This window comes from Polaromonas sp. P4_F6 (assembly GCF_056401275.1).
The window spans coordinates 1-54,256 of sequence record NZ_JBFUJQ010000005.1 but is presented as its reverse complement, the minus strand read 5'-3'; the positions used below and the strand labels follow the sequence as shown (position 1 = coordinate 54,256).

Sequence of the window (54,256 nt, the reverse complement as noted above, 5' to 3'; positions counted from 1 at the left end):
TTGGTCCATCCTTTTTAACAGTGATTCAAGGTCATCAAAGCGTTCATTCCAGAACGCGCCATAGGTGCTCACCCAGTCGCGCAGCGGCGCGAGCGCCAGCGGCTGGGCGCTGTAATGCGTCTCGCGGCCCTGCTGCCTGTCGTTCACCAGCTTTGCCTGTTTGAGCACGCGCAGGTGTTTGGACACCGCGGGCTGCGACACACCGGCGCGGTCGGTCAGGGCGCGCACGGTCTGCTCTCCGTCGCGTGCCAGGCGCTCAAAGATCGCCCGGCGTGTCGGGTCGGCCAGGGCTTTGAAAACTTCGTTCGCGAGGGCTTGCATGGCTGAAATCATAACCCGATGGTTATTGATTCGTCAAGCGCTGCCCTGACCGCTTTTGTGCGGGCGGTGGGCAAGGGGCCGAGGACAGGTGGGAGAAAAGGTGGCCGGCGCTTTAGGCCAGGCCGCACCACTGGGCGATGCGATGTGTCATGTCGCCCCACAAACCAAATAGCGCGGCCAGCACCAGCACGCCGCCGCCCGCGCGCACGCCGAGCTGCCCACCCAGGCGGTTGCCGGCCACCCTTAACCTGGCGAGCATGCGCGGCGCCAGCAGCAAGGAAACGCCGCTGCCCAGCGCAAAAGCCGCCATGGCGAGCCCGCCCTGCAGCGGCCCGCCGCCCAGCGAAGCCACCAGCAGCGCCGAATACAGCAGGCTGCAAGGCATCAAAGCCCAGAGCATGCCCACCGAAAACATCCCGCCCCGCGATGCGGCCACCGCGCCCACCCGGGACCAGGCCGATCGCCCTGCCCGGTCCGCCCAGGCCGGCTGGCTGGCATTCACCACCAGCACCAGGCCCCAGCCCAGCACGGTCAGGTGAAACAGCATCCATACCGGCTTGAACGCGGCGGTGTGTTCCGCCATCCAGGCCAGGCTTTGCACCGCTGCGGCGGCGGCCGCGCCCGCGGCGGAATAACCGAGCAGCCGGCCGGCCTGGAAAAGCAGCGGCGACTGCGGCCGCCGTTTTGGGTCCATGCGCCTCAAGCCCCCGCAGGCCGCACCGCACATCACGGCGCAATGCGGGCCTCCGGCCAGGCCCATCAGCAAGGCGGTGGTGGCAAGCGCGTAGCTCATGGGCGCCTAAATAATGCGCGAAAAACGGCTGCGGTTGAGGTCGGACTGCAGGTAGCGGTCGAACACCATGGCCACCGCCCTCAGGACGAAGCGGCCTTCGGGCGTGACGCGAAAGCCGCTGTCGGACAGCACGACCAGGCCGGCGTCTTCCAGCTCGCGCAGGCGCTCGAGTTCAGCGGCGAAATAGCGCTTGAAGTCCAGCATCCAGGCGAGCTCCACCGACTCGAACCATACCTGGCCCTGGCACATGATGGCCATGATCACCGCACGCCGCGCCAGGTCGTCCCGGCTCAGCGCCAGGCCGCGCGTGACCGGGAAACGCCCCTGGTCCAGCAGGTCGCAGTACTCCTCCAGGGTTTTGGCGTTCTGGCTGTAAGTGGCGCCTACCGCGCCTATGGCCGACACGCCCAGGCCCACCAGGTCGCGGTCGGGCTGGGTGCTGTAGCCCTGGAAGTTGCGGTGCAGCCGGCCCTCGCGGCCGGCCACGGCCAGGGCGTCGCCGGCCAGCGCGAAATGGTCCATGCCGATGTACTGGTAGCCCGCGCCCTGCAAACGCGCCATGGCCTCGGCCAGCATGGCGGCTTTGTCCTCGGCCGCCGGCAGCAGCGTCACCGGGATGTGGCGCTGCGGCTTGAAGCGCTCCGGCAGGTGCGCATAGGCGTAGAGCGCGATGCGGTCCGGCCTGAGTTCTTGAATCTGGCCAATGGTGCGCGCAAACGAGGTCTGCGTCTGCCGCGGCAGGCCGTAGATCAGGTCGACGTTGATGGACTCAAAACCGAGCGCGCGCGCCTCGGCCACCAGCGCGAACACCTGCTCCGCGGGCTGGACCCGGTGCACGGCTTTTTGCACGTCGGGGTCAAAATCCTGCACGCCAAAGCTCAGGCGGTTAAAACCCAGGGCGGCCAGGGCGGCCAGCCGGGCCTTGTCCACGGTGCGCGGGTCCACCTCTATGGACATCTCCGCGCCGGCCACGATGTCGAAATTGCGCCTGAGCATCTCCATCAAGCGGGCCAGTTCGTCGTCGGAGAAAAAGGTCGGCGTGCCGCCGCCCAGGTGCAACTGGCTGACGGCCTGGCCGCTACCCAGGCGCGCCGTGTACAGCGCCACTTCGCGTTCCAGGTAGCCCAGGTAGGCGGCCGAGCGCGCATGCTGCTTGGTGATGATCTTGTTGCAGGCGCAGTAGTAGCACAGCGACTCGCAAAACGGGATGTGCACATAGAGAGACAGCGGCGCGGCCGAGGCGTCGGCCCGCGAGCGCCTGTCGTCCAGCGCGCGGCCGTGGTCGGCGGCGCTGAAGGCCTCGACAAAGCGGTCCGCCGTGGGGAAGGAGGTGTAGCGCGGGCCCGAGATATCAAAACGCTTGAGGGCCTGGGGTAATACAGCGGACATGGGATGCTTCAGGAAGTGAGGCCTCCACTGTGCCGCCGGCGCGCCGCACTTGCATTGATGTGGATCAACGGAGTTCATGGTCTGCGCCGGCGCCGCGCGCAGGCGCTATGGAGGGGGCTTGACCTGCATCAAAGCGCGGGCAGGGAGGGCCCTCTAAGCTGCGGACTTCCCCATTGCCCGTGGCCCAATGCCCCCGGCGCCACACCTTCATCCCTCATGCCCACCACCCAAACCCTCTCAGCGCCCCCCGCAACTCCCCTTCCCCACCGAAAAATCCTGCGTTCCTGGCTGGCCCCCATCTCGGCCAAAAACACCGGCATCGCCCTGGCGCTGTCCGTGGCGGACTTTGCCCTGTTCGCCGCCTGCATGGCCGGCGCGGTGCTCGCGCGCCACCCTGTACTGCAAGTGCTCATGGGCCTGGCGGCCGGCTTCATGATCGCCAGGCTGTTTATCCTGGGCCACGACGCCTGCCATCAGAGCTTCACGCCGCACCGCAGGCTCAACCGCTGGCTGGGCCGGCTGCTGTTCCTGCCTTCGCTCACGCCCTACAGCCTCTGGGACGTGGGGCACAACGTCGTGCACCACGGCTACACCAACCTTGGCGGCTTTGACTTCGTCTGGCAGCCTTCCACCCTGGAGGCCTACCAGCGCATGCCCGCCTGGAAACAATGGCTGGAGCGCGCCTACCGCAGCGGCTGGGCGCCCTGGCTGTATTACGCGGTGGAGATCTGGTGGAAGCGGCTTTACTTCCCGTCCAAGGCCGTGATGCCCACCCGGCGCGGCATTTTTGTCGCCGACAGCCTGCTGGTTACCGCCGCCGCGGCGGCCTGGGTCGCGGGGCTGGTGGTTGCGGCGCCGGCCACCGGCCAATCCACCGCCTGGCTGCTCGCCGTCGGCTTCTTGCTGCCGCTGCTGGTGTGGAAGGCCTTGATGGGTTTTGTGGTCTATGTGCACCACACGCACACCCGCATCGCCTGGTACGACAACAAAAAGGACTGGTCGGCCGCCAATCCCTTTGTCTCGACCACCGTGCACCTGCGCTTCAACGGTTTTTTCGGCGCGGCGCTGCACCACATCATGGAGCACACCGCCCACCACGTGGACATGGGCGTGCCGTTGTACCGCCTGAAGCAGGCCCAGGCCGTGCTGGAAGAAAAGCTGCCCGGCCACATCGTGGTGCAGCCCTTTTCCTGGCGCTGGTACTTCGGCACCGCGCGCCGCTGCAAGCTCTATGACTTTGAGCGGCGGCAGTGGACGGATTTTTCCGGCAGGCCGACTTCGCAGGCCGTGGCCGGTGCCGTTTAAACCGGGAACAGCCGCTTAGTGAACGCGCGTCTCGAAGATGCGCTTGAGCGCCTCGGCATCGAGGATGCGGATGTGGCGCTTGTCGACTTCGAGAATGCCTTGCTGCTGGAAGGCCGAGAAGGTACGGCTTACGGTCTCCAGCTTCATGCCCAGGTAGCTGCCGATTTCGGCGCGCGACATGCGCAGGTGGAACTCGCTGGCCGAGTAGCCGCGCAGCTTGAGCCGCTGCGACAGGTTCAGCAAAAAGGCGGCCAGCCGCTCCTCGGCGTTCATGCTGCCCAGCAGCATCATCAGGCTGTGTTCCCTGACGATTTCGCGGCTCATGAGGCGGCTCACGGCCTGCTGCATGCTGGCGCTGGCCGCGGCCAGGCCGCTGATCTGCTCGTAGGGAATGGTGCAGACCTCGGTGTCCTCGAGCGCGGTGGAATTGCTGGCATAGGCGCCGTTGGCAATGCCGTCCAGGCCCATCAGTTCACCGGCCATCTGGAAGCCGCTGACCTGCTCGCGGCCGTCGGCCATCGTCAGGCTGGATTTGAAGGTTCCCATGCGCACCGCGTAAATGTTGCGGAAGGTTTGCCCCTCATGGTAGAGCGCCTGCCCCGCCTTGACCTTGGTGCGGGTGAAGTGGAGCTCGTCCAGCCCGCCCACGTCGGCGGGTTTCATGCCGCAGGGCAGGCACAGGTCGCGCAGGTTGCAGTTCGAGCAATGGGTCGTCAGTGGCGGAATGGCGGCAGCTGAAGCGTCACTGGCGGATGAACAGGCTAAGGACATGATGACTCCTTGGTTTAAAGGGAAGAAACGGGTTGCGCGGCAAGCCCGGCCACGGCTTTCACCTGGCCTGCGAGCGCATAGAACTCGGTGTGCTTGTCCAGAAAGCGGGCGGCGCCGGCGGCCAGGTAGCGTGCGCGGTAGGCCGGCTCGGCGTGGTTGCTCAGGACGATGAAGGGCATGCCCGGCGTGGCCCTGAGCACGGCCTGCAGCACCTGCATGCCCGTGCCCCTCTCGAACTGCACGTCGAGCACCACCACGTCAGGCCGGGCCGCCAGGATGCCGGAAACAGCCAGTTCCGGCGTATCGGCCTGCCCTGCGATTTCCATGCCCTGGTTGAGCAGCATCGCGGCCACCCGGCTGCGGCTCAGCGCGGAGTCGTCGGCCAGGAAAACCCGGATGGGGGAAGTGCTGTCTTGCATGCCCCTACTGTCGCGCAGGCGGCGCGTTCAGGACATCGGGCTTTGCTGAAAGCCCGGCTCGGATAAAGCTGGTTTGCCGGTGCCGGCCCTCCGAGCCCGGCTCGGAATTTTCCTAGTGGGCCATCAGCACCGGCAGCGTCATGCCCTTGAGCACGGTGCGGGACGCGCCGCCCAGCACCCATTCATGGGCGCGGGTATGGCCGTAACAGCCCATCACCAGCAGGTCCGCCTGCAGGTCGAAGGCGCGCGACAGCAGCAGTTCGCCCAGGTTTTCGGGCTCAATCGCTTCGCGCTGCCATTGGGCCTGCACGCCATGGGCCTGCAGGTAGGAGACGATATTCGGGCTTTCAGCGGCGGCCGCCGGCACCTCGTCGCCCCAGCTCAGCACGTGCACCGAGCCGGCCTTGCGCAGCAGGGGCAGCGCCGCCGCCACGGCGCGCGCGGCCCCCGGGCTGGGCTTCCAGGCGATCACCACCTTGCCGGGCAAGCCGGGCCTGGCCGAGGTATAGGGAAGCACCAGCGCCGGCCGTCCGCTCAGGGCGATCACGGTTTCGGGGAAATCCGCGGGCATCAGCGTGGACCAGCCCTCGCCCGGGCCGTGCTGGCCCAGCACCAGCAGGTCGGCATACAGCGCCCGCTGCGCGAAAGCCGGGGCCAGCGGAAACTCATGGACTTCCGCCCAGGTGGCCCGCAATCCCGCGGGTTTGAGTTGCTCAAACACCGAACGCGCCCGCGCCAGTTCGGTGTCCTGTATGTTTTCGCGCTTCACGGCCAGGCCGGGAATGCCGGAGGCGACCGGAAGCGCCTCCGACGCTGAAGGCGAGGCATACAGCGCCGTGATGCCTGCGCCGTGCATGGCGGCAAGCCGGCCGGCAAATTCAAGGCGTTGCGCGAATTGCGGCGACGCATCGGCATGGACCAGCAGCTGTTTGAGTTCATCGCTCATGGAACACCCCCAGGCTCAGAGTTTCAATACCCCGACTGTAGGCAGCCGCGCCCTGGGCCGTGTTGACCCTGGTCAACACGGCGCTATTTCATCGCCGGCTCTTGGGAGCGTCGGCAGGAGTTCACCTGCAGGTGAACGGGAATACGATAGCGTCATTCACTCCTGGACCCTTATGGAACTCCGCCAACTCCGTTATTTCGTGAAAGTCTGCGAACTGCGCAGCATGGGCCGGGCAGCCATCGAACTCGGCGTGGTGACATCTGCGCTGAGTCAGCAGATAAGCCGTTTGGAGAGCGAGCTCAGCACCCGATTGCTCCAGCGTGGCAGTACCGGTGTGAGTCCCACCGACGCGGGCGTGGCCTTCTTGCAGCAGGCCCAGCTCACGCTGCGCCACGCGCAAGAGGCGGTGCGCGCGGCCCAGCAGGCGCGCCTTTCGGGCCATGTGAGCGTGGGCCTGGCGCCGACCACGGCCTCGGTGCTCGGCCTGCCGCTGATGCAGGCCATGCGCGCGCGTTACCCGGATGTACGGCTGCACCTGGTGGAGTCGCTGTCGGGCCACCTGGCCAGCATGCTGCAGGCGCGCCAACTCGATCTGGCCGTGCTGTTCGAGCCCACCACGCCGCGCCGCTGGAGCATCGAGCCCCTGCTCGACGAAAAGCTGTTCGTCCTGGCCGCCGCCGGTTTGGTTCAGCGCCCTTCCGGCCTCAAAGTGCGGCTGGCCCAGCTCGCCGACGTGCCGCTGATCATGCCCAGCGCCGGCCACGGCCTGCGCGCCACCCTCACCGCCGCCTTTGCCCGTGCGCGCATCGAGCCCGACGTGGTGGCCGAGATCGACGGCCTGGCGCTGCTGATGGATGCCGTCCGCGCCGGCCTGGGTGCCACCATCCAACCGGGCGCCGCCGTTGCGCGGCAGTCAACAAAGGACGTGCTCAGCAGCCAGATCACCGACGCGCATGTGAACCGGCGCAACCTGCTGGTCAGCCTGTCGGACGACGAACTGTCGCCAGCCGCGCTGGCCACGCGGGTGGTGATGGCCGACACAGCGCGCACCTTGGTGCGCGAAGGCCGCTGGGCCGGCGCAAGCCTTCTCGAAAACTGAACACCTGTTGCCCGATCCTGCCTTTCGCAGGAAGGGCCGCCCGCCTAAAGTCTCCTGACCCACAAGGAGACAAGAAGTGAGCGATGAGCAGGTCGATGTACTGGTCATAGGTGGCGGCAATGCCGCACTCTGCGCCGCGCTGATGGCGCGTGAGGCCGGCGCCAGCGTGCTGCTTCTCGAAGCCGCGCCCAAGGCCTGGCGCGGCGGCAATTCGCAGCACACGCGCAACCTGCGCTGCATGCACGACGCGCCGCAGGACGTGCTGGTGGAAGCCTACACCGAGGAAGAATACTGGCAGGACCTGCAGAAGGTGACCGGCGGCCTGACCGACGAACACCTGGCCCGGCTCGTCATCCGCGCCTCGTCGAACTGCCGCGACTGGATGCGCCGCCACGGGGTGCACTTCCAGCCGCCGCTCTCGGGGGCACTGCATGTAGCGCGCACCAACGCATTCTTCATGGGCGGCGGCAAGGCGCTGGTGAACGCCTATTACCGCAGCGCCGAACGACTGGGCGTGCAAATCCGTTACGAGATGCCGGTGGCCTCGGTGGAGCTCGACGGCGAGCGCTTCACCGCGGTACACACCGAGGCCGGCGAACGCATCACCGCCAGAAGCTGCGTGCTCGCCGCCGGCGGCTTCGAGTCCAACCGCGCCTGGCTGCGCGAGGCCTGGGGCCAGAACGAGCGCGGAGAATGGCCGGCCGACAACTTCCTGATCCGCGGCACCCGCTTCAACCAGGGCGTACTGCTCAAGCAGATGATCAAGGCCGGTGCCGACGCCATCGGCGACCCCTCGCAGGGCCACATGGTGGCTATCGACGCCCGCGCCCCGCTCTTTGACGGCGGTATCTGCACCCGCATCGACTGCGTGTCGCTGGGCGTGGTGGTCAACCGCGAGGCCCGGCGCTTCTACGACGAGGGCGAGGACTTCTGGCCCAAGCGTTACGCCATCTGGGGCCGGCTGGTGGCCCAGCAGCCCGCCCAGGTGGCCTATTCCATCATCGACCAGAAGGCCGTGGGCCGCTTCATGCCGCCGGTGTTTCCCGGCACCACCGCCGACACGCTGCAAGGGCTGGCGCGGCAGCTCGGCCTGGACGAGCCCGGCTTTCTGCGCACCATTGCCGACTACAACGCCGCCTGCCGCGTCGGCCGCTTCGACCACACCACGCTGGACGACTGCCGCACCGAAGGCCTGGTACCCGCCAAGACCCACTGGGCCCGGCCCATTGACACCGCGCCCTTCTACGCTTACCCGCTGCGCCCCGGTATCACCTTCACCTACCTGGGCCTGAAGGTGGGCGACACCGCCGCCGTGCGCTTCGGCGGCCGGCCCAGTCCCAACCTCTTCGTGGCTGGCGAAATGATGGCCGGCAACGTGCTCGGCAAAGGCTACACCGCCGGTGTCGGCATGAGCATCGGCACCGCCTTCGGACGCATCGCGGGCACCCAGGCCGCAGCCGCCGCCCTGAAGCAGAAAGAGTCCCACCATGCAAACGCTTGAAGCCCTGGCACGCGAAGCCGTTTCGCTCGCGGACGGTCCGCGCCGTGTCATTCCCATTCTTTCCACCGCCGAGACCGAGGTTGGCCGGCAGATGCAGATCTGCAACGCCTGCCGCTATTGCGAGGGTTTCTGCGCCGTGTTCCCGGCCATGACCCGACGGCTCGAATTCGGCAAGGCCGACATCCACTTTTTGGCGAACCTCTGCCACAACTGCGGCGCCTGCCTGCATGCCTGCCAATACGCGCCGCCGCACGAGTTTGCCGTGAACGTGCCCCAAGCCATGGCGCAGGTACGCGGCCAAACCTATGTGGACTACGCCTGGCCGCCCGCACTCGGCGCGCTCTACCAGCGCAACGGGCTCACGCTGTCACTGGCCCTGGCCGCAGCGCTGGTGCTGTTCCTGGTCATGGCCGTGGCGATGAAGGGCAGCCTGTGGGGCGCCGCGCCAGGCGGCACCTTCTACAGTGTGTTTCCACACAAGCTGCTGGTGAGCCTGTTCGCCCCCGTGTTCCTGTTTGCCACATTGGCGCTGGCCATGGGCGTGCGGCGCTTCTGGCGCGACATCACGCCCGCCACCAGCGGCGCGCCGCTGAACGCGCCCGCCGCCGCCGAAGCCGCCGATGCGGTGCTGCGCCTCAAATACCTAGACGGCGGCCACGGCGACGGCTGCCACAACGAAGACGATGCCTACACGCTGTCGCGCCGGCGCTTTCATCACCTCACCTTCTACGGCTTCATGCTGTGCTTTGCCGCCACCAGCGTCGCCACGCTCTACCACTACGCCTTCGGCTGGGTGGCACCCTACGCCCTGCCCAGCCTGCCCAAGCTGCTCGGCGTGGCCGGCGGCATCAGCCTGGTGCTCGGCAGCGCCGGCCTGTGGCGCTTGAACCGCAAGCGCCATCCCATGCACGGCGACCTGGCGCAAAAACCAATGGACCTGGGCTTCATCGCCCTGCTGTTCCTCACCAGCGCCAGCGGCCTGGCCCTGTGGCTGGGGCGCGGCACACCCGCCCTGGCCCTGCTGCTGTGCCTGCACCTGGGCGCTGTCATGGCCCTGTTCGCCACCCTGCCCTACGGCAAGTTCGGCCACGGCATCTTCCGCAGTGCCGCGCTGCTGCGCCATGCCGTCGAAAAACGCCTTCCCAATCCGATTGGCCTTGGCGCCGATTGAGAACCACAAGACACAAGCACCCCAAGGAGACACAGCATGAACAAACGAAAATTTCTGCGCACTACCACGATGGCGGTGGCTGCGCTCTGCGCAACCGGCCATGTACCGGCTCAAGACTTTCCCCCCAGGAAATCCATCACGCTTGTGGTGGGTTTTGCCCCTGGCGGGGCAGCCGATGCCGCGGCGCGCCTGATCGCGAAGAAACTTGGCGAGGACATCGGCCAGACAGTGATCGTGGACAACAAAGCCGGTGCCGGCGGAAACATCGCTCACCAGTATGTGGCGAGCGGACCCACCGACGGCTCGATGCTGTTGTTCGGCTCCGTCGGACCGCTGACCATTGCACCTCATGTCATGAAGGTCAGCTACGACCCTTTCAAGGACCTGGCCGCGATCTCTGGCGGGGTGAACTTCCCTAATATGCTGGTGGTGCACAAGGGCCTGGGCGTGAAGACCCTGGCCGAATTCGTTGCGCTGGCCAAAAGAAAGCCCGGCAGCATCGACTTCGCCTCTACCGGCGCCGGCTCGGCTTCACACCTGGCCGGGGAGCTATTTAACCAGCGCGCCGGTATTGACATGGTGCACGTCCCGTACAAAGGCGGCGCTCCGGCCCTGCAGGATCTACTGGGCGAACGCGTCGCCTCGTATTTTTCGGCACCGCCCACCGCGATGCCGCACGTCGAAGCCGGCAAGCTGATCCCGTTGGCTACCACCGGCCTCACCCGCCCTGCCTACATGCCCAACATCCCGACGGTGGCCGAATCGGGCTACCCCGGGTTCGAGGCGCTTAACTGGTACGCCTTCCTGGCACCCGGCAAGACGTCCGTGGCCATTCTTGAGCGCTGGAATCAGGCCATCGTCAAGGTGTTGGCCGACCCCGGCGTCAAGGAGGCCCTTAACAAGCACGGCCTGACGCCGCAGCCGACTACCCGCGCCCAGTTCACCGACTTCATGCGAAAGGAAGATACCAAGTGGGGCGCCATCGTGCGCGAGCGAAAGATCACCGCAAACTGATGGGGTGAAATCCTGCCACCCCCCCTCAGGGCTCGGCCAGGCCGTGCTTGATGGCGTAGCGGATCAGCTCGTTCTGGTTTTGCAAACCCATTTTTTGCATGAGGTTGGTCTTGTGGGTGCTGACAGTCTTGACCGACAGATTCAGCCTGGTCCCGATGTCCGTCAGGGAAACGCCGGCCACCAGCAGCTGCAGCACCTCGAACTCGCGGTTGGACAGGCTTTCGTGCGGCACCGCCTCGTTGCCGGGCATGGCGCCCAGCGCCAGTTGCTCGGCCACCTCTGCGCTGATAAAGGCGCCGCCGGAGGCCACCTTGCGTATGGCCTGCTCCAGCTGGGCCGGCGCGCTTTCCTTGGTCAGGTAGCCGCTGGCGCCGTTCTTGATGGCGCGCACCGCGTACTGCAGCTCCTGGTGCATGCTCAGCACCAGGATGCGCAGCTGCGGCTTTTCGGCGCGTACCAGCTTGATCAGCTCCATGCCGCTGCGCCCGGGCATGGACAGGTCCAGCACCAGCACGTCGAAGGCCAGCTCGCGTACGCGCTGCATGACTTCCGTGCCGTTGCCGGCTTCGCCTATGACTTCCATGCCTTCAATCGACGACACGATGCGCTTGAGGCCTTCGCGCACGATGGCGTGGTCGTCGGCCATGACAATCCTGATCACGTGATGTCTCCTGTTTCCGCGGCCTCAGCCGTCTCGGGCACCGGGATGAGCACCCGTATGCGGGTGCCGCGGCCCGGCGCCGTGTCTATGTCCACCGTCCCCTGCAGCAGGCGGGCCCGCTCGCGCAGGCCCATCAGGCCCAGCGAGCTGGCCTTGCGCGGCGCGTCCAGCGCGAAGCCGGCGCCGTCATCGGCCACTTCGAGGACCACGGCCGCGCCCGTCCTCGTTATGCGCACATCGACCCGCGATGCGCCCGCATGCTTGGCCACGTTCACCAGCGACTCCTGCACGATGCGGAACACCGCCGTGGCATAGGGCTCGCCGAGCTCCACGTCCTCATCCAGCGAGAGTTTGCAGGGCACACCGTGGCGCTGGCTGAAGTTGTGGGTCAGCCACTCGATGGCCGGCACCAGGCCCAGGTCGTCCAGCAGCAGCGGCCGCAGGTCCGAGGCGATGCGGCGCGTGGCGGCCACGGTGGTGTCCAGCAGGCCCAGCATGTCGTCGAGCTTGGCCCGCACGCCCTCCGCCTCGCGCGGCATGGCTTCGCGTATCCAGGTGGCGTCCATCTTGATCGCCGTCAGCGACTGCGCGAGCTCGTCATGCAGCTCGCGCGCGATGCGGGTTTTTTCGCTTTCACGGATGGCGTGGGCCGCCGAGGCAAAGGCGCTCAGCTCCTCGGCGGCGCGCACGCGCTCGGTCACGTCGCGCAGGATCACGGTGTAGAGCTTGCCCTGCGCGGTGTCCAGCTGCGAGATCGAGGCCTCCAGCGGGAATTCCTCGCCGCTGGCCCGGAGCCCATACAGCACCGTGCCGTCCCCCATGCGCCGCGAGGTCGTGCCGGTCTGGCCGAAACGCCGGACCTGCCCGCCATGCGCGTCGCGATGCCGCTGCGGGATCAAACGCGTGAGCGGCTGGCCCAGCATCTCGCGCGTGGGCCAGCCGAAGATTCTTTCGGCGGCCTTGTTATAGAGGATCACGTTTTGCTCGCTGTCCACGGTGATGATGGCGTCCATGGCCGAGTCCAGCAGGCCCGCCAGCCTGGCGTCGGCGCCATCGAGCGCCTGTTTGCCGGCCCGGTCGCGCGCCGCGTCGCGTCCGGCCACCAGCCAGGCCAGGCCGCAGGTCGCGGCGGCCAGGGCCAGCGCAAGCGGCAGGCCCGGCGACTGCGGGCGCGTCGCGAGATGGACGGCGGCCAGCAGCGTCAGGGTTGCCAATACGGCCAGCACAATGGCCGTGGAGCGCCGGCGTTTGGGCAGTGCATCGCCTACATGGGGGAATTGGGACATGGCGCGATTCGGGAGTGGGAGCCCGATCTTACCGCCCTGCCCCGCGCCGGCTTCAGTCCTCATCCACCGCGTGCGCGGGATCCGCCCGCGTCCGGCGTGAAGCCGCCGCCCCCGCATCCGGCGCGGGCCCGGTCAGCAGCACACTCAGCGCGCTGGAGGCCGCGCAGGCCAACCAGAAAACAAAAAACACGGCGGTCTGGAAAGCCAGCCGCGAAAGCCCGGCCGGCTGCCCATCCCTGAGCATCTCCTGGGGGTCAAACAGGCCGAACAGCAGCAGCTCCAGCAGGCAGGCCGCCAGGAAAGCCGGCCAGGCAATGCCCAGTATCTTGTTGGCTGACATCACACATTGCCTCCTGTTGTTATCTGCGCTTGCGGGTTGTCGGGGTGATCAGGCCGATCAGGGGCGTGTGGCCTTGTCGGGCGTGGCCGCGTGGTTGCGCCCTTCCAGGGCCGGCGCCAGGGCCCTGGCCTGCGGCGGGCCGCTGCTGCGTGAGGCCCGTGCCGGCTCCTGCCCGCCTATGACGGCATCGGGGTATTTGACGGCCAGGAAAGCCGTCACGACGCCGGCCACGACCACGGCGGCAGGCCCGGAAACCACCAGCCAGACATGGCCGTGTTTCCACCAGGGGGCGGCTTGGGTGGGAAGGGTATTCATAAACGGCCTTTCATCGCGCTTCATCGCGCTTCATCGCGCTTCATCGCGGAACAAGGAACACGGACTTTTCTTCGACATGGGCGCGCCCGTTTTCATCGGCGACGCGGAACATGATGGGATGCGAGCCGGCCTCGGCCGAGCCATAGGGAATCTGCAGCCGCACCGCCACCCAGCGCGATTCCGTGGGGCCGACCTTGACCTCGGCTTCCGAAGCCACCGCCAGGCCTTCAAGCCCGGCTGCCGCGATGCGGTAGCGCTGCGGCTGCTCCGTGGCGTTCATGATCTGCAGGCGGTAGACGTTTTCCAGCTTTCCGCCGGCCGCGATGCGCGAGAGCGCCGCGCGGTCCCGCACCACGTCCACCTTCAGCGGCATGCGCGCCACCAGGCTCCACAGCAGCGCCAGGCACAGCACGCCCAGCAGCGCGGTGTAAACCAGCACACGCGGGCGCAGCACGCGGCGCAGCATGTGGGACGCGCTCCACTTCCCGGCCAGCGCGTTCTGGGTGGTGAAGCGGATCAGGCCGCGCGCATAGCCCATCTTGTCCATCACGCCGTCGCACACGTCCACGCAGGCCGCGCAGCCTATGCATTCGTACTGCAGGCCCTCGCGTATGTCTATGCCGGTCGGGCAGACCTGCACGCACAGCGTGCAGTCCACACAGGCGCCCAGGGACAAGGCGGTGATGTCGGCATGGCGCGAGCGGGCGCCGCGCGGCTCGCCGCGGGCCGGGTCGTAGCTCACGATCAGCGTGTCCTTGTCGAACATCGCGCTCTGGAAGCGAGCATAGGGGCACATGTATTTGCACACCTGCTCGCGCAAAAAGCCGGCATTGCCGTAGGTGGCAAAGCCGTAGAACAGCACCCAGAAGATTTCCCAGCCGCCCATTTTGGTCTGCAGGAACTGCAGGATCAGCTCGCGCGCCGGCACGAAGTAGGCGACAAAGGTGAAACCGGTCCACATGGCCACGCCTATCCAGAGGATGTGCTTGAACCATTTCTTGACCAGCTTTTCCAGCGAAAACGGCGCGCCGTCCAGGCGCAGCCTGGCCGTGCGGTCGCCCTCCACCTTGCGTTCTATCCAGAGGAAGATTTCGGTGTACACCGTCTGCGGGCAGGTAAAACCGCACCACAGGCGGCCCGCCACCGCCGTGAACAGGAACAGCGACAAGGCGCTGGCCACCAGCAGGCCGGTCAGGTAGATGAAGTCCTGCGGGTACAGCACATAGCCGAAAAGGTAAAAGCGCCTGGCCTCCAGGTCGAAGAGCACCGCCTGGCGCTGCCCCCACTGCAGCCACGGCAGGCCGTAAAACACCAGCTGGGTCAGGGCCACAAAAACCCAGCGCCAGCGCGCGAAACGTCCGCTGACCGAGCGCGGGTAGATCTTTTTTTGCGCCTCGTACAGGGATCCGCCTGCCGGCTCGCTCACCGGAACGATGGGGATAATTTTGCGCAAGGCCGGTTGGGTCACTGTCGCCTCAAAGCTTGGCCGCGGGGGCCTTGTTGGACAGCCCCCAGATGTAGGCCGTCAGCACGTGGATCTGCGCTTCCGTGAGCTTGCCGGCCTGCGCGGGCATCTCGTTGGTCTTGCCCTTGTTGACGATGTCGACGATGGCCTGCTCGCCCCAGCCGTGCAGCCAGATGTCGTCCGTCAGGTTGGGCGCGCCTATCGTCGTGTTGCCCTTGCCGTCCACGCCGTGGCAGGCCGCGCAGGCGCTGAACTTTGACTTGCCGAGCTGGGCGCGCACCGAATCATGCGGGCCGCCCGACAGGCTCAACACGTACTGCGCCACGTTCTTGACGTCCTCGGGCGAGCCTACCGCCGCGGCCATGGGCGGCATCTGCCCCTTGCGGCCCTGGGTCAGGGTTTCCTTGATTTTTTCGGCCGAGCCGCCATGTAGCCAGTCGCTGTCGGCGAGGTTGGGAAAGCCCTTGCTGCCGCGCGCGTCCGAGCCGTGGCACTGGGCGCAATTGTTCATGAACAGGCGCTCGCCCACCGCCATCGCATTGGCATCGCCCGCGAGCTGCTCGGCGCTTTTGGCGCTGAAGCCGGCATACAGCGGCGCCAGTTCCTTGTCCGCCTTGACCATCGCGCTGTCGTATTCGCCGCGCGTGCTCCAGCCCATCTCGCCCGGGTAAGCGCCCAGGCCCGGGTAGGCAACCAGGTAGAGCAGCGAATAGATCACGGTCAAGACGAACAGCCACATCCACCAGCGCGGCATGGGGTTGTTGGCCTCGCGCAGGTCCTCGTCCCAGACATGGCCCGTGGTGTTGTCGCTGCTCGGGACTATTTTTTTCCGGGCCGTGGCCCACAGCAGCACCAGTGCGCCAATGATGCCGACCAGGGTCAGCGCGGCCACATACCAGGACCAGAAGTTGTCGGTGAAATCGCTCATAAGCCGTACCCGATGCGTTGTGGAGTCAAGAAAGAAGCTTTAAAGAGAAGTGGCATAGCCCTAGTCCTGCAGGAAGGGGATCTTTGCGTCCTCTTCAAAGCGCTTGCGGTTGCGGCCCGAATAGGCCCACACCAGCAGGCCGATGAAGGTTGCGAAGCACAGCAAGGTGGCGATGATGCGCAGCGTATTGATGTCCATGGCGTTCTCCTTTACTTCAGGGCCTTGCCCATGACTTGCAGATAGGCCACCAGGGCGTCCATCTCCGTCTTGTCCTTCACCACGGCGGCGGCCTCGGCGATTTCGGCATCGCTATACGGCACGCCCACCGTACGCAGCGCCTTCATGCGCGGCGCCATGTCGGCCGGGTTGACGCTGGCTTTTTCCAGCCAGCTGTAGGCCGGCATATTCGATTCGGGCACCACATCGCGCGGGTTGTTCAGGTGGATGCGGTGCCACTCGTCCGTGTATTTGCCGCCCACGCGCTGCAGGTCGGGGCCGGTGCGCTTGCTGCCCCACTGGAAGGGATGGTCGTAGACAAACTCGCCGGCCACCGAGTAGTGGCCGTAGCGCAGCGTCTCGGCGCGGAAGGGCCGGATCATCTGCGAGTGGCAGTTGTAGCAGCCTTCCCGCAGGTAGATGTCGCGGCCGGCCAGCTGCAGCGCGCCGTAGGGCTTGACGCCTTCTATGGGCGCGGTGGTCGACTTCTGGAAGAACAGCGGCACGATCTCTACCAGGCCGCCCACGGCGATCACCAGCAGGATCAGGATGATCATCAGGAAGTTGTTGGTCTCAATCTTCTCGTGCGAGAAGCCGGCGGTGCTTGTGTCGTCGTTTTTCATGGGATGAGCTTTCTTCGCTTTTGCTTGCGTCTTGTCATGCGTGGGCCAGAGCGGGAACCTGCACCCGCACGGGCCGGCCCTTGGCCACCGTCATGCAGACGTTCCAGGCCATCAACACCATGCCGCCCAGGTACAGCACGCCGCCGAAGAAGCGCACCACGTAGAAGGGATAGGTGGCTTTCACCGATTCGACGAAGGTGTAGGTCAGGGTGCCGTCGGCGTTCAGGGCGCGCCACATCAGGCCCTGCATCACGCCGGCGATCCACATGGCCGCGATGTAAAGCACGATGCCCACGGTGGCCACCCAGAAATGCACCTCGATGGCGCGCACCGAGTACATCCGCTTTTGCCCGAAGAGGCGCGGGATCATGTAGTACAGCGTGCCCATGGAGATCAGGCCCACCCAGCCCAGCGCGCCCGAATGCACATGGCCCACGGTCCAGTCGGTGTAATGCGACAGCGCGTTGACGGTCTTGATGGACATCAGCGGTCCCTCGAAGGTGCTCATGCCGTAGAAAGACAGCGAGACGATCAGGAAACGCAGGATGGGGTCTTCGCGCAGCTTGTGCCAGGCGCCTGACAGCGTCATCACGCCGTTGATCATCCCGCCCCAGCTGGGCGCCAGCAGGATCAGCGAGAACACCATGCCCACCGATTGCGTCCAGTCGGGCAAGGCCGTGTAGTGCAGGTGATGCGGGCCCGCCCACATGTAGGTGAAGATCAGCGCCCAGAAGTGGACGATGGACAGGCGGTAGCTGTAGACCGGCCGCTCGGCCTGCTTGGGGATGAAGTAATACATCATGCCCAGGAAGCCCGCGGTCAGGAAAAAGCCGACGGCGTTGTGGCCGTACCACCACTGCACCATGGCATCCTGCACGCCGGCGTAGGCCGAATAGGACTTCATCCAGCCGGCCGGCACCTCGGCGCTGTTGACCACATGCAGCACCGCCACCGCCAGGATGAAGGCGCCGTAAAACCAGTTGGCCACATAGATGTGCCTGACCTTGCGCACGCCCAGGGTGCCGAAGAACACCACCGCGTAAGCCACCCAGACCAGGGTGATCAGGATGTCTATGGGCCATTCCAGCTCGGCGTATTCCTTGCCGGTGGTATAGCCCAGCGGCAGGCTGATGGCCGCGGCCACGATGACCAGCTGCCAGCCCCAGAAAGTGAAGGCCGCCAGGCGCGGCGCGAACAGCGGCACGCCGCTGGTGCGCTGGACCACGTAGTAGCTGCTGCCTATGAGCGCGCAGCCGCCGAAGGCGAAGATCACCGCGTTGGTGTGCAGCGGCCGCAGCCGCCCGTAGCTGAGCCAGGGGATGCCGAAGTTCAGTTCAGGCCAGGCCAGCTGGGCCGCGATGAACAGGCCCACCGCCATGCCCACCACACCCCAGAGCACCGCCGCCAGCGAGAACTGGCGCACCACCGTGTCGTGATAGGCGATCCCTTGCGTCGTTTCTTGGTTCATGAAGCACCTTTTGTCTAGATGCTTCAAAGTGTCGGCGCGGCGGGCGGCGCGGCATTTGATACAGGTCAATCACCGTGAAGAATGCGCTCGGCTTCCTGCTCCAGTGCCTCGAATTGCCCACGCCACACGGCCCAGCCCAGCGCGCCAATGATGAGCAGCGCCAGCACCACGGACAAGGGGATCAGCAGAAAAAGAATGTCCATCTAGTGTTCAGGCGCAACGCGCGCCAGCCTCGCGGAATTAGCCACCACCAGCAGCGAACTCGCCGCCATGCCAAAGCCGGCCAGCCAGGTCGGCATCAGGCCCGCGATTGCCAGCGGCACGCAGGCCGCGTTGTACAGCGCGGCCCACAGCAGGTTCTGGCGCACCACCCTCCTCGTTCGCCGCGCCTGCGCCAGCAGCGCCGCCACGCTGGCAAGCCGGTTGCCGGTCATGATGAAATCCGCCCTGGCCTGGGCCAGCGGCACGGCCTGGCCCATGGCCATGGACACATCGGCCGCGGCCAGCACCGGCCCGTCGTTCATGCCGTCGCCCACCATCATGACGCGGTGGCCTTCGCGCTGCAGCCTTCGCACATGTGCCAGTTTTACCTCCGGCGTGCATTCGCCGAAGCACCACTCGATGCCGGCCCGGCGTGCCAGGTGGGCCACGGCCTGGCCGGTATCGCCCGACAGCAGCTGCACGCGGACACCGAGTTTGAGCAAGGCCGCCACGGCCTGCGCCGCATCGGGGCGAATGGCCTCGTCCAGCTCGAAGCCTGCCAAGTAGTGTTCGCCGTCGGACAGGTGCGCCTGCGGCACCGGCGCATCGCGGCCCGGCACAGGCACCCGGCAAAAAGAGGCCGAGCCCAGGTAAAGGTAGCGTGCATCGCTGCCGTCCAGCCTGGCGACCTTGCCGCGCAGGCCCCGGCCGGGGACCTCCTCCACCTCGCTGGCGACCCAGCCCGGCGCGGAAGCATTCACGGGAAAGCGCGCGGCGATGGCGCGCGAAACCGGATGCAGCGACTGCCTGGCCAGCGCGCCCGCCCTGTCACACACGTCGTCCCGGTCCACGCCGGCAGGCGTGTAGGCCATGACCACATCCATGCGGTCCTGCGTCAGCGTGCCGGTCTTGTCGAAGACCACGGTGTCCACCGCCGCGCAGCTTTCAAGCGCCTGCAGCCTGCGCACCAGCACGCCGCGCCGCGCCAGCGCGCCCGCGCCGGCCAGCATGGCCGCCGGCGTGGCCAGCGACAAGGCGCAGGGGCAGGTCACGATGAGCACCGCGACCGCAACCGCCATCGCATGCGCTTGCCCCAAAGGCCACCACCACCAGGCGGCAGCGGCGGCGGCCAGCAGCACGGCCGCCAGGAAAGGGCTGGCGATGCGGTCCACCAGTTGCACCAGGCCGGGTTTTTCGAGCGAGGCCTGCTCCATCAGCGCGACGATTTCGGCGTAACGGGTTTGCGCACCGACCCGCCGCACGCGCACCAGCAGCAGGCTGGTGAGGTTGTGGCTGCCGGCAATGACGCCGTCGCCGGCGCGCCGCAGCAAGGGTTTGGATTCACCGGTCAACAGCGACTGGTCGACCCGGCTCTCGCCGCTTTCCACGTCGCCATCAGCGGGAAAGGCCTGGCCCGGCAGCACGCGGACCAGATCGCCCGGGACAAGCCGGCGCACGGCCACCACGCGGAAACTGCCGTCGGCCTCCTGCCGCTCCACGCTGTCCGGCAGGCGGCGCATCAATGCCTCCAGCGCGCCGGCGGTGCGGTCGCGCAGGCGCTGCTCCAGCAGCCGGCCCGACAGCAGGAAAAACACAAACATGGGCACCGAGTCGTAGGAGGCATGCTCGCCCCAGGGGCCGGCCGGGTCAAAGGTGGCGGCCGTGCTGGCGCCAAAAGCGATCAGCACACCCAGCGCCACCGGCACGTCCATGCCTATGCGCAGGTGGCGCACATCGCGCAGTGCCGCCGCAAAAAACGGCCAGCAGGAAAACAGCAGCACCGGCAGGGTCAGCACCCAGGAGGCCCAGCCCAACAGCGCCCGTATGTCGGGCGTGATCTCGCCGGGCCCCGACAGATAAGCCGGCGCGGCGTACATCATGACCTGCATCATGCAAAAGCCGGCCACCAGCCAGCGCCAGAGCATCAGGCGCTGGGCCCGCTGCCGGTTGCCGGCCAGCAGCAGGTCGCCGGCCGGCAAGGCGCCGTAGCCGGCCTGGCGCAGCGCGGCCATCCAGGCCGAAGGCCGCGTGGCCTGCGGCTGCCACTGAAGCCGCGCCACGGCCGTGACGCCATTGACCTGCACCGCGTCCACGCCGGGCAGCTTGCGCAACACCGACTCGACGGTGAGCGCGCAGGCCGCGCAATGCATGCCTTCGATCGCCAGGCAGGACTCCCACCAGCCCTCGCGCCCGGCGGCCGGCCGGCTGAAACCCTCCCATTCGGCCGGCTCGTCCAGCGCGGCCCATGGCGTGGCACCGCCCGCGGCAGGCGGCATGGGGCCGGCGGAATGCAGCGGCAAGGAGGGGGCGGTTTGCATGGCGAAAGCTTAGCCAGCGCAGGGCGCCCTGCCCTTGACATGGATCAAACCAAGGGCCATGGGCACTTCCGAGGGTGCCCGCGGGTGTCGGCTGGCTGTCAGGCGCTGTGGCTTACGTCTGCTGGCGAACAGACACCTCCCGATGCCGCGCGCACAGTCACCTGATGGCATCGGACACCTTCCGGGCCCATGCGGGCCGATGCGGTTTTGCACGCGTCGAAAGACCTCGCCAGAAACGCCGGAACAGCGGGTCGCAATCATGTGCCGCGCCCTTGACCTGGATCAAGCCCGGGCCCGGACGGCGCTCCTAGACTGCGGCACATCAACACAGGAGAACCACCATGTACCAACGCATTCTTGTTGCCACCGACGGCTCCACACTGTCCAAAAAAGCGGTCAAGGACGCCATCGCCCTCGCGGCATCCCTGGAGGCCGGACTGGTGGCGCTCAACGTCGTGCCGCGTTATCCCATGAGCTACTTCGAGGGCGGCGCCAACATTTCGCCTCAGGAAGTCGGGCGCATCGAAAAGGATTGGGCCGACAGGGGCCAGGCCATCGTCGACGCGGTGTGCAAGTCCGCCGAAGCCGCGGGCGTCAAGGCCAAGGCCGTGGTCGTCAAGTCCGACCTTGTCGCGGCGTCCATCCTGGCCGCGGCCAAAAAGAACAAAAGCGACCTCATCGTGATGGCCTCGCACGGCCGCAAGGGTATCTCGCGCATCCTGCTCGGCAGCGAAACCCAGCAGGTGCTTACCCACAGCGGCATTCCTGTGCTGGTCCTGCGTTGAATCGCCGCTGAATCCACATTGACAAAACATTTCCGGAAAACACCATGAAAGTCCTTCTGGCCGTTGACGGCAGCAAATTCACCAAAAAAGCCCTGGCCTTCCTGGTCACCCACGAAACCCTAATGGGCCCGGATGCGGAACTGGTCGTGCTGAACGTGCAGCCGGCTGTTTCGCCGCGCGTCAAGACCATGCTGGGCGCCGCCACCGTCCGTGCCTGGCACCAGGATGAGGCCAACAAAGTGCTGCAGCCGATTGAACGCTTTCTCAGGCGCCATGGCGTGCAGTACCGGGCATCGTGGGTCGTCGGCACGCCGGCCACGCAGATCGTGCAGGCGGCCAAACGCGAGAAGGCCCACATGGTGGTCATGGGCACCCACGGCCACGGCCTGCTGGGCCGCGCCCTGCTCGGCAGCGTCGCCCAGCGCGTGGTGGCCGATGTCGACGTGCCGGTGCTGCTGGTTCAGTAGCCATCCATCACCCGAAAGCGAGAACACGCCATGAGCACACTGTCAAACACCCGGTCCCCGGTGTCGCCGGCGCGGGCCATTCCCACCACACGCCAGGCGCAGGGCAGCCTGGGCCTGGGCTTGCTGGTCGCGCTGGTGACGGGCTCCATCATCGGCAGTGGCATCTTCGGCCTGCCTCAGAACATGGCGGCCGGCGCCGGCGCGGGTGCCATCCTGGTCGGCTGGCTGGTCACCGGTGTGGGCATGCTGGTGCTGGCGCGCGTCTACCAGACGCTGGCGCTGCGCAAGCCCGAACTGGACAACGGCGTCTACGCCTATGCCCGCGCGCTTTCAGGCGATTACATAGGCTTTAATTCCGCCTGGGGTTACTGGATCAGTGCCTGGATAGGCAACGTCGGTTACCTGGTGGCCGCGTTCGGCGCGCTCGGCTACTTCTTCCCGGCTTTCGGCGAAGGCAACACCCCCGCGGCCGTCGCTGGCGCGTCGGTGGTCTTGTGGGTGGTCCATGCGCTGGTACTGCGCGGCATCAACACCGCCGCCTGGGTCAATGCCGTGGTCACGGTGGCCAAGGTCATTCCCCTGCTGCTCTTCATCGTGCTGGCCGCGGCCGCGTTCCAGGCGCCCACCTTCAACCTGGACTTCTGGGGCGGCGCCAAGCTGGGCTCCGTGCTGGAGCAGGTCAAGAGCACCATGCTGGTGACGGTCTGGGTCTTCATCGGCATCGAGGGTGCCAGCGTCTATTCGGCGCGCGCGCGCCAGCGCAAGGACGTCGGCAAAGCCACGGTCATAGGCTTTCTGATCTGCCTGGCCCTGCTGATGGCCGTCTCACTGCTCTCCCTGGGCATCTTCACGCAGCCGGAACTGGCCGGGCTGAAAAACCCCTCCATGGCCGGCGTGCTGGAAAAAGCCGTGGGCACCTGGGGCGCCGTGCTCATCTATATAGGGCTGATCGTTTCAGTGGGCGGCGGCTTCCTGGCCTGGACATTGCTGGCCGCCGAGTCGCTGTTCACGCCGGCCAGCAGCGGCGTCATGCCCGAAGGGCTGGGCCGCCAGAACGGCAAGGGCGTGCCGGCCAATGCCTTGTGGCTGAGCAGCGCCATGGTGCAGGTCTTTCTCATCGTCACGCTGGTGTCCAAGGCCTCCTACCTGGCGCTGATCTCGCTGTCGACCGCGATGATCCTGCTGCCCTACCTGTTCAGCGCGCTCTACGGCCTCAAGCTGGCGATGCGCGGTGAGGATGCGGGCCCGGCGCCCCAAGGCGCCCGCGGCGCGCTGGACCTGCCGGTGGCCGCGCTCGCCTCGGTGTATTGCCTGTGGCTGCTGTATGCCGCCGGCGCCAAGTACCTGCTGCTGAGCGCCCTGCTCTACGCCCCCGGCGCGGCCCTGTATTTCATCGCCAAACGGCAGGCGCGCAAGCTGGCCTTCAGCGCGGGCGAAAAAGCCATGCTTGCCGCGGTGCTCGCGCTCGCGGTGGTCGCGGGCTGGATGCTGGCCGCCGGAAAGTTGAGCCTGTGATGGCCGGCGTCCATTCAGAGACGGGCCGGCTGCGCAAGGTGCTGGTCTGCAGGCCAGGCCTGGCGCACACGCGCCTGACGCCCGCCAACTGCCGGGACATGCTATTTGACGACGTGATGTGGGTCGCGCAGGCCAAAAACGACCACTATGCCTTTACCAGCGCCATGACGGAGCACGGCGTGGAAGTGCTGGAACTGCACGACCTTCTCGCGGTCACGGTCGGCAACCCGATGACGCGCGACCGGCTGCTGGACCGCGAACTGGCCGGCACCGACTTTGAAGCCGCGGCCGTGCTGCGGCCCTGGCTGCAGGAGCTGCCGCCGGCCCGGCTGGCCGAATTCCTGATCGGCGGACTGACGCCGGCGGACCTGCCCTTCAAGCTGCCCGGCCTTACGGCTGCCTGCGCCAGCCCCTCGGACCTGCTGCTGCCCGCCCTGCCCAACACCCTGTTCACGCGCGACAGCAGTTGCTGGATAGGCGACGGCGTGGCGCTGGGCGCCATGTACTGGCCCGCGCGCCGGCGGGAAAGCCTGCTCATGGCGACCATCTACCGCTCACACCCGGCATTCGCGGGCAAGGTCACCGAATGGTGGGGCGACCCGGGGCAGCCGCACGCGCAGGCCTCGCTCGAAGGCGGCGACGTCATGCCGCTGGGCAAGGGCCTGGTGCTGGTCGGCATGGGCGAGCGGACCTCGCCGCAGGCCGTGACCCAGCTCGCGCGCAGCCTGTTTGCCCGCGGCGCCGCGACCCGGGTGCTGGCCGCCCAGTTGCCCAAATCGCGCGGCGCCATGCACCTGGACACGGTGCTGACTTTTTGCGACCGCGACCTGGTGACGGTGTTCCCGGAAATCGTGCAGGCTATCCGCGTGTTCAGCCTTCGCCCCGGCGAGAAGCCGGGTGAGCTGGACGTCAGGGCCGAGGCAGAACCTCTTCTGGAGGTGCTCGCGCAGGCGCTGGGCTTGCCCAGGCTGCGCGTCGTCGCCACCGGCGGCAATGCCTACGAAGCCGAGCGCGAGCAGTGGGACGACGGCAACAACGTGCTGGCGCTGTCGCCCGGCGTCGTCATGGCCTACAACCGCAACACCCATACCAACACCTTGCTGCGCAAAGCCGGCGTCGAAGTCATCACCATTCCCAGCGGCGAGCTGGGGCGCGGGCGCGGCGGCAGCCACTGCATGTCCTGCCCCATCGAGCGCGACGCCGCCTGAGCCGTCATTGCAACAAAACGAAAGACGGCCCCATGAGCTTTAACCTTCACAACCGCAGCCTGCTGGACCTCAAGGATTTTTCCCCGCGGGACATCCGTTTCCTGCTGGACCTGGCTGCCGAGCTCAAGCGCTCCAAATACGCGGGCAACGAATTGGCGCGCCTGAAGGGGAAAAACATCGCGCTGATCTTCGAGAAAGCCTCCACCCGCACGCGCTGCGCGTTTGAAGTCGCGGTGCACGACCAGGGCGGCCATGTCACTTACATCGACCCGGTCAGCTCGCAGCTGGGCCACAAGGAATCCCTGAAGGACACGGCCCGGGTGCTGGGCCGGCTGTACGACGGCATCGAGTACCGCGGCTTTCACCAGACGGTGGTGGAGGAGATCGCGCGCTTTTCGCATGTCCCGGTGTGGAACGGGCTCACCGATGAGTCGCACCCGACCCAGGTGCTGGCCGACCTGCTGACCATGCAGGAGTTTGGCGAAAAGCCGCTGCATGAACTGTCTTTTTGCTACCTGGGCGACGCCCGTTTCAACATGGGCTGCTCCCTGCTGGTGGGCGGCACGCAGATGGGCATGGACGTGCGCATTGCCGCTCCCGCCGCCCTGATGCCGCCGCCGGCCCTGGTCGCCGACATGCGCGAGCTGGCCAAGACAACCGGCGCGCGCATCACCCTTGGCAGCGATCCGGCCGAAGCCGTCAAGGGCGCGGATTTTCTCTATACCGACGTCTGGGTCTCCATGGGCGAGCCTGACGAAACCTGGAAGCTCAGAATCGAGCAACTGCTGCCCTTTCAGGTCAACAGCGCGCTGATGAAGGCCACGGGCAAGCCGCGCACCCGCTTCATGCACTGCCTGCCGGCCTTCCACAACCTGGACACCGAAGTGGGGCGCCAGATCCACGAGCGCTACGGCCTCAGCGAGATCGAGGTGACCGACGAGGTTTTCGAATCCGACGCGTCCATCGTGTTTACGCAGGCGGAAAACCGCATGCACACCATCAAGGCCGTGCTTGTGGCCACGCTGGCATGAGGCTGGTCGTGGCGCTGGGCGGCAATGCCTTGCTGCGCCGGGGCCAGCCGCCCAGCGCGCAGCACCTGCTCGAAAACATCCAGGGCGTGGCGGCCCAGCTGGCGCGCGTCGCGCTGCACCATGAGCTTGTGGTGACGCACGGCAACGGGCCGCAGATAGGCCTGCTGGCCCTGCAGAACTCGGCCTACGCGGCGGTGCCGCCCTACCCGCTCGACATGCTGGGCGCACAGACCGAGGGCATGATCGGCTACCTGCTGGAGCAGGAACTCGCCAACCGGCTTGCGCCCAACCGCCCCGTGGTCACCCTGCTCACACGCGTGGAAGTCGATCTCTCCGACCCGGCTTTCGGTCGGCCCACCAAACCCATAGGGCCCGTCTACACCCAGGAGGAAGCGCAGCGGCTTGCGCAAACAATGCACTGGCATGTCGCGCCCGACGGCGCAAGCTTCAGGCGCGTCGTGGCTTCGCCCCTGCCCCTGCGCGTGCTGGCCGTGGATCCGCTGCGCTGGCTGTTGCAGCACCAGGCCGTGGTCATCGCCGCAGGCGGTGGCGGTATCCCGGTGGCGCGTACGGCCGGCGGGCGGCCCCTGGAAGGCGTGGATGCCGTGATCGACAAGGACCTGACCAGCGCCCTGCTCGCGCTGGAGCTGGGTGCCGACTGCCTGGTGATCGCCACCGACGTGGACGCCGTCTACCTCGACTGGGGGCTGTCGACGCAGCGCGCTCTCGGCAAGGTCGGGCCGCAGGAACTGCTGGGCCACAGCTTCCCCGCGGGCTCCATGGGCCCCAAGGTGCAGGCCGCCGCCAGCTTCGTCCTGAAGACGGGAAGGAAGGCCTTGATAGGTTCGCTGGACCGGATCGAGGAGATGCTGGCGGGCCGCGCCGGCACCGAGGTCAGTCCCGGCGGCGGCCCGGCGGCATAAGCCGGCGTGGAAGGGCCCCGCCCCGCCGCATCGCGCGGGGCTTGCGCGACAAGCCATCGCTTGAGGAATATCAAGACAGGCACCGCCTCGCCTGCCTACAGTGGCATCACCACCCTGTGGTGGTGACCACTTCATCCAAGGAACAAGCCATGAAAACCGATTTTCAGCTCAAGGCTGATGTCACCGCCGAACTGGCCTGGGAACCCGCCGTCAATTCAGCCGGCATAGGCGTTCTCGTCAATGACGGTGTCGTCACGCTCACGGGGCACCTGAACAGCTTTGCCGAAAAAGTCGCGGCGGAACGGGCGGTGCGCCGCGTGGCCGGTGTGCGCGGGCTGGCGATAGAGCTGGATGTCAAGCTGGTGGCGGACCACCAGCGCAGCGACTCCGAAATCGCCACGGCCGCCGCCTCCGCGCTGCGCTGGAGCGCGCTGCTGCCGCCCGAGCGGATCAGGGTCGAGGTGGAAAAAGGCTGGCTCACCCTCACGGGCGACGTCGACTGGGCCTACCAGTGCAACACCGCCGAGAAATGCGTGCGCGGGCTGGTCGGCGTGCGCGGCCTGTCCAACAACGTTGTGGTGAAACCCACCGTCAGCACGCGCGACGTCGCGGCGGAGATTGCCGCGGCGCTGGCACGCCAGGCCGACCGCGAAGCCCGGCATATCCGGATCGACGTGAAGGGCGGTGAGGTCACCCTGCACGGCAAGGTGCATTCCCTGGCCGAGCGCGAAGCGGCCGCCGGCGCGGCATTGGCCGCCAGGGGCGTGAGCCGTATCGTCAACAAGCTGGAAGTTGCCGCCTCGTCGAGCGCACGCTGAAACGCCGCGCTAGATGCATGCCGCACAAATAACGGACGGGCCCGCAGCCTCTGCATCGGCGCCCCGGCCCTGGTGGCTGGCGCCGGCGCCGGCGCCGGCCCGGGCCTCGGGCCTGACGCAGTCCGAGGCGCTGGAGGCGCTGGCACGCTTCGGCCCCAACAGCTTCGAGGCGCGCAAACAACAATGGCTGGCGCTGCGCTTCCTGGCGCGCTTTCGCAACCCGCTCGTGCTGGTGCTGCTGGCCGCCAGCGCCATCTCCGCCGCCACCGGCGATGTGGCCAATTTCCTCATCATCATGGCGATGGTGCTGCTGAGCGTCACGCTGGACTTCGTGCAGGAGCACCGCGCCGGCCGGGCCGCCGACAAGCTGCGTGAATCGGTGGCCTTGCGCGCCAGCGTGCTGCGGGACGGGCGTGTGCAGGAGGTGCCGGTGCCGGCGCTGGCGCCCGGCGACCTGGTCTTGCTGTCCGCCGGCGACCGCGTGCCGGCCGACGGCCGGGTGGTCGAGGCCCGCGACTTCTTCGTCAACCAGGGGCTGCTGACCGGCGAGTCCTACCCTGTCGAAAAGCACCCCGGGGAGCTGGACAGCGGCGCCGTGGAGCTGCAGCAGGCCCTGAACGCGGCCTTCATGGGAAGCACCGTGGTCAGCGGCAGCGCCCGCATGCAGGTCATGGCGACCGGTACCGCCACGGCGCTCGGCGAGGTGGCGCACAGCATCCAGGCCGAGCCCGCGCCGACCGCCTTTGAAACCGGCATGCACCGCTTCGGCATGCTGCTGATGCGCATCACGCTGCTGCTGGTGCTGTTCGTCATGCTGGTTAACCTGGTGCTGCACCGGCCGCTGCTTGATTCTTTCCTGTTCGCCGTCGCGCTCGCGGTGGGCCTGACGCCCGAGCTGCTCCCTATGGTGGTTTCGGTCACGCTGTCGCGCGGCGCGATGCGTATGGCGGCGCGCTGCGTGATCGTCAAGCGCCTGGCCTCGATACAAAACCTCGGCGCCATGGACGTGCTGTGCACCGACAAAACCGGCACGCTCACCGAGGCGAAGATCAGCCTTGAGCGCTGCGTGGACGCGGACGGGCACGACGCACCCCGGGTGCTGATGCTGGCCAGCCTCAACAGCGTGTTCGAAAGCGGCCTCAGGAGCCCGCTGGACGAGGCCATCCTCGCGCGCGAGGTGGACGTTTCAGGATGGCAAAAAATCGATGAGGTACCCTTCGACTTCGAGCGCCGGCGCGTGTCGGTGCTGGTCGACCGCGGGGACGCGCGCTGGCTGGTCGTCAAGGGCGCGCCCGAGGATGTGCTGGCGCTGTGCAACCGCCGGGAAAGGGACGAAGGCCGCTCGCTGGCGCCGCTGGACGCGGCCGCGCGGGACGGGCTGCGCGAGCGCTGCCACGCCCTGGAGCGCGAAGGCCTGCGCGTGCTCGGCGTCGCCTGGCGCGAGGTGCCCAAAGACCATGCGCATGCAGACGTCCGCGACGAGAACGAGCTGGTGTTCGCGGGTTTTGCCGCCTTCATCGACCCGCCCAAGGCCGGCGCCGGCGCCGCGCTGGCCGCGCTCGCAAGGAGCGGCGTGGCCGTGAAGATCGTCAGCGGCGACAGCGAGCTGGTCACTCAGCACCTGTGCGGGCTGCTGAAGCTGCCGGTCAAGGGCATCCTGACCGGGCAGGAGATCGCGCACATGGACGAGGCGGCGCTGCGCGCGCGCGTGGGCCGCACCACGCTTTTTTGCCGCGTCAACCCGGCCCAGAAGAACCGCATCATCCTGGCGCTCAAGGCGCGCGGGCACGTGGTCGGCTACCTGGGCGACGGCATCAACGACGCGCCGCCGCTGCGCTCGGCCGACGTCGGCATCACGGTGGACTCGGCCGTCGACGTGGCGCGGGAGGTGGCCGACATGGTGATGCTGGACCACGACCTCGCCGTGCTGCACGAAGGCGTGCTCGAAGGCCGGCGCACCTTCGGCAACGTGATGAAGTACATCATGATGGGCACCAGCTCCAACTTCGGGAACATGCTGAGCATGGCCGCCGGTTCGCTGTTCCTGCCCTTCCTGCCCATGCTGCCGTCGCAGATCCTGCTCAACAACGTGCTCTACGACCTGTCGCAGGCGGCCATCCCGCTGGACCGGGTCGACCCCGACGACCTGCGCCGCCCGCGGGCGCTGGACATGGCCTTCATCCAGCGTTACATGTGGCTGTTCGGCCTGGTCAGCTCCGCCTTCGACTTGCTGACGTTCTGGATCCTGCTGCGGGTGCTGGATGCCGGTGAAGTCCTGTTTCACACCGGCTGGTTCGTCGAGTCGCTGGTGACCCAGGTGCTGGTCATCTTCGTGATCCGCACGCGCGGCAGGCCCTGGGCCAGCCGCCCCAGCGCGGCGCTGACGGCCGCCTCGCTGGCCATTGCGGCCGTGGCGCTGCTGCTGCCCTTCACCCCGCTGGGCCGGCTCTTTCACTTCGAGCCGCCGCCCGCCGCGTTTTTTGCCTGGCTGCTGGTGATGGTGCTCGCCTACCTGGCGCTGGCCGAAGGGGCCAAGCGATTTTTCTACGCGCGGATGGTGGTGCGCGGCGGGTCAAGGCGAAGGGCGGCGCATCTCTAAGCAGGGCATCGGCACTGGCCGCGCCGATACCGGAGGTAGCGCCGGTCACCAGCGCCACGCGCTCAGCCATGGAAATGCTCCAGTCGACCGGAAATGCGCATGGCCTTCACCGCATGCCGAAGCGGCGCCGTTCCCATCGTCGTCGCGTGCGCGGCCGGATCGGCGTGCGCGGCCTGTCCAACAGCGTTGTGGTGAAACCCAGCGCGGCCGGCGTACGGCAGCCTCATGGGGCTGATTTCAGCCTTTCACCACCAGCACCGGGACCGGTGCATGCCGCACGATCTGCTCGGCATCGCTGCCCATCAGCACGCGCGCAAGGCCGCGCCTGCCGTGCGAGCCCAGCACAATCATGTCGGCATGGGCCAGGCGGGCCTCCTCGGCGACCCGCTCGCAGACACGGCCGGCGCCCGACTCCACCAGCACGCTGTCACACACCAGGCCCTGGTCGGTGGCGCGGCGGCGCATTTGCGCCAGCATTTTTTCACCGCCGGCGCGCATCAGCGGGAGCAGCTCCTCGCGATACGTTTTCGGGGTCTCAAAGCCGTTGACATGGTCCAGCTCGTCGATCACATGAAAAAGCCGGATATGCGCGCCGTTCAGGCGCGCCAGCCCGATGGCGGTATCCAGCGCCCTGGTGGAGGTGGGGCTGCCGTCAACCGGCACCAGCAGTTGCTGTATCGAAGCCATGCGATCAGACGGCGCTGGGCGACAAAGTCGTCGGGCGCACCGTTTCCTCGCTCTTTGCGCTGTCGCGGACCGCGCTGCCGAACACCTCCAGGGCGGACGAATAGCTGCCGTCGTCCACCGCGCGCGCGGTGAAGGAGGTCGACAGGATCGGAGGCCGGCCCAGAATCCGGTCGATTTCCGCGAAAGCATTGGTCGCGCCCTGCCCGCCCATCACCGAGATGACCGCCACGCACTTGAGGCCTGGTGCATGGTCCCGCACAAAACTGCGCATGGGCGCCGCCAGCTCGGCAAGCCAGATGGGCGCGATCAGCACAACCGACTCAAAACCCCGCGGGTCCGGCCCTTCATAACGGATCGCGGGATGGCGCTTGAACAGCGAATCCATCACGCAGCGCAGCATGCCTGCAGCGCCGGTGCGCGATCGCGCCTCGCTGACCTGGCCGCAGGGCCACTTGAATTTGCTCGACAGGAGATCGGCCACGCGGCGCGATGTCCCGGTGTTGGAATAACAGACGATAAGGGTTCGCTCGGACATGGTTGTGCTCCTTGGAGGGTTGCGCGCAAACAAAGCTGCGGTCGGCCGGGCGCTGCGCGGGCATCGGCCACCGGCAAAGGGTATGGCGAACGGCCGGCTCAGCCCTTGAGGTAAATCAAGGGCGGCGGCCTTGCAGGGCGCCCGCCGTGCTCATTTTTTCGGCGGAACCGGCAAGCGGATCCGCCACCTATTTTTTGGCGCCGGAATCCGCGCCCTTGTCCGCCGCCCGTTTGCCCGCCTCGGCCGATTCCTGTGCGGCTTTTTCCGCGCTCCGCAGGGCATCCTGGGTTGCCTTCATGGCTTTGCGCGTTTGCGCCTCGTCGGGGCGGCCGGCTTTGCGCAGGGCGTCCTCGGCGCGCCCCGACGCCGCGCGCACGGCGGAGGCGGCCCGCCTGGCCGCTTCGGCCGCCTTCGCCGCCAGTTTTTTCATGTCGTCGGTGGCCGTCGCGGCGGCCTGCTCGGCTTTCTCGCGGGCCCTTCTGGCGGCTTCGTCCGCCTTGAGCGCCTGCCCCCGAATATTCGCGGCGGCCCGCTGCGACAGATCCTGGGCGGCGGTTTCGGCCAGCTGCAGCGTGAGCTTGACCAGGTCTGCCGCCGCGCGGGCGGAATCGGCCGCTTCCTCCGCGGCTTTCTGCGCGGCGGCCTTCGAACGCGCGGCCGCGCCCGCCGGCGCGCTGGATGCTCCCGCCGGTGGCTGGGCTTTTTCCGGGGCCTGCGCCATGGCGTCGCCGGCCGCGTAGCCTGCGGCGCAGGTGGCGAAGGCCGCGGCGATCATGAGAGTCCTGGCGTTCATGGTCTACCTTTCGACAAAGTTGGGAATCCATGATGGCCAGAACGGGCCGCCCGGGATTTGACGTAGCGCAAGGGGCAGGCAACGGTGGGTGCTGTTCACCRCCGCTTGCGCCAGATCAATGCCAGGCAGACGGACTTTCCCGAAAATCCCGCACATCCGTCCCTGCAAAGACATCCTCTCCACAAACCTGAGACCCTCCCATGAAGCATTACGACAACTCAATGGCGGCACACTTCGGCAAGCTCCTGGCCGCGCGCGAAGCCGGGTTAAGGGCCACCCTGGACACGGGCTACAGCAAAGAACTAGCGGCCGACCAGCCCGACGACTCGGAAGTGCAGGACTTCAAGGACCTGGCCGACCGGGAGTCACAACACGACATCGCGGCCCTGGAGGCGGTGCACGCCATGAACGAGCTGTCCCAGGTGCTCGCGGCTGGCCACCGCCTGCGGGACGGCAGTTTCGGCCGGTGCCTGGAATGCGGCAAGCCGATAGACCTGCGCCGCCTGGAGGCACTGCCGGAAGCGGCGTTCTGTCTGGCCTGCCAGGCCGCCGGCGAAAAACCGCCGCGTCAATGACAGGGAACTTGATCCGCATCAAGAGTCCTTTCCCGGGAATCGCTCATAGTCATGGCGTCCCAATCCCAAGGAGGCATTCACCATGTTCAAGCGAATCCTGATCCCCGTGGACGGTAGCGACACCTCCACCAAGGCCCTGGTCGCCGGCCTGCAAATGGCGCGCGAGACCGGCGCCAGCGTGCGCCTGGTGTATTTCGTCAACGAGATGGCCTACCTGGGCGGCATAGACCCCTATGGCAACTACTCTGCCGACCTGGCCGGCATGATGCGCGAAGGCGGCGCCAAGGTGCTGGCCGATGCCATGGCCGTGGCCCAGTCGGCGGGTGTGGAGGTCAGCCAGGTCCTGCTCGAAGAGCCCGGAAACCGTCTTGGCGAGGTCGTGGCCACGGCGGCCAGGCACTGGGGCGCCGACCTCGTGGTGGTCGGCTCCCACGGCCGCCGCGGCATAGGGCGCGTGCTGCTGGGCAGCGGCGCGGAGCAGATCCTGCGGCTGGCGCCTGTGCCTGTCCTGGTGGTTCGCAGCGCCGCACCGACAGAGGGCGGCAAGCACCCGGTAGGTTGAACCTGCGAGGCAGACCTCCCCCCGGCGCGATGGCCACGCATAGATCGCCATGCCAGAACCTCCCCACACGCCCGTCGCCAACCGCCTGCGCCTGCGCAGGCTGGGCATAGACACCTACCAGGAACCGGTGCTGTACATGCACCGCGACTGCCCCGTCTGCCGTTCGGAAGGCCTTGAAGCGCAGTCGCGGGTGGAGCTGCGGCTGGACGGCCGCACCATCGTCGCGACGCTCAATGTGGTCAGCGGCGACTTCCTGTCGCCGGATGAAGCCGGCCTGTCCGAGGCCGCCTGGCGCCTTCTCGGCGCCCGGCCTGGCGGGGAAATTTCGCTGCACCATCCCGCGCCGCTCGAATCGCTGGGCCATGTGCGCGCCAAGGTCTACGGAAAACGCCTGGGCCAGGCGGCCATGGATGCCGTGATCGGGGACGTCGCGGCGGGCCGCTATTCGGACCTGCAGCTGGCGGCCTTTGTGACGGCCTGCGCGGGCGAGCACCTGGACACGGACGAAACCATCGCGCTCACGCGCGCCATGGTCAATGCCGGCGAACGCATGCACTGGGGCGAAGGGCCGGTCATGGACAAGCATTGCGTGGGCGGCCTGCCCGGCAACCGCACCACCATGGTCATCGTGCCCATCATTGCGGCCTGCGGGTTGCGCATGCCCAAAACCTCGTCGCGCGCCATCACCTCGCCGGCCGGGACGGCCGACACCATGGAGACGCTGGCGCCGGTGGACCTGGACGTGGCGCAGATACGCCGCACGGTCGAGCGCACCGGCGGTTGCATCGTCTGGGGCGGCGCCGTGCGGCTCAGCCCGGCCGACGATGTGCTCATCCGCGTCGAGCGCCCGCTGGACCTGGACAGCCAGGGGCAGCTTGTCGCGTCCATCCTGTCGAAGAAAGCCGCGGCCGGTGCCACCCATGTGCTGATTGACATGCCCGTCGGGCTGACCGCCAAGGTTCGCAGCGCGCATGCCGCCGGCCAGCTTGCGCGGCAGCTGGAGCATGTCGGCCAGGCCCTGGGCCTGCGCACGCAGGTGGTGCAAACCGACGGTGTGGCGCCCGTGGGCCGCGGCATAGGCCCCGCGCTGGAGGCGCGCGATGTGCTGGCGGTGCTGCGCCGCGAGGACGGCGCGCCGGCCGATCTCGCGCAGCGCTCCCTGTACCTGGCCGGACGGATTCTTGAATTCGGCGGCGCCGCGCCGGCCGGCGGCGGTATTGCGCTGGCCACCGCGGCGCTGGAGGACGGTCGCGCCTGGAAAAAATTCCAGGAGATCTGCGAAGCGCAGGGCGGCCTGCGCGAGCCGCCTGTCGCCCCGTGCCAACAGCCGGTGCCTTCGCCGAGGGCGGGTACCGTGATCGCCATCGATAACCGGCGCCTGGCCCGCATCGCCAAACTCGCCGGAGCGCCCACCTCGGCCTGTGCCGGCATAGACATGAATGTACAACTGGGCGCGGTTGTGGAGCGCGGCCAGCCCTTGTTCACGCTGCACGCGGCCTCGCCGGGCGAGCTGGCCTATGCGCTGGAATACGCCACCACGCAGGCCGAAGCCGTGCATGTGATGGAGGACGCGCGATGAAGCGCGAGCCGATGCTGGTCCTCGCCCTGCCCGGCGGCGCGCCGCTGGCCGCGGCGCTGGCGCGCAGCCTGCGCTGCGGCTGGAGCGAGCTGGCGCTGCACCGCTTTCCCGACGGCGAAACCGGCGTGCGCATCGCCGTGCCGGTTCGGGGCTGCCGCGTCGTGCTGGCCGGCAGCCTGGACCAGCCGGACGCCAAGACACTACCCCTGATCTTTGCAGCGGACGCGGCGCGCGAACTGGGCGCCACGCAGGTCGGCCTGGTCGCGCCCTACCTGGCTTACATGCGGCAGGACAAGCGCTTTCATCCCGGCGAAGCCGTCACCTCGCGCAGCTACGCCCGGCTGCTGTCCGCGTCGCTGGACTTCCTGGTGACCGTCGATCCGCACCTGCACCGCGTGCACAGGCTGGACAAGATCTATTCCCTGCGCACGCAGGTCGTGCCGGCCGCTCCCCAGATTGCCCGCTGGCTGCGCGGCCATGTCGCATCGCCCTGGCTGATCGGGCCCGACGAGGAAAGCGCGCAATGGGTCGCCGAAGTCGCCGGGCTGGCCGACGCGCCCTGGAGCGTGCTGCGCAAAACACGGCGCGGCGACCGGGACGTGGGTGTCAGGCTGGCAAGCCCCGAACGCTGGCCGGGGCATGTGCCGGTGCTGCTCGACGACATTGTTTCCACGGGCGAGACCATGCTCGCCGCGGCAAGCCTGCTGAAAAAAAACCGGCTGGGCGCGCCTGTTTGCATCGCCGTGCATGCATTGTTTGATGCACAGGCCCAGCACCGGTTGCTTGAAGCGGGTGTGTCGCGCGTGCTGAGCTGCGACACGATCAGCCACCCCTCCAACGCCATTCGCATGGCCCCCCTGCTTGCGCGCGCCGTGCGCCTGATCAGCGCCGCCAAAGGCTGAATGCGGCTTTTCTGCGCTATATCAAATAGAGCGGTTTGCGGCGCGCCTAAGCTGGCACCATGAAGATCCAATTCCTGGGCGCCACCGATACCGTCACCGGCTCCAAATACCTGGTCCGGCATGTCAAATCCACCGTGCTGGTCGATTGCGGCCTGTTCCAGGGCTACAAGCCGCTGCGCCTGCGCAACTGGTCGCCGCTGCCCGTGGATCCGGCCGGCATTGACGCCGTGATCCTCACCCATGCCCACATCGACCACAGTGGTTACCTGCCGCTGCTGGCGCGCCAGGGTTTCAAGGGCAAGGTGTTCTGCACGCCGGGCACGGCCGACTTGTGCCGCATCCTGCTGCCCGACGCGGGCCACCTGCAGGAGGAAGAAGCCGAATACGCCAACCGGCACGGTTTTTCGAAGCACGCGCCGGCCCTGCCCCTGTACACGCGCGAGGATGCGCTGCGCTGCCTCAAGCTGCTGCACCCGGTGCCCGCCGGCAAACACTGGCAGCCGGCGCCGGGCCTGAACGCCAGCCTGACGCCTTCGGGCCATATGGTGGGCTCGTCCTTCGTGCGGCTGGACAACGGCTCGCGCTCCCTGCTGTTTTCGGGCGACATAGGCCGGCCCAACGACCTGGTGCTCAAGCCACCCTCCCCCATGGACGGCGCCGATTACCTGGTGGTGGAATCCACCTATGGCGACCGCCTGCACAAGGACTCCGACCCGCTGCTCGCGCTGGGCCAGGTGATCCAGCGCACGGCCGCGCGCGGCGGCGTGGTGGTGATCCCGGCCTTTGCGGTGGGGCGCGCGCAAAGCCTGTTGCACTGCATCGAGGTGCTCAAGACCCAGGGCGTCATTGCGCGCCAGCTGCCGGTCTACCTCAACAGCCCCATGGCGGCCAAGGCCACCCAGGTCTACCTCAAGCACAAGGACGAACTGCGGCTGAGCTCCGCGGAGTGCGAAGCCATGGCGCATACCGCCCATATCGTTGAATCACCGGAAGAGTCGCGCCTGCTCAATGCCAAACACGGCCCCATGGTCATCATTGCCGCCAGCGGCATGGCCACGGGCGGGCGTGTGGTCCACCACCTCAAGGCCTTCGCGCCCGACAAGCGCAACACCATCGTGTTTGCCGGCTTCCAGCCCGGCGGCACGCGCGGTGCCCTCATCGCCGGCGGCGCGCCCACGGTACGCATCCACGGCCAGGAAGTGCCGGTGCGCGCCGAGGTGGCCATGCTGGACGACCTGTCGGCCCATTCGGATGCCGCCGAGATCATGGGCTGGCTGCGCGGCTTCAAGTCCGCGCCCCGGCAGACCTTCATCACCCACGGCGAGCCGGCCGCGGCCGACGCCATGCGCCAGCGCATGGAACGCGAGCTGCACTGGCCCTGCAAAATTCCGTGCTACCTGGAGACGGCGGCGCTGGCCTGAGCGCAGCCGCCGCTGAAACACCTGGTCACGCTCCGGCTTGATGCAGGTCAAGATCGCCGCCCCAAACCAGCCAATACTGTCTATATCGCAACTCCAGACCGAGGCAGCCACCATGTTCAAACGCATCCTGATCCCCGTGGACGGCAGCGAGACCGCCAACAAGGCTTTGGTCGCCGGCCTGCGCATGGCGCGCGAAACCAGCGCCAGCGTGCGGCTGCTGCATGCCATCAATGAACTGGGCGCCATGGCCGCCGACGGCACTTACTCCGGCGACGTGGCCGGCATGCTGCGCGAAGGCGGCGCCAAAGTGCTGTCCGATGCCACGGCCGTCGCGCAGTCGGCCGGCGTGGCGGCCGACCAGAGCCTGTGCGAAGAACCCGGCAAACGCCTGGGCGAAGTCGTGGCCGAGGCCGCCAAACGCTGGGGCGCCGACCTCGTGGTCGTCGGCTCCCACGGCCGGCGCGGCCTGGGGCGCGTGCTGCTGGGCAGCGGCGCGGAAGAGATTCTGCGACTGGCGCCCGTGCCTGTGCTGGTGGTTAGGGATGCGGCTTCGGAGGGTGGGGATCAGGCGGCGGGCAATGGCAGGGGTGCTGAGGTCATGGCATCACTCTAGTTCTTGGCGAGGTCAATACCAACGGTTACGATAGCCATGATTTCCCCTTCCAGGTGAGTTGATGAAAACGCAGTTTCAGTGCAGACTAACTTGTACTCAAGTTACGTCGGAGCTAAAAGTTTGACCTCTCCATCGTGGCACTTTGTTGCCGTAAACCGCATCCCTGACGGGGTGCGGCTCGCTTGGGACGGAAAAGTCCCTTCCATTGGTTAGGCTCGCGAATGCCACCCCCGCAAACCTTGTCGCACCGATGACGGCAGCCAATCGATTCAGATGTCCAGCGTGCGGGTTCTCGGTGTTCAACCGTCGGGTCACCACGTGTGAAGCTTGCAAAGCGCCACTTCCTTCCACACTGAGGTTCAGTGAGAAGGAACTCGCGCAGCTTGCCGAAGAAGCTTTGCGCATTGAGAAGATCAGACGCGACTTGGCACGAGAAGCAGAGCGCCTGGAAGCAGAGAAGCAGCGCCGTCGTGGCGACGGGGGCTGAGAGCACAACGCTCCTGTGCCTGAGCGGCAAGCACAGGGAGTACCCTCACCGAGGGCGCTCTTGAAAGGCCAGCGCAATTCTGGGTTCCCGGCGCCAAGTCTCTACAGAGTGGGTCACTGTTGCGCGGCCGTCGCAAACGCGAGCCTAACCCCTCGTTCAGCCGGACCCGCTACGGTAAGCGCCGTAAGCCCGGCCTGAGGTACATGGTGCATCATCTCAGTCCGGGCTTACGGCGCTTGCCTCTGCGGGCCGGTTAACTCGAACGTTAGGCATCACAAACCCTCCCACGGAAGCATCACATGCCTTTTGACTTGCCATCATTTGTACTAGTGCTGTTCGTCATTTTTCACGGCGTTGCCTTTGGGGCCGGTTTGTACGAGCAGCGGGTCGTCGTCCCGCGCTGGATGGGAAGGTCTCCCGACGGGGCGCGCTACCTTCATCCGGAGGCGATGCGTGTCGACGATTCGGGTCGTCGTTTCTGGGGCTTTGTCAGCACCGGACCACTAAGCCTTTTGACGCTCGTCAATCTCTATTTCGCAGTCGCGAGCACAGCGCCAGTCCGTACCCTTTGGCTTGCTGCGTGTGCGGTAACGCTGGTCGAGCGTATATTCACATTCGCCTTCTTTATTCCCAATGCAATAAGGCTAATGCGCGGCGATGCCTTGTCAACGACTGCACTGCACACGGCAACAAGATGGCGCTCACTCAATTGGCTGCGGTTAGTGCTTTCACTTGCAGGTTGGCTCCTCGCCCTGCTTGCATACGGCGCCCGCTGATGCCTGACCCTTCCTTCAAGCGGGCTGGCCTGCTGCCAGCCACTTAAGTCAAACGTCAGGCGCCCCCGTCAGGCCCAGGAAGGTGGCAACGGCCTTCCTGGCGGCGGCGTCGGGCAGCCGGCATGCAGTACAGGCCGAAGCCGACGCTGGTGGCCTTGGCGGGCTGGGCGATTCTTTCCTGCGGATAGTCCGTGTTGACATAGATCAATACCCGAATCGCTGCAGCCTCTAAATTACAGACGCTGCAACAGCAATTTTTCTGCATTCAAGCCATGAAGACCCTCTTCAGCCGCCGGAACACACGCTACACCGCTATCGTGATGCTGTTCGCCTGGCTGATCACTTTGGGTGCCGGCATTGCCAATGCATGCCTGCTGAGCGATGGACACGGCCATCCCGGGTCAGTGCAACAGCTTCAGGCGACCGCTCATGTTGAGGCAGACGAACACGCATCGGACCCTGACGAGGCGATTTGCCTGACAGTGTGTGCCGCGGAACAAACAGCCGCCATCAAAGTCAAGCCTTTTGACAATGCCGCTGATTCGCAGCTGGCGCTCGTTGCGTGGGCACCTGCGCTGACCGTTGCGCTTGTCGATCCTGATGATCGATCCGCACCCTTGAAAGCTGAGACCTGGCGCGAGCCGCCGGTGTCTATCCGCTTCCTGCGGCTCACCCTTTAAATCCTTGCCCCCTGGCGTGGTGGCTCAGCGCGCACGCGTTGGGGACTCCGCCTGTCTCATGCGTTCCGGCGCCCTGACCGGCCCTGTCGGAACGCCCTCCCATCCAGCCTTGTTCCTGATTTTCCAAAGGAGTTTTTATGACTACGCCTCGCCACACAGTTCTGGCCATTGCCATGGCAGCAGCTTCCCTCGGCGCTTTTTCACAGACCGATGCGGAACACACGCAACACCATGCACCCGAGCCCGCGAAAAAAGCCCTCTCGGCTCCAGCGGCCAAATCACCCTCCATGCCCCGGGAAACGATGGGTGCGATGGGTGCGATGGATGGACAGATCAAAGCCATGCGTGAGATGCACGAAAAAATGGTGGCCGCGAAGACGCCTGAAGAGCGCAAGGCGCTGATGGCCGATCACATGAAAACCATGCAAGACGGTATGTCCATGATGGAAAAAATGGACGCCATGGGGGGTATGCCGCAGATGGGCGATATGAAGGGGACCGGCAAGGGACAGGGACCAGACGCCATGAAAGGCGGTATGTCCATGGACATGATGGGGGCCCACAAGGCAATGCAAAAGCGCATGGAAATGATGACCACCATGATGCGAATGATGATGGATCGCTTGCCCTCACCTCCCGCTCAATAGCTCCAGCAAGCCGCCTGAGCCTGAACGTTTGGCCTTTCGCACCTAAGCACAAAGGAGTTTCAAATGAACGATACCCATGGGCATCCGCCCCCACACAGCCCTCCGTACACACCTTCGACGCCGTTCTGGCGAACACGCTACGGCGCGGGATTTTTGGTGTTTGGCGCCATCACCGCGTATTTTTTGTTGACCGAACATCTGGCGCATGTCGTGGGTTTGCTCCCGCTGCTGTTGCTGCTGGCCTGCCCATTGATGCATGTGTTCATGCATCACGGTCACGGGAACCATCATCATGGCGGCCTTCCGTCCCCTCCTGATGCCGGCAAGCCAAACCAGTCCCAACCTGGAGACGCATCATGAGCCACGACCAACCCGCCTACGGCCTGTGGACGCTGGTGATCTTCAATTCGGCGATCTTCATCATGTTTGCCTACAGCTTTTTCAAACCGGCCACGGCTCGGGACTGGCGAACTTTCAGCGCATTCTCGGCATTCGTCGTGGCTTTGTTTGTGGAGATGTACGGCTTCCCGCTCACCATCTACCTTCTGTCCGGATGGTTGCAAACCAGGTACCCGGGCCTGGACATCCTGACGCATGATGCCGGTCACCTGTGGAGCACGCTGATGGGAGAGAAAGGTGATCCCCATTTCGGGCCCTTGCATATCGCAAGCTACGTATTCCTGGGCTTCGGCTTTTACCTGCTGTCCAGCGCATGGAATGTGCTGTACCACGCGCAGCGCAGGCACTCCCTGGCAACCGCCTGGCCTTACGCCCGGATTCGACATCCGCAGTACGTGGCATTTGTCCTGATCCTGCTGGGTTTTCTGATCCAGTGGCCTACCCTGCTGACCTTGCTGATGTTTCCGGTCCTGTTGCTGATGTACGGGCGTCTGGCCGTGGCTGAGGAAGCAGAAATGCGCGCCCGGTTCGGCGCTGAATTCGACAGCTATTCGAGGCGCACGCCGCGGTTCTTTCCACGCTTCGGCCAGAGCCGGCCTCGGCGGCTTGAGCCAATGAATTCGCAGTACCCGTTTCACCGTGAAACCACGGTTCGCGTGGCGGCGAGTCCCCAGGCGGTGTTCGCGCTGCTGGACGACCATCAACGGCTGGCAGCGCACATGGAGAAACCCTCGCTGATGATGGCCGGGGCCGCCATGAAGATAGAGACCGACGGCAACAAGGGCAAAGCGCTCGATTCAGTGATCACCATCAAGGGACGGATGCTCGGCATGGCCCTGTCGGTGTCGGAGAAAGTGACCGAATACGCACCACCACTGCGCAAGTCGTGGGAAACCTTTGGTGAAACGCATCTCCTGGTCGTTGGCGCCTATCGGATGGGTTTTGTGCTTGCGCCGGACGCCGGGTCGCCGCAGGAGTCATCGCAGTTGCGTGTGTGGATTGACTACGACTGGCCTGCGGGACGATGGGCACGCCTGCCCGGAAAACTCTTGGGGCGAATCTATGCCGACTGGTGTGTGCACCGCATGGCTATCGATGCGGAGCGTGCATTTTTGAAAGAGGAAGTCAGGGGGCGTGAGCTGCCTGGCTAAACGCCTTGAATCAAGGCGGCGCCTTTATCTTTGAAAAAATGCACCGGGGCGCTTTATTTGCCCAGCCCTATCGCCGCGCGCATTTTCTCCAGCTGCTCCGCGGTTGGCACCACAAAGGAGAATTGCGGGCCCAGGTCCATGGCGACGGCGAGCGGCTTGGACGGTGCCGTCAGGCCCTGGAAGGCGGCAATCGCCTTCTTGGCGGTAGCCTCCGGCACGCTGGCGTGCAGGTAGAGGCCAAAGCCGACGCTGGTGGCCTTGGTCGGAACCACCACGAGGCGTGCCTGGTGCACCTTTTCGGAGCGCCCGGCCAAGCCCTTAAGGCTGACACCCAGCGCGGCGGGCTCGCGGGTGACGACGCCTGCCCAAGACTGCTCTTCCCAGGCGAAGACGGCTTTGGCGATCAGGCCCTGCTGCCCGACGGTGGCTTGCGGCGCGACGTCCTCCACATTGCCGCACAGGCCCTCGGCTTTGGCGATGGCGGCTTCCACGCCGGCGGCCGTGCCGAAGCATTTGGAGCGCTGGAGCTGGTCCAGCACGGCTTTCTGCTCGGCCGGCGGCAGGGTTTTCAGCGCCACGGCGCCCGCATCCGTGGCGGCCTTGCCGACCACGGTGATGGCCAGCACGGCGGGCTGGACCACTTCATTGTTGAACACCGCGAGCTTGTAGCCGCTCATCAGGCCGGTGACCTGGTTGGTGTAGACCCAGCAATAGGGTGTGCGCCCCGACGAGGTGATGTCGTCCACTTTCTTGATGGCGTACAGCGGCGCCTGCGGCAGGCCGGCGCGGCCTATGAAGGCATGCATTTCCTGTTCGGCCACCGCGCTTTGGTAGGCGGCCTCACCGCGGAAGAGCTGGGGGTTCATATAGGCCCCTCCCTCGCAGCTTTGTGCCTGGGCGGCCGGTGACAGGCAGGCGGCTGCCAGTGAAAAGGAAATGAGGGACAGATAACGCATGTTGGGCTCCCGAAGCAGTGGCGTTTGGCGTTGAGGTAACTGGGCTGTGGCTACCCGAATTGGTAACCAAACGTCACAAGCACGCTTTGGGCCATCATACTGACGCTCCGGCTGAAAATGCTAACTTTTTACTGCGGGTTGACCCGGATATTAGGCTGAAAGCGTAGCCATCAGTTCTACAGTTTGGCACCCGGCACCCGAGCTCTCCATATCAAGGCAGCGCCTGTATTCTTGAAAAAAACACCCGCATCAAGTCCGTGAACGCATCCGCCGGAACGGTTTCATGCCGGCGGGCGTCCAGTTCGGCGATGTGCTCCATCTCCATGGGCTGTGCTTCAAGCGCCGCCATGGAGATGTCCTTGAAGATGCGTTCCCGGGTGGTCGTGATGTAGACGATGCGGCAGTTGTGGTGGCGCATGTCGGTCGCGATCTGCACATACTTGCCGAGAACGGCCTGCTCCGGGCCTTCCAGGATCTGGGCGAACACGCCGCCCCCAAACACCAGCAGGCCGGTGATGCCCAGGGGCGGGTTGTTTTTGGCCGCGCTTTTCAGGACGCCGTTTACGGCCTCCTCGTTGATGCCTTCCTTGGCGTCGCTGAGGTAGAGTAGTCTGATCATGATGCAGCGCTCCTTGAACCCTGGAACCAAGCCATGACGGGATACGCGCATGCACACCGGCTTGAATCGAGGACAAACACGTGAGGACCATCCCGCTGGCGGAAGGCCGCCATGCTTTCGGCCGGCATCCTGAAGACTATGCGGCCGGCCGGCCCGGTTATCCGGCTCGGCTCTTTGAGATTATCCGCGCGCAATGCGGCATTCGGGAGGGTGGCCGCGCCTTTGAGATCGGCCCCGGTACCGGGCAGGTGACAGGCGCGCTGCTGGAGATGGCGATATCAAAGCTCACGGCCATAGAGCCCGACCAGCGCCTATGCGATTTTCTGGCTGGCGCCTGCGGCCGCCCGCAAGCGGCCCGGCTGGAAATCATGGCCTCGACCTTCGAGGAAGCTGAATTGCCGGCCGCCTCCTTTGATTTCGGCGTGGCCGCGACCTCGTTTCACTGGTTGAAGGCCGGGGAAGCCCTGGACAAAGTGATGCGCCTGCTGCGCCCCGGCGGCTGGTGGATGGCCTGCTGGAATGTCTTTGCCGACCCTTTCAGTGAAGACCCGTTCCTGAAAGCGACACAGCCGATTTTTGAGCGGCTGGAGCGCACCCCGGGTTTTGGCGACGGCACGCGGCTGCCGTTTGGCCTGGACAAGGCGCGCCGTACCGCGGAATTGCAGGCGGCGGGCTTCGTGAATGTGTCGTCCGAGGTGGTTTGCCGAACCGCCCCCCTGAGCACGGAAGAAATCGTGGCGCTGTATGCCACGTTTTCGCAGATCACCAGGCGCCCCCAGGCTGAGCGAGAAGCCATAGAGCGGGAGCTGCGCCAGATCTGCGCGGACTTTGGCGGGCGGGTGCAGCGGACTTTCCTGACGCCCATTTACTGGGCGCAAAAGCCTATTGCCTGAGCTGCGGTTAGCCCAGGCGCCCTTCTTCCCGCAACCGCATCCCGATCCGCTGGATCTCGGCCTCCCCCTGCGCCAGCGCGGCCCGGCTGGTGTGCACCGAGTAATACCCCATGACCAGTTCATGCGGATGTTTGACGGCCGAGCCCAGCACAAAGGCCGTGTCGCCCTGGGCCGTGAAGGCTATGGCCTCGCCGGACTCTTCGAACACCGCGAGTTCGCCGGTGGCTAAGGGGCCGCCGCTCTCGTCGCCCGCATCCAGCCGTCCCTGGTTGACCGCGACCCAGCCCACGGTGTGGCCTTCGGGCGGTGTGTAGCGCCACTGCTCGCCGTCCTTCAGCGTGACGGCCAGGTAGTTCATCTGGGCCGGCGCGGGAATCGGGCTTTGCGCCGTGCCGTAGCGGCCCAGCAGCACACGCGCCGGGCCTTCTTGCGGCAGCTGCCCGGGCGACAGGTAAAGGCTTTCGGCCGGCGCGTTTTCTTCGGCCGCGGGAAGCGCAACCCAGAGCTGGAAGCCCTGGACCGGTGAGTCGCTGACGGGCGCGCCTGTGTGCCAGACGCCATTGCCCGCGCGCATCCATTCGACGCCGCCGGCCGGCAGCATGCCCTTCTTGCCGGTGGTGTCTTCATAGCTGACCTGGCCTTCGACCATATAGGTCAGCGTGGCGATGCCCGAGTGCGGGTGCATGCCAAAGCCTTTGTGGCCGGCCGCCGGCTTGAAGCCGAACAGGTCCAGGAAGACAAAAGGCTTGAGGAACTCGCCAAGGTCGCCGGGGCTGACGAGCCGCGTGATGGGCCCATGGGCGCTGCCGCGCGTGCGGTGCACGATGGCGCGGGCGGCCGTTGCAACTGCGGCGCTGCTCATACGGCCTCCCTGGCGGTTTTAAGCGCCCTCGCCCACCAGGCCATGTCGTCCAGCAGGCCGGTGGCGGCCTGGGCCAGGTGCGGAAAGTCTTCAAAGCTTTTGCCCTGCTTCCAGATGCCCATGAACTCGACCATGCCGATGTGCACCGCATTGCGCACGGGCGCCATCTGCAGCTCGGTGGCGACCAGGCGCAGCTGCTCGACGGCCCGCGCCGCGCCCACGCCGCCGTAGCCGACAAAACCTATGGGTTTGCGGATGAACTCCTTGTAGGCATAGTCCAAGGCGTTTTTGAGCACGGCGCTGGGGCCGTGGTTGTATTCGGGCGTGACCACGATCAGGCCGTCCAGCGTGGCGAGTTTGGCGGCCCAGCGCTGCGCGGCCTCGTTCTTCACGGGCGCCCAGGCCGGCGACATGGGCTCGGCGAAGAAAGGCAGCGGATGGTCGCGCAGGTCTATCAGCTCAAAGGCCAGGTCTGTGCGCTGCTGGGCAAGCGTATGAATCCACTGCGCGGGCTTGTCACCGAAGCGGCCTTCGCGGGTGGAGCCGATGATGATGCCGATACGGGGGGTGTTTGAGCTCATGGGATGGTCCTGAAAAACAAGGTGGGAGGCCTGGGCGGCCCATGGACGGAAGATTAGGGCGACACCCATTGATTGACTAGATGGCAGAATCGGATTGCACCCATCCATTCAAAGAAGGAATACGCCATGCTGGACCTCAACGACATCGCCATGTTTGTGCAGGTGGTGCGCTGCGGCAGCTTTGCCGAGGCGGCGCGGCGCCTGGGCCTGCCGGCCAATACCTTGAGCCGGCGCGTCCAGCAGCTGGAAAACCAGCTAGTCACACGGCTGATGCAGCGCTCCACGCGCAAGCTCACCTTGACCAGCGCGGGCCAGGCTTTTTATGAGCGCTGCGCGGGCGCGGTCGACGGGCTGGCCGAGGCCGGCCAGGAACTGGCGACCGGCAGCCAGGAGCCCAGCGGCCTGGTGCGGGTGGCGGCGACCGCCGATTTTTTTGATTTTTTCCCCATGGAATGGGTGGCCGAATTCCTGGCCGCGCACCCGCGCGTGCGGCTGGACTTTGTGCTCAGCGACGCCCACGCCGACCTGATTGCCGAGCAGATCGACGTGGCCTTCCGCGGCGGACCCATGCGCGACTCGGGTTATGTGGGCCGCCAGCTGCTGGGCGCGCGCAGCGACGGCATGGTGGCCAGCCCGGCCTACATCGCCGCACGCGGCGCGCCGGCCACGCTGCAGGATTTGCTGGAGCACGACTGCGTGACCTCGCCCCACCCCAGCGGCCGCACCACCTGGCGCCTGGCGGGCCCCGGCGGCATGGAAGAGGAAGTGCAGGTCGCGGGACGCTTCAGCGGCAACACCGCCCAGGCGCTGCGCAAGGCCACACTCGCCGGCCTGGGCATCGCACTGCTGCCGCCCGCCATGGCCAGGCAGGACGTGCAGGCCGGGCGGCTGGTGCCCGTGCTGCCGCAATACCAGCGCACGGGCCACGGGCTCAGCGTGCTTTACCCCAGCCGGCGGCAGTTGCCGCTGGCGGTGTCGGCTTTTATTGCGTTGGTGATGGACAAGCTCAGCGAGGTGGAGAGCTTGCCGGAAATACTGAAGCCCGAACGGCGCTGAGCGGGTAGCGCGGCGATCAGTTCACCGAAATGTTGTCCATGTTCACGGTGATATTGATCACCGCGACATTGCCGTATACATCCACCTTGATGGAAATCTGGTTGGGGGCCGTGGTTTTATAGACGACGAGGTCACATATGCCTTCCGCCACATTCTGCGGCTGGCCGAAGTTCGCGGTGCCGTTGAGGCCCCACCTTACGTTTCCCACGGTCACGGCGGTCGTGTTTTGCGCTTGGGTTCCACCCACAATATTGACGGTTACATCGGTCATGTCGTTCTCCATCCGGTTTGAAAAAATGGTGTGCATCCACTGGATAGGCGGGTTCACCGTCCAGGGGAAATCACTGTAGGACCGTGCTTGCTGGAAAACCATTACGCGCCATTACGCCGGGCATGCCGATGCGCTTGGACGGGGAAATCCGGAATATCCAATATCGAACTCCGAAACAAAACAAGGACACGCCTTGGCGTGTCCTTATGAATTTCGGTATTCGGCTGTTTGGTATTCCTGTCCCCACCCCTTGTGTATGCGCCGAGGAGCGCAGGTTCAGGCGGATCAGGGATCGCGATTGTCTGAGCGAAGCGCAGCCTAGCGAGTTCGAGCGAGACCCTGGACCGAGCACCGCAGGCTGCCCGCAGCGAAGCGGAGGGACGCAGACACCAGGGTCGCCTTTTGGTATTCGCGTAACTTCGCTTCGCGAAGTGAGCGAATCCCCACTGCGTGACCTTTGCTTACGTTCTTTTGGCGAAGCAAAAGAAAGTAAGTCGCCCGCCGGGGCGAGACCCGGCCAGCTGAACTAAGAAGAGGAAAGAGGAGGATGAGGAGGCAGAGCGCGCCAGGCCGGAGCAAGACCCGGCTAACTTCCCCGCTGCCCCGCCGGCTGACTCACGATAGACAGCAGGTAATCAATATCGGCGGGCTTGACAACATGATGGTCAAACCCAGCATGTTGCGAGCGCTGGCGGCTCTCGGCCTCGCCGTATCCGGTCAGCGCGATCATCAGTGCATCCTTGGATTCGGGGCTGTTGCGCAGCTGGCGGGCCACTTCAAAGCCGTCCATGCCCGGCAGGCCGATGTCGAGGATGAGCACGTCGGGCGCGAACTCCCGGGCCATGGTGAGCGCCGCCGCGCCGTCGTTGGCGACCCTGACCACATAACCCTCGAGTTCGAGCAGGACTTTCAGCGTGTCGGCCGATGCAGCCAGGTCGTCGACAACCAGGACTTTGCGGGAGGCTGCCGGCGCCGGCCTGGCGGGGGGCGGTGCGTGCTCCACCGCAAGCACGGCCCCCTCGGCCAGCACGCGGGCCGGGAAGTACACGGAGATGCGGCAGCCTTTGCCGTGGCCCTCGCTGTAGGCCTCCACCCTGCCCTGGTGCAGTTGCACCAGGTGCTTGACCAGCGTGAGGCCTATGCCCAGGCCTCCCTGGGCGCGGTCCAGCGCCTGGTCGCCCTGGGCGAACAGGTCAAAGATATGCGGCATGAATTCGGCCTCTATGCCCTGGCCGGTGTCCGAGACAGTGATGCACAGCTCGTCGCCCTGGAGGGCGGCGCCCAGGATGATCTTGCCCCCCGGATCGGTGAACTTGGAGGCGTTGTTGAGCAGGTTGGACAGCACCTGCGACAGGCGCACCAGGTCGCCCTGCAGGACGATGGCCTCGCCGGGGATGTCCAGCGTGAGTTCCTGCTGCCTGGCGGCCAGCAGGGGGTTGCTGGCCTCGACGGCGCGCTCGCACAGGGTGGACAGCCGCACCGCCTCCATGTGCACGGTGACTTTGCCGCGGACTATGCGCGAGACGTCCAGCAGGTCGTCGACCATCCTGGACATGTGGTCCACCTGGCGGGAGATCACGTCGCGCGCCCAGGCCACGGTCGGGTCGGCGACCTGGGCCCCGTGGATGATGTGCACCGCATTGCGTATGGGCGCCAGCGGGTTGCGCAGCTCATGGGCCAGCATGGCGAGGAACTCGTTCTTGCGACGGTCGGCCTCCTGCACCAGGGTGTAAAGCCTGGCGTTCTCCATGGCGATGGAGGCCCGGCCCACGACTTCACTGAGCAGTGCGGCATCGGCCTGCGCGAAGCCGCCGGCCCTGCCGAACAAGATGAGCGCGCCCAGCTGCTGCTCGCCGGCCACCAGCGGGCAGACGGCCATCTCTTCATGGTCGGCCGGAAATTCCGGCCACTCGGCGGGCGGCGTGGCCGCGGGCTGCGCCGCGCACAGCTCGGTCGCGGGCAAAAAGGCAATTTCCCGCGTGAGCATGGCATCACGGACCAGCGCCGCCATGGAAGGGCTCATATCGCGCTGGCATTCGAGCAGCACCGGGCCCACGGCGGCATCGGCGCTGCCCGAAATCTTCAGGCAGCGGCAGTGCAGATTTCCATGGCCGTCCAGCAGGGCGACGGCCGCCATGTCGCCCAGGCCGGGCACCGCGATGTCGGCCAGCGCATGGGCGGTGGCGTCGATATGAAGGGACATGGAAAGCCGCTGGCTGGCCTCGGCCAGGTAGGCGGCGCGGCGCGTGGCGTCTTCGGCGGCGGCGCGCGCCGCCTCGGAGCGTGCCAGCGCCTCGCGCTGCACGGCCTGCTGCTGCAGCTGCCGGTGCATGCGGTGCAGGTCGACAAACACCTTGACCTTGGAACGCAGCACGTCGGGTACGACCGGTGACGAGATGTAGTCCACCGCGCCCAGCGCATAACCCTTGGCGGCCTGGGCCTCGTCGACGTAGGCGGTGATGAACAGGATGGGGGTCTGCGCGCTCTTTTTGTACTGCCGTATCAAGCCGGCGGTTTCCAGGCCGTCGATGTCGGGCATGTTCACGTCCAGCAGGATGACGGCGAACTCCATTTCCAGGATCAGGCGCAGGGCCTCCCGGCCCGAACGGGCGCTCACGAGGTTTTGCCCCAGCTCCTCGAGGATGCTGCCCATGACGACGTGCTTTTCGGGCAGGTCGTCGACGATCAGGATGTTGACCGGGTCCGGGTTCCGCATGCTTGCCGGCTCCTGCGGCATGGCAAGGACGGCGCTCATCGCGGCAACCAGGCGCGCAGCACGGCGAGCAGGTTCTCCGTGTTGACGGGTTTGGACAGGTAATCCCAGGCGCCCGCCTCTATGCATTTCTCGCGGTCGCCTTTCATGGCCTTGGCGGTGACCGCGATCATGGGCAGGGTCTTGCCGGCCGGCAGCTTGCGGATCTCCTGCATGGTGACTAGGCCGTCCATCACCGGCATCATGATGTCCATCAGCACCACGCTGAGCCGGGGGTCGGAGGCGACCTTGGCGATGGCGTCATGGCCGTTGTCGGCCCAGACGATGTCCATGCCCTCTTCCTCGAGCACGGTGGCCAGCGCGAAGATGTTGCGCATGTCGTCGTCGACGATCAGCACCCGTTTGCCCGCGAGCGACTTGTTGGCGTCGTGCAGGGTCCTCAAGGTGCCGCGCTGCCGCTCCGTCATGCGCGCCTCGTTCACATGCAGGGCATGCAGGGCCAGGTCCAGCACCCGCGGGACGGACCTGGCCTCGCGGAACAGATAACCGTCGCGGGCCTGCCAGGCGGGCTGGTGCAGCGCGTCTATCGGGCCTTCGCGCCAGACCACCACCGGCAGCGGCCCTAGCACCGAGGGGGCCGGCAGGGTATGGCGCAGCTGCTCGAAACCGTCCTCCAGCGTGGGCTCATCGGTGATGGCGCATTCAAAGCGCGCGAAGTCCTCGGGCTTGACGCCCGCCAGCGAGGCCACCGTCTGGCACAGGATGTGGCTGTGGCCCAGCAGGCCGGTGACCTCGGCGCGCAAGGCCTCGTCCTGCAGGGCAACCAGCACATGCCGCACCGGGCGCGAGACATAGCGGTGCAGCTGGTCCAGCATCTCGTCAAGCACTTCCTTGGCGGGTATGGGCTTGGCGATAAAGGCCATGGCGCCGCTGCGGTAGGCGCGTTCCTGGGAATCGTCGGTGGAAATGACGCAGACCGGGATATGCCGCACGCTGAAGTCCTGCTTGATGCGTTCGAGCACGCGCCAGCCTTCCATGTCGGGCAGGTGCATGTCCAGCGTGATGGCCGACGGCTTGAATTCGGCCGCCAGCGTCAGGGCGCCGGCGCCCAGCGAGGTCACCAGGCCCTTGAAGCCCTTGGCGCGCGCGGCATCGAGCAAAAAGCTGGCGAAAGCCAGGTCGTTCTCGACAATCAGCAGCACAAAGTCGCCGGGCTGGATGTTGTGCCTGTCGTCCGCGGCCTCGTCGGCCGGCGCGGGGGCATCCAGGGACAGGGCGGCGTCGTCGAAGGCGCTGTCCTGCTTTTCAAAACCCAGGCGGCTGACGGGCGCGGCGGTTTCCATGCGCTGCTCGGCGCTGCCGCCGGGCTTGCGCGCGCCGCGCCACGAGGAATAGGTCAGCGGCAGGTAGAGCACAAAGCTGCTGCCCTCGCCCGGCGCGCTGGACAGGCGTATCTCGCCGCCGAGCAGGCGCGAAAGTTCGCGGCTGATGGCCAGGCCCAGGCCGGTGCCGCCGTACTTGCGGGAGGTAGAACCGTCGGCCTGCTGGAAGGCCTCAAAGATGATCTGCTGCTTGTCGGCGGAAATGCCTATGCCGGTGTCGGTGACGGAAAACGCCAGCACCTGCTGGGCGCGGTTGAGTTCCTCGTGGTCGGTACTCCAGCCGGTGAAGGCCTCCTCGATGGCCAGGGCCACATGGCCCTGGTGGGTGAACTTGAAGGCGTTGGACAGCAGGTTCTTGAGGATTTGCTGCAGGCGCTTGACGTCGGTCACCATGGACACCGGCAGCTGCAGCCCGGTGGTGATCAGGAAGTCCACGTTCTTGGCCTCGGCCACGTGGCGGAAGGTGCGCTCCACATACATCTGCAGGTCGGACAGGCGCAGCTCGTTGACGTCCACCACCACCGTGCCCGACTCGATCTTGGACAGGTCCAGGATGTCGTTGATCAGCATCAACAGGTCGTTGCCCGATGAATGGATGGTCTTGGAAAACTCCACCTGCTTGGCCGTCAGGTTGCCTTCGGAGTTCTTGCACAGCTGGTCGGACAGGATCAGCAGGCTGTTGAGCGGCGTGCGCAGCTCGTGCGACATATTGGCCAGGAACTCCGACTTGTACTTGGAGGTCAGCGACAGCTGCTTGGCTTTTTCCTCGAGCGCCTGGCGGGCCTGCTCGACCTCCTGGTTCTTGCGCTCCACCTCGTCGTTCTGCTGCACCAGCAGGTGGGCTTTTTCCTGCAGCTCCTCGTTGGTCTGCTGCAGCTCTTCCTGCCGGCTCTGCAGCTCCTGCGCCAGGGACTGCGACTGGGTCAGCAGGTCTTCAGTGCGCATATTGGCCTCGATCGTGTTGATCACGATGCCAATACTCTCGGTGAGCTGGTCCAGGAAGGCCTGGTGCGTGGGGTTGAAACGCTCGACCGAGGCGAGTTCCACCACACCGCGGACCTGGCCCTCGAAGATGATGGGCAGCACCAGGATGTCCATGGGCGCCACCTCGGTCAGGCCCGACGAGATCCTGAGGCCCTGCGGCAGCGAGGAAGTCAGCAGGATCTTCTGCTTGTCGAAGGCGCACTGGCCAATCAGGCCCTGACCCAGGTCGATTTCCTTGCCGTAAGCGCCCTGCCCGTCGGAGGCATAGCTGGCCATCAGGCGCAGGCGCGGCCTTTCCTGGGTGTAGCTCAACACGTAGAACTCGGCCTGCTGGGCGCCCACCACGGGCGCCAGTTCGGACAGGATCAAATGGCCCACGGCCACCAGGTCTTTCTGGCCCTGCAGCATGCGGCTGAACTTGGCCAGGTTGGTCTTGAGCCAGTCCTGCTCGGTGTTGACCTGCGTGGTGTCCTTGAGGTTGCGGATCATTTCATTGATGGTGTCCTTCAGTGCCGCCACCTCGCCCAGCGCCTCCACCGTGATGGAGCGCGTCAAGTCACCCTGGGTCACGGCCGTCGCCACCTCGGCAATGGCACGCACCTGGGTTGTCAGGTTGGCGGCCAGCTGGTTGACGTTTTCGGTCAGGCCTTTCCAGGTGCCGGCCGCGCCCGGCACCTTGGCCTGGCCGCCCAGCTTGCCCTCCACCCCCACCTCGCGCGCCACCGAGGTCACCTGGTCGGCGAAGGTGGCCAGCGTATCGGTCATGCCGTTGATGGTGTCCGCCAGGGCGGCGATCTCGCCCTTGGCCTCCACGGTCAGCTTGCGCTCCAGGTCGCCGTTGGCCACGGCCGTCACCACACGCGCAATGCCGCGCACCTGGCTGGTCAGGTTGCCGGCCATGAAGTTCACGTTGTCGGTCAAGTCCTTCCAGGTGCCGGCCACGCCCTGCACATCGGCCTGGCCGCCCAGCTTGCCTTCGGTGCCCACCTCGCGCGCCACCCGCGTCACTTCGGAGGCAAAGGACCGCAGCTGGTCCACCATGGTGTTGATGGTGTTCTTGAGCTCCAGGATTTCGCCCTTCACGTCCACCGTGATCTTTTTGGACAAATCGCCGGCCGCCACGGCTTTGGTTACGTCGGCAATGTTTCGCACCTGGGAGGTCAGATTACCGGCCATGAAGTTCACGTTGTCGGTCAAGTCCTTCCAGGTGCCGGCAACACCCTGCACGTCGGCCTGGCCGCCGAGCTTGCCCTCGGTACCCACCTCGCGCGCCACCCGCGTCACTTCGGAGGCAAAAGACCGCAGCTGGTCCACCATGGTGTTGATGGTGTTCTTGAGTTCGAGRATYTCGCCCTTCACGTCCACCGTGATCTTTTTGGACAGGTCRCCGGCCGCCACGGCSGTCGTCACCTCGGCGATGTTGCGCACCTGGSCYGTSAGGTTGGARCCCATGGAGTTGACCGAGTCGGTCAAGTCYTTCCAGGTGCCGGCMACGCCCTGCACGTCGGCCTGGCCGCCCAGTTTGCCTTCGGTGCCCACTTCGCGTGCGACACGCGTCACTTCAGACGCAAAGGACCGCAGCTGATCCACCATGGTGTTGATGGTGTTCTTGAGTTCAAGAATCTCGCCCTTGACGTCCACCGTGATCTTCTTCGAAAGGTCACCGGCCGCCACGGCCGTCGTCACCTCGGCAATATTGCGCACCTGGCCGGTCAGGTTGGAACCCATGGAATTGACCGAGTCGGTCAAGTCCTTCCAGGTGCCTGCCACGCCCTGCACATCGGCCTGGCCGCCCAGCTTGCCTTCGGTACCCACCTCGCGCGCGACGCGCGTCACTTCAGACGCGAAGGACCGCAGCTGGTCCACCATGGTGTTGATGGTGGCCTTGAGTTCCAGGATTTCACCCTTGACGTCCACGGTGATCTTTTTGGAGAGGTCGCCGGCCGCCACGGCCTTGGTCACCTCGGCGATATTGCGCACCTGGCCCGTCAAATTGGAGCCCATGGAGTTGACCGAGTCGGTCAAATCCTTCCAGGTGCCGGCCACGCCCTGCACATCGGCCTGSCCGCCCAGCTTGCCTTCGGTGCCCACCTCGCGCGCGACGCGCGTCACTTCGGAGGCGAATGAGGAAAGCTGGTCCACCATGGTGTTGATGGTGTTCTTGAGTTCGAGAATCTCACCCTTCACGTCCACCGTGATCTTTTTGGACAGGTCGCCGGCTGCCACGGCCTTGGTC

At 66.2% G+C, this 54,256-nt stretch carries 55 protein-coding genes and 1 pseudogene (2 of these 56 running past the window's edge); 27 read left to right on the top strand and 29 right to left on the bottom strand.

Translation table 11 applies throughout. The features are described 5' to 3' along the window. Nucleotide 1 carries a 1-nt sliver of an SRPBCC family protein gene (locus AC1DUN_RS13735; protein ID WP_477714425.1) on the bottom strand. The gene continues 422 nt to the left of window position 1, outside the view, so just 1 of its 423 coding nucleotides falls inside the window; only part of the start codon is in view: it crosses the left edge, with 1 base visible at nucleotide 1; its stop codon lies off the left edge, out of view. Beyond that, nucleotides 1–321 carry the 5' portion of an ArsR/SmtB family transcription factor gene (locus AC1DUN_RS13730; RefSeq protein WP_074575104.1) on the bottom strand. It extends 3 nt beyond the left edge of the window, so only the first 321 of its 324 coding nucleotides appear in the window; the start codon lies at nucleotides 319–321; the stop codon falls past the left edge of the window. Before AC1DUN_RS13730 ends, AC1DUN_RS13735 begins: the two co-directional genes overlap by 4 nt. Before the next feature lie 112 nt (nucleotides 322–433). Further along, entirely contained in the window at nucleotides 434–1,114 is a 681-nt protein-coding gene (locus AC1DUN_RS13725; protein ID WP_477714424.1) for a sulfite exporter TauE/SafE family protein, read from the bottom strand. Between the two features lie 6 nt (nucleotides 1,115–1,120). Continuing rightward, nucleotides 1,121–2,503: an oxygen-independent coproporphyrinogen III oxidase gene (gene hemN / locus AC1DUN_RS13720; protein ID WP_477714423.1), complete on the bottom strand. Its 1,383-nt coding sequence runs from the start codon at nucleotides 2,501–2,503 to the stop codon at nucleotides 1,121–1,123. A gap of 216 nt (nucleotides 2,504–2,719) precedes the next feature. On the opposite strand from hemN, the gene AC1DUN_RS13715 reads away from it, so the two are divergent. Continuing rightward, a complete protein-coding gene (locus tag AC1DUN_RS13715) occupies nucleotides 2,720–3,808 on the top strand; it encodes a fatty acid desaturase (RefSeq protein WP_477714422.1) in 1,089 nt (362 codons plus the stop codon). Between the two features lie 15 nt (nucleotides 3,809–3,823). On the opposite strand, the gene AC1DUN_RS13710 is transcribed toward AC1DUN_RS13715, so the two are convergent. The 3 genes from AC1DUN_RS13710 to AC1DUN_RS13700 form a co-directional block, all read right to left on the bottom strand. Next, nucleotides 3,824–4,579 (bottom strand): helix-turn-helix domain-containing protein, encoded by a 756-nt coding sequence (locus AC1DUN_RS13710; RefSeq protein ID WP_477714421.1) that lies wholly within the window; start codon nucleotides 4,577–4,579, stop codon nucleotides 3,824–3,826. Nucleotides 4,580–4,593: 14 nt separating this feature from the next. Next, nucleotides 4,594–4,998: a response regulator gene (locus AC1DUN_RS13705; protein WP_477714420.1), complete on the bottom strand. Its 405-nt coding sequence runs from the start codon at nucleotides 4,996–4,998 to the stop codon at nucleotides 4,594–4,596. A 112-nt stretch (nucleotides 4,999–5,110) separates the two neighbouring features. Beyond that, the gene (locus tag AC1DUN_RS13700; RefSeq protein ID WP_477714419.1) at nucleotides 5,111–5,944 is read right to left on the bottom strand and encodes a universal stress protein; all 834 of its coding nucleotides are present in this window, start codon (nucleotides 5,942–5,944) and stop codon (nucleotides 5,111–5,113) included. Nucleotides 5,945–6,116: 172 nt separating this feature from the next. On the opposite strand from AC1DUN_RS13700, the gene AC1DUN_RS13695 reads away from it, so the two are divergent. From AC1DUN_RS13695 to AC1DUN_RS13680, 4 genes are all read left to right on the top strand, one after another. Continuing rightward, on the top strand, nucleotides 6,117–7,043 hold the full coding sequence (locus tag AC1DUN_RS13695) for a LysR family transcriptional regulator (protein WP_477714418.1): 927 nt from the start codon (nucleotides 6,117–6,119) through the stop codon (nucleotides 7,041–7,043). A gap of 76 nt (nucleotides 7,044–7,119) precedes the next feature. Next, nucleotides 7,120–8,544 (top strand): FAD-dependent tricarballylate dehydrogenase TcuA, encoded by a 1,425-nt coding sequence (tcuA, locus tag AC1DUN_RS13690; RefSeq protein ID WP_477714417.1) that lies wholly within the window; start codon nucleotides 7,120–7,122, stop codon nucleotides 8,542–8,544. Next, nucleotides 8,531–9,715: a tricarballylate utilization 4Fe-4S protein TcuB gene (tcuB, locus tag AC1DUN_RS13685; protein WP_477714416.1), complete on the top strand. Its 1,185-nt coding sequence runs from the start codon at nucleotides 8,531–8,533 to the stop codon at nucleotides 9,713–9,715. The genes tcuA and tcuB overlap by 14 nt, the downstream gene beginning before the upstream one ends. A gap of 69 nt (nucleotides 9,716–9,784) precedes the next feature. Next, nucleotides 9,785–10,729: a Bug family tripartite tricarboxylate transporter substrate binding protein gene (locus AC1DUN_RS13680; protein WP_477714676.1), complete on the top strand. Its 945-nt coding sequence runs from the start codon at nucleotides 9,785–9,787 to the stop codon at nucleotides 10,727–10,729. 25 nt (nucleotides 10,730–10,754) lie between these two features. Here AC1DUN_RS13680 and AC1DUN_RS13675 read toward each other — a convergent pair whose 3' ends face one another. The 11 genes from AC1DUN_RS13675 to AC1DUN_RS13625 form a co-directional block, all read right to left on the bottom strand. After that, the gene (locus AC1DUN_RS13675; RefSeq protein WP_477714415.1) at nucleotides 10,755–11,390 is read right to left on the bottom strand and encodes a response regulator; all 636 of its coding nucleotides are present in this window, start codon (nucleotides 11,388–11,390) and stop codon (nucleotides 10,755–10,757) included. Next, entirely contained in the window at nucleotides 11,387–12,676 is a 1,290-nt protein-coding gene (locus AC1DUN_RS13670) for a PAS domain-containing sensor histidine kinase (protein WP_477714414.1), read from the bottom strand. The genes AC1DUN_RS13675 and AC1DUN_RS13670 overlap by 4 nt, the downstream gene beginning before the upstream one ends. A gap of 52 nt (nucleotides 12,677–12,728) precedes the next feature. After that, nucleotides 12,729–13,019 (bottom strand): hypothetical protein, encoded by a 291-nt coding sequence (locus AC1DUN_RS13665; protein ID WP_477714413.1) that lies wholly within the window; start codon nucleotides 13,017–13,019, stop codon nucleotides 12,729–12,731. Between the two features lie 54 nt (nucleotides 13,020–13,073). Further along, complete coding sequence (locus AC1DUN_RS13660) at nucleotides 13,074–13,331, bottom strand: nitrogen fixation protein FixH (protein ID WP_477714412.1); 258 nt, start codon at nucleotides 13,329–13,331, stop codon at nucleotides 13,074–13,076. Between the two features lie 40 nt (nucleotides 13,332–13,371). Further along, nucleotides 13,372–14,799 carry a cytochrome c oxidase accessory protein CcoG gene (gene ccoG / locus AC1DUN_RS13655; RefSeq protein WP_477714411.1) on the bottom strand — a complete coding sequence of 476 codons (1,428 nt, stop codon included), beginning with the start codon at nucleotides 14,797–14,799 and terminating at the stop codon, nucleotides 13,372–13,374. Between the two features lie 7 nt (nucleotides 14,800–14,806). Continuing rightward, nucleotides 14,807–15,724: a cytochrome-c oxidase, cbb3-type subunit III gene (gene ccoP, locus AC1DUN_RS13650; RefSeq protein ID WP_477714410.1), complete on the bottom strand. Its 918-nt coding sequence runs from the start codon at nucleotides 15,722–15,724 to the stop codon at nucleotides 14,807–14,809. A gap of 60 nt (nucleotides 15,725–15,784) precedes the next feature. Further along, complete coding sequence (locus tag AC1DUN_RS13645; protein WP_413328157.1) at nucleotides 15,785–15,922, bottom strand: cbb3-type cytochrome oxidase subunit 3; 138 nt, start codon at nucleotides 15,920–15,922, stop codon at nucleotides 15,785–15,787. A gap of 11 nt (nucleotides 15,923–15,933) precedes the next feature. After that, entirely contained in the window at nucleotides 15,934–16,563 is a 630-nt protein-coding gene (gene ccoO, locus AC1DUN_RS13640; protein ID WP_477714409.1) for a cytochrome-c oxidase, cbb3-type subunit II, read from the bottom strand. A 34-nt stretch (nucleotides 16,564–16,597) separates the two neighbouring features. After that, entirely contained in the window at nucleotides 16,598–18,031 is a 1,434-nt protein-coding gene (gene ccoN, locus AC1DUN_RS13635) for a cytochrome-c oxidase, cbb3-type subunit I (RefSeq protein WP_477714408.1), read from the bottom strand. Nucleotides 18,032–18,096: 65 nt separating this feature from the next. Next, nucleotides 18,097–18,234 carry a cbb3-type cytochrome oxidase assembly protein CcoS gene (ccoS, locus tag AC1DUN_RS13630; RefSeq protein WP_074574359.1) on the bottom strand — a complete coding sequence of 46 codons (138 nt, stop codon included), beginning with the start codon at nucleotides 18,232–18,234 and terminating at the stop codon, nucleotides 18,097–18,099. Continuing rightward, nucleotides 18,235–20,550 (bottom strand): heavy metal translocating P-type ATPase, encoded by a 2,316-nt coding sequence (locus tag AC1DUN_RS13625; RefSeq protein ID WP_477714407.1) that lies wholly within the window; start codon nucleotides 20,548–20,550, stop codon nucleotides 18,235–18,237. It lies immediately after the preceding gene. A gap of 341 nt (nucleotides 20,551–20,891) precedes the next feature. Between AC1DUN_RS13625 and AC1DUN_RS13620 the strand changes: the two genes are divergently transcribed. The 8 genes from AC1DUN_RS13620 (at nucleotide 20,892) to mgtA (ending at nucleotide 29,896) form a co-directional block, all read left to right on the top strand. After that, nucleotides 20,892–21,335, top strand: a complete 444-nt coding sequence (locus tag AC1DUN_RS13620) for a universal stress protein (RefSeq protein ID WP_477714406.1) — start codon at nucleotides 20,892–20,894, stop codon at nucleotides 21,333–21,335. A 44-nt stretch (nucleotides 21,336–21,379) separates the two neighbouring features. Further along, nucleotides 21,380–21,802 (top strand): universal stress protein, encoded by a 423-nt coding sequence (locus tag AC1DUN_RS13615; RefSeq protein WP_477714405.1) that lies wholly within the window; start codon nucleotides 21,380–21,382, stop codon nucleotides 21,800–21,802. Nucleotides 21,803–21,832: 30 nt separating this feature from the next. After that, nucleotides 21,833–23,317: an arginine-ornithine antiporter gene (arcD, locus tag AC1DUN_RS13610; protein WP_477714404.1), complete on the top strand. Its 1,485-nt coding sequence runs from the start codon at nucleotides 21,833–21,835 to the stop codon at nucleotides 23,315–23,317. Beyond that, nucleotides 23,317–24,525, top strand: coding sequence for an arginine deiminase (locus AC1DUN_RS13605; protein ID WP_477714403.1), 1,209 nt, complete (start codon nucleotides 23,317–23,319; stop codon nucleotides 24,523–24,525). Before arcD ends, AC1DUN_RS13605 begins: the two co-directional genes overlap by 1 nt. 32 nt (nucleotides 24,526–24,557) lie before the next feature. Further along, complete coding sequence (gene argF, locus AC1DUN_RS13600; protein ID WP_477714402.1) at nucleotides 24,558–25,556, top strand: ornithine carbamoyltransferase; 999 nt, start codon at nucleotides 24,558–24,560, stop codon at nucleotides 25,554–25,556. Then, on the top strand, nucleotides 25,553–26,479 hold the full coding sequence (arcC, locus tag AC1DUN_RS13595; protein ID WP_477714401.1) for a carbamate kinase: 927 nt from the start codon (nucleotides 25,553–25,555) through the stop codon (nucleotides 26,477–26,479). The genes argF and arcC overlap by 4 nt, the downstream gene beginning before the upstream one ends. Nucleotides 26,480–26,628: 149 nt before the next feature. After that, complete coding sequence (locus AC1DUN_RS13590) at nucleotides 26,629–27,297, top strand: BON domain-containing protein (RefSeq protein ID WP_477714400.1); 669 nt, start codon at nucleotides 26,629–26,631, stop codon at nucleotides 27,295–27,297. 13 nt (nucleotides 27,298–27,310) lie between these two features. After that, nucleotides 27,311–29,896 (top strand): magnesium-translocating P-type ATPase, encoded by a 2,586-nt coding sequence (mgtA, locus tag AC1DUN_RS13585; protein WP_477714399.1) that lies wholly within the window; start codon nucleotides 27,311–27,313, stop codon nucleotides 29,894–29,896. A 62-nt stretch (nucleotides 29,897–29,958) separates the two neighbouring features. Here mgtA and AC1DUN_RS13580 read toward each other — a convergent pair whose 3' ends face one another. From AC1DUN_RS13580 to AC1DUN_RS13565, 4 genes are all read right to left on the bottom strand, one after another. Beyond that, complete coding sequence (locus AC1DUN_RS13580; RefSeq protein ID WP_477714398.1) at nucleotides 29,959–30,123, bottom strand: hypothetical protein; 165 nt, start codon at nucleotides 30,121–30,123, stop codon at nucleotides 29,959–29,961. A gap of 10 nt (nucleotides 30,124–30,133) precedes the next feature. Further along, nucleotides 30,134–30,583 (bottom strand): universal stress protein, encoded by a 450-nt coding sequence (locus AC1DUN_RS13575; protein WP_477714397.1) that lies wholly within the window; start codon nucleotides 30,581–30,583, stop codon nucleotides 30,134–30,136. A 4-nt stretch (nucleotides 30,584–30,587) separates the two neighbouring features. Then, nucleotides 30,588–31,118 (bottom strand): flavodoxin family protein, encoded by a 531-nt coding sequence (locus AC1DUN_RS13570; protein ID WP_477714396.1) that lies wholly within the window; start codon nucleotides 31,116–31,118, stop codon nucleotides 30,588–30,590. Nucleotides 31,119–31,305: 187 nt separating this feature from the next. Further along, nucleotides 31,306–31,893: a hypothetical protein gene (locus AC1DUN_RS13565; RefSeq protein WP_477714395.1), complete on the bottom strand. Its 588-nt coding sequence runs from the start codon at nucleotides 31,891–31,893 to the stop codon at nucleotides 31,306–31,308. A gap of 218 nt (nucleotides 31,894–32,111) precedes the next feature. Here AC1DUN_RS13565 and AC1DUN_RS13560 point away from each other — a divergent pair, with 218 nt between their 5' ends. The 12 genes and pseudogenes from AC1DUN_RS13560 to AC1DUN_RS13505 all read left to right on the top strand — a co-directional run bounded on the left by AC1DUN_RS13560 (nucleotide 32,112) and on the right by AC1DUN_RS13505 (nucleotide 41,703). Then, nucleotides 32,112–32,486, top strand: a complete 375-nt coding sequence (locus tag AC1DUN_RS13560) for a TraR/DksA family transcriptional regulator (protein ID WP_477714394.1) — start codon at nucleotides 32,112–32,114, stop codon at nucleotides 32,484–32,486. A gap of 82 nt (nucleotides 32,487–32,568) precedes the next feature. Then, a complete protein-coding gene (locus AC1DUN_RS13555; protein WP_477714393.1) occupies nucleotides 32,569–33,048 on the top strand; it encodes a universal stress protein in 480 nt (159 codons plus the stop codon). Nucleotides 33,049–33,097: 49 nt separating this feature from the next. Then, nucleotides 33,098–34,627 carry a thymidine phosphorylase family protein gene (locus tag AC1DUN_RS13550; protein WP_477714392.1) on the top strand — a complete coding sequence of 510 codons (1,530 nt, stop codon included), beginning with the start codon at nucleotides 33,098–33,100 and terminating at the stop codon, nucleotides 34,625–34,627. After that, nucleotides 34,624–35,529, top strand: a complete 906-nt coding sequence (locus AC1DUN_RS13545) for a ribose-phosphate pyrophosphokinase (protein WP_477714391.1) — start codon at nucleotides 34,624–34,626, stop codon at nucleotides 35,527–35,529. Before AC1DUN_RS13550 ends, AC1DUN_RS13545 begins: the two co-directional genes overlap by 4 nt. Before the next feature lie 59 nt (nucleotides 35,530–35,588). Beyond that, a complete protein-coding gene (locus AC1DUN_RS13540) occupies nucleotides 35,589–36,950 on the top strand; it encodes an MBL fold metallo-hydrolase RNA specificity domain-containing protein (RefSeq protein WP_477714390.1) in 1,362 nt (453 codons plus the stop codon). Between the two features lie 112 nt (nucleotides 36,951–37,062). Then, complete coding sequence (locus tag AC1DUN_RS13535) at nucleotides 37,063–37,563, top strand: universal stress protein (protein WP_477714389.1); 501 nt, start codon at nucleotides 37,063–37,065, stop codon at nucleotides 37,561–37,563. A 786-nt stretch (nucleotides 37,564–38,349) separates the two neighbouring features. After that, nucleotides 38,350–38,826, top strand: coding sequence for a hypothetical protein (locus tag AC1DUN_RS13530; RefSeq protein WP_477714388.1), 477 nt, complete (start codon nucleotides 38,350–38,352; stop codon nucleotides 38,824–38,826). Nucleotides 38,827–39,098: 272 nt separating this feature from the next. Continuing rightward, complete coding sequence (locus AC1DUN_RS13525) at nucleotides 39,099–39,506, top strand: hypothetical protein (protein WP_477714387.1); 408 nt, start codon at nucleotides 39,099–39,101, stop codon at nucleotides 39,504–39,506. Between the two features lie 137 nt (nucleotides 39,507–39,643). Beyond that, complete coding sequence (locus tag AC1DUN_RS13520) at nucleotides 39,644–40,153, top strand: hypothetical protein (RefSeq protein WP_477714386.1); 510 nt, start codon at nucleotides 39,644–39,646, stop codon at nucleotides 40,151–40,153. Between the two features lie 63 nt (nucleotides 40,154–40,216). Beyond that, on the top strand, nucleotides 40,217–40,513 hold the full coding sequence (locus tag AC1DUN_RS13515) for a DUF2933 domain-containing protein (protein ID WP_477714385.1): 297 nt from the start codon (nucleotides 40,217–40,219) through the stop codon (nucleotides 40,511–40,513). Then, nucleotides 40,510–41,145 (top strand): annotated as a pseudogene (locus tag AC1DUN_RS13510) (methyltransferase family protein); the annotation flags it as partial. The gene AC1DUN_RS13515 and the pseudogene AC1DUN_RS13510, both read left to right, overlap by 4 nt. A 21-nt stretch (nucleotides 41,146–41,166) precedes the next feature. Then, nucleotides 41,167–41,703: an SRPBCC family protein gene (locus AC1DUN_RS13505; RefSeq protein WP_477714675.1), complete on the top strand. Its 537-nt coding sequence runs from the start codon at nucleotides 41,167–41,169 to the stop codon at nucleotides 41,701–41,703. 53 nt (nucleotides 41,704–41,756) lie between these two features. Here AC1DUN_RS13505 and AC1DUN_RS13500 read toward each other — a convergent pair whose 3' ends face one another. Both AC1DUN_RS13500 and AC1DUN_RS13495 read right to left on the bottom strand, forming a co-directional pair. Further along, nucleotides 41,757–42,569: a hypothetical protein gene (locus AC1DUN_RS13500; protein ID WP_477714384.1), complete on the bottom strand. Its 813-nt coding sequence runs from the start codon at nucleotides 42,567–42,569 to the stop codon at nucleotides 41,757–41,759. A 301-nt stretch (nucleotides 42,570–42,870) separates the two neighbouring features. Further along, on the bottom strand, nucleotides 42,871–43,278 hold the full coding sequence (locus tag AC1DUN_RS13495) for a BLUF domain-containing protein (RefSeq protein ID WP_477714383.1): 408 nt from the start codon (nucleotides 43,276–43,278) through the stop codon (nucleotides 42,871–42,873). 80 nt (nucleotides 43,279–43,358) lie between these two features. Here AC1DUN_RS13495 and AC1DUN_RS13490 point away from each other — a divergent pair, with 80 nt between their 5' ends. Continuing rightward, nucleotides 43,359–44,171, top strand: coding sequence for a class I SAM-dependent methyltransferase (locus AC1DUN_RS13490; protein ID WP_477714382.1), 813 nt, complete (start codon nucleotides 43,359–43,361; stop codon nucleotides 44,169–44,171). A gap of 7 nt (nucleotides 44,172–44,178) precedes the next feature. Here the strand turns inward: AC1DUN_RS13490 and AC1DUN_RS13485 are convergent, their stop codons facing one another. Together AC1DUN_RS13485 and AC1DUN_RS13480 are read right to left on the bottom strand one after the other, a co-directional pair. Continuing rightward, complete coding sequence (locus AC1DUN_RS13485; RefSeq protein WP_477714381.1) at nucleotides 44,179–45,033, bottom strand: pirin family protein; 855 nt, start codon at nucleotides 45,031–45,033, stop codon at nucleotides 44,179–44,181. After that, nucleotides 45,030–45,614, bottom strand: a complete 585-nt coding sequence (locus tag AC1DUN_RS13480) for an NADPH-dependent FMN reductase (protein ID WP_477664832.1) — start codon at nucleotides 45,612–45,614, stop codon at nucleotides 45,030–45,032. Before AC1DUN_RS13480 ends, AC1DUN_RS13485 begins: the two co-directional genes overlap by 4 nt. A gap of 126 nt (nucleotides 45,615–45,740) precedes the next feature. Here AC1DUN_RS13480 and AC1DUN_RS13475 point away from each other — a divergent pair, with 126 nt between their 5' ends. After that, complete coding sequence (locus AC1DUN_RS13475) at nucleotides 45,741–46,670, top strand: LysR family transcriptional regulator (protein WP_477714380.1); 930 nt, start codon at nucleotides 45,741–45,743, stop codon at nucleotides 46,668–46,670. 16 nt (nucleotides 46,671–46,686) lie between these two features. Here AC1DUN_RS13475 and AC1DUN_RS13470 read toward each other — a convergent pair whose 3' ends face one another. The 3 genes from AC1DUN_RS13470 to AC1DUN_RS13460 all read right to left on the bottom strand — a co-directional run. After that, entirely contained in the window at nucleotides 46,687–46,941 is a 255-nt protein-coding gene (locus AC1DUN_RS13470; RefSeq protein ID WP_477664830.1) for a hypothetical protein, read from the bottom strand. Nucleotides 46,942–47,527: 586 nt separating this feature from the next. Then, nucleotides 47,528–49,696 (bottom strand): response regulator, encoded by a 2,169-nt coding sequence (locus tag AC1DUN_RS13465; protein ID WP_477714379.1) that lies wholly within the window; start codon nucleotides 49,694–49,696, stop codon nucleotides 47,528–47,530. Then, the coding region (locus AC1DUN_RS13460; RefSeq protein WP_477714378.1) for a hybrid sensor histidine kinase/response regulator at nucleotides 49,693–54,256 on the bottom strand (4,564 nt) is incomplete at its 5' end. The genes AC1DUN_RS13460 and AC1DUN_RS13465, both read right to left, overlap by 4 nt.

What these genes read in the sequence shown, in the direction of transcription:
- AC1DUN_RS13725 (WP_477714424.1), bottom strand. Translation starts at nt 1,114, where the DNA reads ATGAGCTACGCGCTTGCCACCACCGCCTTGCTGATGGGCCTGGCCGGA.
- hemN (WP_477714423.1), bottom strand. Translation starts at nt 2,503, where the DNA reads ATGTCCGCTGTATTACCCCAGGCCCTCAAGCGTTTTGATATCTCGGGC.
- AC1DUN_RS13715 (WP_477714422.1), top strand. Translation starts at nt 2,720, where the DNA reads ATGCCCACCACCCAAACCCTCTCAGCGCCCCCCGCAACTCCCCTTCCC.
- AC1DUN_RS13710 (WP_477714421.1), bottom strand. Translation starts at nt 4,579, where the DNA reads ATGTCCTTAGCCTGTTCATCCGCCAGTGACGCTTCAGCTGCCGCCATT.
- AC1DUN_RS13705 (WP_477714420.1), bottom strand. Translation starts at nt 4,998, where the DNA reads ATGCAAGACAGCACTTCCCCCATCCGGGTTTTCCTGGCCGACGACTCC.
- AC1DUN_RS13700 (WP_477714419.1), bottom strand. Translation starts at nt 5,944, where the DNA reads ATGAGCGATGAACTCAAACAGCTGCTGGTCCATGCCGATGCGTCGCCG.
- AC1DUN_RS13695 (WP_477714418.1), top strand. Translation starts at nt 6,117, where the DNA reads ATGGAACTCCGCCAACTCCGTTATTTCGTGAAAGTCTGCGAACTGCGC.
- tcuB (WP_477714416.1), top strand. Translation starts at nt 8,531, where the DNA reads ATGCAAACGCTTGAAGCCCTGGCACGCGAAGCCGTTTCGCTCGCGGAC.
- AC1DUN_RS13680 (WP_477714676.1), top strand. Translation starts at nt 9,785, where the DNA reads ATGGCGGTGGCTGCGCTCTGCGCAACCGGCCATGTACCGGCTCAAGAC.
- AC1DUN_RS13670 (WP_477714414.1), bottom strand. Translation starts at nt 12,676, where the DNA reads ATGTCCCAATTCCCCCATGTAGGCGATGCACTGCCCAAACGCCGGCGC.
- AC1DUN_RS13660 (WP_477714412.1), bottom strand. Translation starts at nt 13,331, where the DNA reads ATGAATACCCTTCCCACCCAAGCCGCCCCCTGGTGGAAACACGGCCAT.
- ccoP (WP_477714410.1), bottom strand. Translation starts at nt 15,724, where the DNA reads ATGAGCGATTTCACCGACAACTTCTGGTCCTGGTATGTGGCCGCGCTG.
- AC1DUN_RS13645 (WP_413328157.1), bottom strand. Translation starts at nt 15,922, where the DNA reads ATGGACATCAATACGCTGCGCATCATCGCCACCTTGCTGTGCTTCGCA.
- ccoO (WP_477714409.1), bottom strand. Translation starts at nt 16,563, where the DNA reads ATGAAAAACGACGACACAAGCACCGCCGGCTTCTCGCACGAGAAGATT.
- ccoN (WP_477714408.1), bottom strand. Translation starts at nt 18,031, where the DNA reads ATGAACCAAGAAACGACGCAAGGGATCGCCTATCACGACACGGTGGTG.
- ccoS (WP_074574359.1), bottom strand. Translation starts at nt 18,234, where the DNA reads ATGGACATTCTTTTTCTGCTGATCCCCTTGTCCGTGGTGCTGGCGCTG.
- AC1DUN_RS13625 (WP_477714407.1), bottom strand. Translation starts at nt 20,550, where the DNA reads ATGCAAACCGCCCCCTCCTTGCCGCTGCATTCCGCCGGCCCCATGCCG.
- AC1DUN_RS13620 (WP_477714406.1), top strand. Translation starts at nt 20,892, where the DNA reads ATGTACCAACGCATTCTTGTTGCCACCGACGGCTCCACACTGTCCAAA.
- AC1DUN_RS13615 (WP_477714405.1), top strand. Translation starts at nt 21,380, where the DNA reads ATGAAAGTCCTTCTGGCCGTTGACGGCAGCAAATTCACCAAAAAAGCC.
- arcD (WP_477714404.1), top strand. Translation starts at nt 21,833, where the DNA reads ATGAGCACACTGTCAAACACCCGGTCCCCGGTGTCGCCGGCGCGGGCC.
- AC1DUN_RS13605 (WP_477714403.1), top strand. Translation starts at nt 23,317, where the DNA reads ATGGCCGGCGTCCATTCAGAGACGGGCCGGCTGCGCAAGGTGCTGGTC.
- argF (WP_477714402.1), top strand. Translation starts at nt 24,558, where the DNA reads ATGAGCTTTAACCTTCACAACCGCAGCCTGCTGGACCTCAAGGATTTT.
- arcC (WP_477714401.1), top strand. Translation starts at nt 25,553, where the DNA reads ATGAGGCTGGTCGTGGCGCTGGGCGGCAATGCCTTGCTGCGCCGGGGC.
- AC1DUN_RS13590 (WP_477714400.1), top strand. Translation starts at nt 26,629, where the DNA reads ATGAAAACCGATTTTCAGCTCAAGGCTGATGTCACCGCCGAACTGGCC.
- mgtA (WP_477714399.1), top strand. Translation starts at nt 27,311, where the DNA reads ATGCATGCCGCACAAATAACGGACGGGCCCGCAGCCTCTGCATCGGCG.
- AC1DUN_RS13580 (WP_477714398.1), bottom strand. Translation starts at nt 30,123, where the DNA reads ATGAGGCTGCCGTACGCCGGCCGCGCTGGGTTTCACCACAACGCTGTT.
- AC1DUN_RS13575 (WP_477714397.1), bottom strand. Translation starts at nt 30,583, where the DNA reads ATGGCTTCGATACAGCAACTGCTGGTGCCGGTTGACGGCAGCCCCACC.
- AC1DUN_RS13570 (WP_477714396.1), bottom strand. Translation starts at nt 31,118, where the DNA reads ATGTCCGAGCGAACCCTTATCGTCTGTTATTCCAACACCGGGACATCG.
- AC1DUN_RS13565 (WP_477714395.1), bottom strand. Translation starts at nt 31,893, where the DNA reads ATGATCGCCGCGGCCTTCGCCACCTGCGCCGCAGGCTACGCGGCCGGC.
- AC1DUN_RS13560 (WP_477714394.1), top strand. Translation starts at nt 32,112, where the DNA reads ATGAAGCATTACGACAACTCAATGGCGGCACACTTCGGCAAGCTCCTG.
- AC1DUN_RS13555 (WP_477714393.1), top strand. Translation starts at nt 32,569, where the DNA reads ATGTTCAAGCGAATCCTGATCCCCGTGGACGGTAGCGACACCTCCACC.
- AC1DUN_RS13550 (WP_477714392.1), top strand. Translation starts at nt 33,098, where the DNA reads ATGCCAGAACCTCCCCACACGCCCGTCGCCAACCGCCTGCGCCTGCGC.
- AC1DUN_RS13545 (WP_477714391.1), top strand. Translation starts at nt 34,624, where the DNA reads ATGAAGCGCGAGCCGATGCTGGTCCTCGCCCTGCCCGGCGGCGCGCCG.
- AC1DUN_RS13540 (WP_477714390.1), top strand. Translation starts at nt 35,589, where the DNA reads ATGAAGATCCAATTCCTGGGCGCCACCGATACCGTCACCGGCTCCAAA.
- AC1DUN_RS13535 (WP_477714389.1), top strand. Translation starts at nt 37,063, where the DNA reads ATGTTCAAACGCATCCTGATCCCCGTGGACGGCAGCGAGACCGCCAAC.
- AC1DUN_RS13530 (WP_477714388.1), top strand. Translation starts at nt 38,350, where the DNA reads ATGCCTTTTGACTTGCCATCATTTGTACTAGTGCTGTTCGTCATTTTT.
- AC1DUN_RS13525 (WP_477714387.1), top strand. Translation starts at nt 39,099, where the DNA reads ATGAAGACCCTCTTCAGCCGCCGGAACACACGCTACACCGCTATCGTG.
- AC1DUN_RS13520 (WP_477714386.1), top strand. Translation starts at nt 39,644, where the DNA reads ATGACTACGCCTCGCCACACAGTTCTGGCCATTGCCATGGCAGCAGCT.
- AC1DUN_RS13515 (WP_477714385.1), top strand. Translation starts at nt 40,217, where the DNA reads ATGAACGATACCCATGGGCATCCGCCCCCACACAGCCCTCCGTACACA.
- AC1DUN_RS13505 (WP_477714675.1), top strand. Translation starts at nt 41,167, where the DNA reads ATGAATTCGCAGTACCCGTTTCACCGTGAAACCACGGTTCGCGTGGCG.
- AC1DUN_RS13500 (WP_477714384.1), bottom strand. Translation starts at nt 42,569, where the DNA reads ATGAACCCCCAGCTCTTCCGCGGTGAGGCCGCCTACCAAAGCGCGGTG.
- AC1DUN_RS13495 (WP_477714383.1), bottom strand. Translation starts at nt 43,278, where the DNA reads ATGATCAGACTACTCTACCTCAGCGACGCCAAGGAAGGCATCAACGAG.
- AC1DUN_RS13485 (WP_477714381.1), bottom strand. Translation starts at nt 45,033, where the DNA reads ATGAGCAGCGCCGCAGTTGCAACGGCCGCCCGCGCCATCGTGCACCGC.
- AC1DUN_RS13480 (WP_477664832.1), bottom strand. Translation starts at nt 45,614, where the DNA reads ATGAGCTCAAACACCCCCCGTATCGGCATCATCATCGGCTCCACCCGC.
- AC1DUN_RS13475 (WP_477714380.1), top strand. Translation starts at nt 45,741, where the DNA reads ATGCTGGACCTCAACGACATCGCCATGTTTGTGCAGGTGGTGCGCTGC.
- AC1DUN_RS13470 (WP_477664830.1), bottom strand. Translation starts at nt 46,941, where the DNA reads ATGACCGATGTAACCGTCAATATTGTGGGTGGAACCCAAGCGCAAAAC.
- AC1DUN_RS13465 (WP_477714379.1), bottom strand. Translation starts at nt 49,696, where the DNA reads ATGAGCGCCGTCCTTGCCATGCCGCAGGAGCCGGCAAGCATGCGGAAC.